This is a genomic window from Arcicella sp., assembly GCF_964672035.1.
In genome coordinates this window covers 1-57,671 of sequence record NZ_CBABQS010000008.1, presented here as the reverse complement: position 1 = coordinate 57,671, position 57,671 = coordinate 1, and the positions used below count along the sequence as shown (strand labels likewise).

Genomic DNA, 57,671 nt, shown 5'->3' with positions numbered 1-57,671 from the left:
ACTGATAGATTGTATATTCTCGAGATTATAATTATCCATCGCTACCACGTAATCAAAGACTGAAAAATCTTCACCACTCAATTTTCTACATTTGTGCAAAAGTGTAAGCCCTTTTGTTTCAGCATTTTCACGGGTTCGAGGGTCAGGTAATGCGCTGATATGATATCCGTGAGTTGCGGCAGAATCGCATTGAATTTCTCTTTGTAAATTTCTCGCTTTGACGGCACGACGAAATGTTTCTTCCGCAATTGGCGAGCGACAAATATTTCCAGTACACACAAAAAGTATTTTTAGCACAGTTTTAGTTTTAGGGATTAGGGAATTAGGTAATTGAGGATTAGGTAATTAGAAATTCGTTGGCTTAACTAATCCCTAATTCTCCAAACCCTACTTTTCAAGCGGTTGATTGTTTTCATCCACAATCACAAAAATTTCTTCCTTTGGTTTTTTCATGAGATACTTTTCACGGGCAAACTTTTCTACCAATTTTTTATTTCCCATTACTTCAATCCGTTCTTTTTCGACTTCTTTTATTTTCTGAACGTAATATTTTTTCTCATCTTCCAAACGCCCCAATTCTCGGTACATTTTGATTTGCGTCCAAACATCATTGATATCGAAAAACAACATCCAAGCTAACAAACCTGCAAAAGTGAGTGTATAAAAACGATATTTGTGTAAGAGAAGGTCTTTCATTGTGATTAAATTATTTAGGACAAATATAGTGGATTTTATATTATTTTGCCATGATGAATGTAATGAAGCATCTGATATGATGAGGGAATCTATTAACTTTATAGATGATTTGTGAAATTACCATAAAGACCACCAAAATCAACCAATTAATATGTCAAAAAAAGAAATACTCCTACTTTTTGCTGCCCTTGGCTTCCTGATTATCTGGATTTTAGATCTTCGTGCAGGACTTCCTGCCGGACTTGAACCTACTTTTTGGAACAAGATTTTCTATCATTATTCATGGTTGATGTTTGCGGCGGGTTGTTTGTTTTATTTTCAATATTCAAAACAAATTCGTTTGAAAAAAGAAGAAGAATTGGGAAAAAATAAGCTCGTTGATGAAATAAAAGACGATAAAAAAGCGCAAAGAAAAGCCTTAACGAAGGGAAAGAAGTAGTTTTATTTGTATATTTGAAAGTAAGTACTGAATAGAAAGATTTTCAGATTGAATTAAAATGAAAGGTTTAGAGGGATTTTAAGAAATACAGCCAGTGATTAAGAAAGTGATTTTTTCTTTCAATGATAAAATTGCTATCTATTTGAAAGATGGTAGAATTATTATCTCCCCCCTAAGTCAATTTCTTTCAATTCAGCGACTTAGCACAATCGAACGCAAAAGAATTAATATTATTGACGACCAATTAATTATGTTTCGTGATTGTGACGAAGTATTTTATATAGAACAATTTTTGGGGCGTGAACAAGAATTTAAATATCATTTCGCCTAAACCAACATGGACTCCCAACAAGCATTAAGTATTATCATTGCCATTATTGCCTCAGCTTTTTTTTCGGGCGTAGAAATGGCTTTCGTATCCGCTAATAAACTCTACTTTGAACTCCAAGCTAAGCAAGGAGTTATCACGGGGCAGATTATCTCGAAATATCTCAAAAATCCTTCAAAATTTATCGGTACAATGCTCATCGGAAATACCTTGTCGTTGGTGGCGTATGGTATTTTTATGGAGGGGTTTTTACACCATGAAATTGAGCATTTTTTTCCAATTTTAAATGGATTGGTAGCAGGATTAATCGCTTCTTTTATTGGAACTGTGATTATTTTGATGACTTCCGAATTTACGCCTAAAAGTATATTTTTATTGAATCCAGATGGGTTTTTAGAAGTGTTGGCTATTCCAATTTTGATAATTTGTACGCTGATGTACCCGCTCGTATGGGCGATTGTTGGATTGTCTAAGTGGTTTATTAATAATATTTTACGCTTGGAATATTCCGAAGAACGTCCTGCTTTTGGACTAACTGACTTAAATAATTATCTCCAAAATCTTAATCGTAAAACTTCTATTGATGAAGAAACTGAAGTCGATACCAAAATCTTCAATAATGCCCTTGAATTTAAGCAAGTACGGGTGCGGGATTGCATGATTCCGAGAACGGATATAGTGGCCATGGATATTGAAGGGGGCATGGAAGAATTGAAGAAAACTTTTGTAGAAAGTGGTCATTCAAGAGTTTTGGTTTACAAAGAAACGATGGAAGACGTGTTGGGATATTGTCATTCATTGGCAATGTTTAAAAAACCAAAAGAAATTCAAGGGATTTTAACGGCCATTCCAATCGTACCCGAAGCCATGCCAGCAAAAGACTTACTGTTTAAATTTTCAAAAGAACATAAGTCATTGGCCTTGGTAGTTGATGAATTTGGGAGTACCGCTGGATTGGTGAGTATGGAGGATGTAATGGAGCAAATTTTTGGCGAAATTGAAGACGAATATGATGATAATGAAGACCTTACCGAAAAACGAATTGAGGACAGAACTTATTTACTTTCGGGACGTTTAGAGATTGATTATTTGAACGATAAATACGAGTGGAATCTCCCAGAAGGTGATTATGATACTTTAGGTGGCATGATTACGAATATTAATGAGGATATTCCAGAACTGAACGAAACCATTATTTATCATCCTTTCAATTTCCAAATTATTGAAATGACCGATGCGAGAATTGACTTAGTAAAGTTGACAATTGTGGGAGAAATTGAGAAGAAATCGGAGAATTACTCGATGAAATATTGAGGTTAGTTAATTCTATAAATATCAATTAAAATTAAATTTCAAGTTTTAAATTTAATCTAATTTTACCACTAAATGAAAGTGATAATTTTTACCCTAACATTGATTTTTTCTACATTTTTAAGTGCTTTTTCCCAAGATAATACATCAACCATAATCTTTAAGAAAGGCAAAATTATTGCGAACGGAAAGGTATATTCAAATGTAAATCAGGTAAAAGAATTATTCGCCAAAACAGAGGACAGAGAAATAGACATGCTTGTTCAAAAATATAGCTCTCAGAAAAAATGGAGTAATGCTTTGGGAATAGGTGGTCTTTTCCTTTTAGCAGGTGGGATGAAAGCGAATATTGACCGTAATGGAAGCACCACAATATACGAGAAGATAGCATCTTTATCAGGAGGAATATGCTTAGGATTAGGCATTTCTCTTAATAGAAAGTCTTCAAAAACATTAAATACGGCTATCGGGCTTTATAACTTTGAGCAAAAAAAGGAGATGGGTTTTGCTTCTGGATTATTTACTCCAGAAATAAGATATACGATTAACTTCTAAAACTTACAAAATAACATTCATCAAAGTCTGAATTTTCATTTCCGTTTCATGCCACTCATTCATTGGATTTGAATCTTCGGTAATGCCGCAACCTGCATATAAAGTAGCCTCATTACCCGAAACTTTCATGGTGCGGAGGTTTACGAATAGATGACTTTCTCCTTGCATATTTACTGGCCCCAAAAATCCACTGTAAAACTCTCGGTCGTGTAATTCCTGTTCGGCAATAATTCGTAACGCAGGCGCTTTTGGCATCCCACAAACAGCCGAAGTTGGGTGCAATAATTCTAACATCACCGTTCCTAATTGAGGAAAGTCAAGTGCTTGTGTATCAACCATATAATCAGTACGAAGGTGCATTAAATTACCTGCTTGTACCGTTTTTGGACCACTTTCATAATATTCTCTCAGACGAATTTTCTTGAAACATTCAATGATATAACGACTCACAAAAGCTTGCTCTTCAATTTCCTTGTGCGACCATCTAATTTCTACCGCCGACAAATTTCTGCCGTTTCCATCCATGGCAGATTGCGTTCCTGCCAGCGACATCGTTCTGAATTTACCATCTTTATCGACACTAACCAACGTTTCGGGCGTTGCACCCAACCAAAAGCATTGAAATTCAGGCAAATAAACTAAGGAAACAAAAGCATTTGGGTAAGCAATACACAACTTTTTAAAAGCTTCGATCACCTCAAAAGTATTTGGAAGCGTGATATTTTTTGTGCGGGATAAAACTACTTTTTGCACTTCACCGTTTTCAATTGATTTTATGGCATTGGAAACCATTTCGGCAAAAAGCATTTTATTATATTTCTCGAAATTCTTTTCTGAAGCATTGAAATTATCATGAATCTGTATCGATTTTTCCGTCTTTACATCTTCATCTGAATATTCTAAATATTGCTTTTCAAATACTTCTTGTTCAATGGTTGTATCGTTAACTTGCTGATTGTCAGCATCAAAGTAGTAATGTAAATCACTTTTTATAAATAAAGATTCCCCTTGAAATGGACTCATTACAAAACCCGCAGGCATTTCTTCTAAATCTACTTTCATGCGTGAAGCAGACCCTGAAAGCCCAATGATTAATTGTTTTTCATTTGTTTTTGGCAATCTCCAAAGCGCAATTGGAAAACCTTCCGACAACGCAACTTCCCAGAGGTTTTGAATCTTAGGGGATTTCGTGGTAATACTTTTTTCTAAAATATTTGACATAGAATTCTACCTTTTAATCATCAACATATTGTTTGTAAAAGGGGTTTCGTGAAATAGGTTTTTTTGTTAGAATTTCCCCAAAAACTCTTCAATACATCCATAAATATATTCCAAATCCTCTTCTGAAATACAATACGGAGGCAACAAATAAATCACATTTCCCAAGGGACGAATCAAGATTCCTTTTTCGATAAAAAACTGATACGCTACGTCTCTAATATTGTTAAAATAAGAAGTGCCTTCGTCTGTTTGAATCTCGATGGAAAGAATTGTTCCTACAATACTTATATTTGGATATTGATTGTTTTTAATCTTAAAATTACTGTGTAACTGATTGATTTTTAGTATTTTATTGATTGTTTCTTCGCTCAATAATAAATCCAAACTTGCCAATCCTGCGGTACAAGCCAATGGATTTGCGGTGAATGAATGACTGTGAAAAAGTGTTTTTTTACGGTCTTCCGAAAGGAAGGCCTCATAGATTTTTTGCGTACATGAAGTTACACCTAAGGCCATTGCTCCGCCCGTAAGTCCTTTTGAAAGACACAAAATGTCAGGTTTTGTTTCGACATAATCCGTGGCGAAAAGTTTTCCCGTTCGTCCAAATCCCGTCATGATTTCATCGGCAATGGTCAACACACCATTTGCCTGGGCCATTTTGATAAGCTCATCCAACATTTCAGGTTCGTACATCACCATTCCGCCCGCTCCTTGAATGAGTGGTTCGAAGATAAAACACGCAATTTCATCCGCATTTTTCATGAGTTCTTTCATCGTTTCCAATGATTCCGTTTCATGTCCTTTAGTGGGAACTGGCAAATAAATAGTTTCGTATAAAAACCCTTCAAATGGTGCATTAAAGGCAGATTTTGCGCCAACTGCCATGGTGCCAAAAGTATCACCATGATAGCCATTCTCGAGTGCAACTACCTTTCTTTTTTTAGTAAATCCTTGATTATGGAAAAACTGAATCGCCATTTTTAACGCCACTTCAACGGCAGTCGAACCATTATCAGAATAGAAAATTTTGGCCTGATTTTTAGGCAAAATGTTCAATAATCTTTCCGCTAATCTCACGGCGGGTTCGTGGGTAAAACCCGCAAAAATTACTTGTTCTAATTTACCGAACTGTTCCGCTACTTTTTGAGCAATGTACGGATGCGAATGTCCATGCAAATTTACCCACCAAGAGGCAATGGCATCAATGTATTTTTTGCCCGAATCGTCGTACAAATACGCACCTTCGCCACGCACGATTGGAATTGAAAAAGGGGCCGTTTCGTGTTGCGTAAACGGATGCCAAACCACTTTTGCATCACGTTCGGTGAGAGAAGAAATTTTGATAAATGAGTGGGTGTTTTCTACGGGATATTCTGTTTGGTCTTTCATTGAAAATTGTTCATAAATTGGTCTGCGTACGTTATGACCACATTTTTATTAATTATCTCCTCAAAATTTGTTCTTCCTAAGCACGCCAATTTTGTGTAATTTAAGATAAAATCTTCTGAAGAATTGTTTCGTTCTCCATTGAAAATAAGTCCTTTTATTGGAATATTGTTTAATTTTAAAATTTCTACCGAAAGCAAAGTATGGTTAATTGAACCCAAATAATTTTTAGAAATCAAAATTACGGGAATATTCAATTTTTTGATTAAATCGAGATTCGTTTCTTGATCGTTTAAAGGTACCATAATTCCTCCAGCCAATTCTACAATTAAGTGATTGTCAGTCTGGGGTAATTCAAATTGTGACAGTTCAATTTTTACCCCATCAATTGCCGCCGCAGCGTGGGGAGACATGGGTTGATTGAGGCGATAGGTTTCAGGATGAAAAATTGTTTTTGAGTTAGAAATTAGACTCTTGACCGTATCTGTATCGGTAAAATCCAAAGCCCCCGATTGAATTGGTTTCCAATAATCTGCCTGTAATGCTTCTGTTAATATACTGGAAATGAAGGTTTTACCAATTTCAGTTCCAATGCCTGCGATGATGTATTTCATATTTTATTTAAGTTGTGAGTAACAAGTTTTGAGATAAATTCCCCACGCTTTTTAATACATCAAATATCTTCAAAATTTCCTTCTCCGTATTAAATTCATGCAAACAAATTCTTAATCTTTCTTTGCCTTTTGGCACGGTTGGGGAGACGATTGGGCGAATATCTAAGCCTTCATTTTGCAGTTTTGTAGCCACTTCTCGGCATTTTTCATTACCTGAAATAATAATACATTGTATGGCCGAAGGGCTGTCAATTAGCGCTAAATCAGTGAGTTGTCTGGCCTGTTCTTTGAAAAATTGAATTAAATTATGTAATTTTTTATTTGAAAAATCAGGGGATTTTAATAATTGATATGCCTGTCGAACGCTCTGGTGGGTGTGCATAGGGGCGGCAGTTGAATAAATAAATGGACGGGCAAAATTTATTAAATAATCCCTAAGATTTCGACTTCCCAACACAATTGCACCGTGACAACCCAACGCTTTTCCAAACGTAATAACACGAGCAAAAACTTTATCTTCCAAGCCTAATTCACAAACTAATCCTTTGCCATTTTTGCCAAAAACACCGGTGGCATGGGCTTCATCTACAATGAGATTCGCTCCGTGTTTTTCGGATAAATGAACGATTGCTTCTAAATTGGCAAGGTCGCCATCCATTGAATAGACCGATTCGAGGGCGATGAATAGCTTCGATGTTTGATGTTCGCATTTCGATGGTGGTATTGGATGATTTTTAGTATTTTGGGCTAATGTTTGATTTTGTAAAACTCGAAAATTATTCTCTAAACTCTGTAATCTGGACGCTAAACTTTCAACGTCGTTATGCTTGAATTTATACCTTGTGGCATAACTCAATCTGGCACCGTCAATCATGCTGGCGTGGATGAGTTCATCGGTGAACAAAACATCATTTTTCTGAGGAATACACGATAATAAACCCACGTTTGCATCGTATCCAGAGTTAAAAATCAGTCCCGCTTCTGCGCCATGAAAATCGGCAATTTCCTGTTCTAAATCTTCCACAAATTGTGTATTTCCTGCCAATAATCTTGAACCCGTTGCTCCCGAAGGAAAACTATAAATTTCAGAATTTTCCTTTATTTTTTGGGAAAATCCCAGATAATCGTTGGAGCAAAAATCTATGCGTTTATTTGAAGTACGTAAGGAACGAAAAAGCGATTGTTGTTTTCGTTCTTCGAGAATGTTGAAAAGATGTCTTTCTATTGGTTTCACAAGTCTATTTTTGAACTACAAAATTAAGCATAAAATACAGATTCCCTTCGTTCATCGTCCGTTAAATCAAAGATGACGTATATTCGTTAAAATATTATAAATTTCACTTGACATTGAACACAAAAAAGGTATATCTTTGCACTTAATAGGTGTAGAACTATTTACTAAGATTGCCCAGATGGTTTCCGTCTGGGTAACTTTTTTTACAGGGTCTTTAGATTTTTTGAGATATAAAAAAAGAGTCGTTCCAATGTGGGAAGACTCTTTTTTGGGTTTGTAGCAAAATAATCTTTAATTCTTAGCTCCTTGTACCGCAGAACCCGATTTCTTCTGAGCTTCTTGCATTGGGTTTGGCTGTGATGGACGTTGTCCTTTGAACACTTGGAATCTTGATGGATGCTCTGGTTCCCGTGGGAAAGCGTTGTCGTCCGTGTCAATATCCGCAATTTCAAAGAATGGGTCTAATGTCCATTTGGTTACTTTTTTATCCGTTGGAATTACCTTCTTTACTTCCTTATCATTCAAACGCCAGATTTCGGCTGGAATTCTGAATACTTCATTGGTACCGTCTTCGTAATTGGCTTGCACGATAACGGGCATCGGTAAACCACCTTTATTTTTTACGTTCAAGACATAAAAATTCTTGTTGGCATCTACCAATTTCTTTTCATCTTCCGATAAACCCGCCATGTATTGGTCATACTTCTTTTTGTCTGTGTCGTTAGTAGCAAATCGGTCGTAAGAATTATAAAAATCCTTCATGTCTGGATTTTCCTCAACCACGGTTTTGGCAATATCTTTTTTGTTACGAATATTACTCATTGTCTCTCTTTTTGCAGCGGCATCTTTACGAGCAACGTTGCTTTTTTGCGCAGGATCAGCTTTATCAATTCCAAACCATTCCACATTTTCAAGTGATTGATTTACGGGCTCTACACCATAGAACCAACCTTTCCAAAACCAGTCTAAATCCACGCCCGAAGCATCTTCCATCGTGCGGAAAAAATCGGCAGGATATGGTTGTTTGAATGCCCAACGACGTGCATATTCTTTGAAAGCCGCATCAAATAATTCACGTCCCATGACAGTTTCACGCAAGATATTTAGTGCCGTTGCGGGTTTTGCGTAGGCATTTGCTCCAAAAGCCATAATGTTTTCTGAATTAGTCATAATTGGCACTTGCTGAGACGGGTCGGTCTTCATGTAAGGCACAATGTACTGAGGTTCACCACGACGAGATGGGAAATTTCTATCCCATTCTTGTTCCGCTAAATACTGGCAAAAAGTGTTCAAACCCTCGTCCATCCACGACCATTGTCTTTCGTCTGAATTGATAATCATCGGAAAGAAATTATGGCCAACTTCGTGAATAATTACGCCAATCATGCCCGCTTTTACTTGCTCTGAATACGTTCCATCGGCTTCTGGACGACCACCATTAAAGGAAATCATTGGATATTCCATCCCGCCACCCGCAACTGAGTGACAAGAATACGCCACTGGGTATGGATACGCCACGGTGTGTTTTGAATATGAGCGTAAAGTATGCGCTACCACCATCGTTGAATATTGTCCCCACAATGGATTTCCTTCTTTTGGATATAATGACATCGCCCAAACTTTTTTGCCTTCTACATCCACTTGCATGGCATCCCAAATGAATTTACGAGAACTGGCGAAGGCGAAATCACGCACATTGTCCGCTTTGTAAATCCACGTTTTTTTGCCCGTTGGTTTACTTTTTTCGGCTTTTTCAGCTTCTTCTTGCGATACTATTAACACTGGACGAGTAGCAGTTTTTGCTTTCTCCCAACGTTTTAATTGCTCTGCAGAAAGTACCGCATTCGGGTTTTGCAATTCACCCGAAGCGCCAACAACGTGGTCGTTTGGTACAGTAAGAGCCACTTTATAATTTCCGAAAGTCAAGGTAAATTCGCCTTGTCCCAAAAACTGTTTGTGTTGCCATCCGTACACGTCATTATAAACTGCCATTCTTGGAAACCAGTGCGCAATAAAATAATTTACGTTACCGTCTTTTGCAAAATATTCGTAGCCCGAACGTCCGTAATATTCTGTAATTAAATAATTCCAATCAATTGAAAATGAGGTACTTGTGCCAGATTTCAAAGGAGTTGGCAAGTCAATTCTCATCATGGTATTATTGATGGTATGCTTCATCGGATTACCCGATTTATCTTTTACTGACAAAATATTGTAGCCATATTTCTTCGGGTCAGTCAATTCTTTAAACTGCGAAAAACTTGCTTGTCCGCTGATTCCGCCCGTTTTTGTATTGTTACCGATAGCATCTTTTTGGAAAAGATTCTGGTCTAATTGCAACCACAAATAAGGCAATTCATCGGGAGAATTATTGAAATACGTAATGGTTTCTGAACCTGTGATTTTACGTTCAACATCGTCCAATTCGGCTTTGATGTCATAATCAGCCCGTTGTTGCCAATATTCTTTTCCTGGACTACCCGAAGCTGTGCGGTAAGTATTGGGCGTTGGTAAATTCTCCATCTGTTCAAAGCGTTTATTGGCATTGAATTGGTTGGCAAGAGGAGCTTGTTGGGCTAAAAGCTGCGAGCAATTAGCAATGAGGATAAATAGTAGGAATTTAATTGTGTTTTTCATTTGGGTTTGTTTGAAGTGAAATAGTTTGACTGGTGAATTGTGAGTTAGCGAATTTTGAGTGAGTATTTACATACGACTTAAAATTCTCCCAAATATCAGTATACGAATTTAATGAAAAAAATAAGCGATACCAATCATTTAGGAATCGTTATTGGGTTAGAAGCTGTTTAAGCTCTGAATCTTTGTTTTTAGTGATATTAATGGAAGAGAAAAAACAGAAGAATAGGTAGATTTTTCATGGGGTGAAGATTAATCGCTGATGATTTTGTAGCTTTAGTTTACTGAAATTACAAATTTATCCTCATTCCAAAAACAAAAATCTTTTACGTCTCGTTATTTATAAATATCAAAGATTAGGGCTTTCTAATCACCAATCATTCAATCAAAATTCACAAATAGATACAGACATGGCACACGCAAATCCAGATTTAATTAATGCCCTTCGCATTACTGCCAAAAAATTAGCGGAAGGTGGAAACTATCAGTGGGGACATATGGGCAGTTGTAATTGTGGAAATTTAGCGCAGGAATTAACCAATCTCACCAAGGCTGAAATCCACCAATTTGCCATGCAAGGTCGAGGCGATTGGCGGGAACAAGTGGAAGAATTCTGTCCTACCAGTGGATTAAATATTGATTTATTAATTGCCGATTTGCTCAATCGTGGACTAAACGTCACAGATTTGCGAGATTTGGAGTGGCTTTCTGACCAAAAGATTTTGAAAAGAATTCCTTTGGAAAGAAGAAACAAAATGCGTCACAACGTGCGTGAAGACGTGGTTTTGTACATGAATACGTGGGCAGACATGCTTGAAGAACAGTTAATTCCGTATATCAAAATTGATTTGTCGTTTCTTGAAAATCCAGATCATATCCAGAAAGAAAAAGTACAAAGTTTTTCAGTGGTAGAAGTATAGTTGAACACAACTTCTAAATATTTTCAACCCTTGCAACAGTTTCAAAACTCTTGCAAGGGTTTTATTTTGTAGCTCTATTTTTGTTTAGATCATTTCCCAAAAGCTTAGACAAGTTATCTTAGATTATCAATCATTCCATAAAGCTCTTAATCTTACTTGCCCGATTCACACCCTAAAACTTTCTTTTCACTCCTTTTTCAAGGCGATTCACGGTATAACCTATAACTTTTCAGGGCTTTTAGATGGTTATAGTGTCAAAATAATAGTGTGTAAACTTTTTGAATTTTATTAAAAATCCAACAATCAAAATTACTTAAAAGCATGAAAAATCTTCAAAAATTATTTGTCCCTCTTGCCTTAGTAACGGCATTCGTTGTATTGTTTTCTTCTTGTAAAAAAGACGATCCAGTTGTAACGCCTCCCAAAGATATTACGGTGGTGGCTACTGAAAATGGCAGTTTCAAAACCTTGGTAGCGGCACTTACAAAAGCTGATTTGGTAACAACTCTTAAAGGTACTGGACCTTTCACCGTTTTCGCTCCAAATGATGCAGCTTTCACAAAGGCGGGAATTACCAGTTTAGACCCCTTGACTAAAGCCGCATTAACGCCAATTCTTACCACCCACGTCTTGAGTGGAACGATAAAAGCTGCTGATGTGAAGAGCGGAGCGGCCAAAACGGTAAACTCAGCCAATGATATTTATCTCTCTAAGAATTCGGATGGGGTATTTATCAACGGAAATATCAAGGTGATTACTACGGATGTAACGGCTTCAAATGGCGTTATTCATGTGATTGATAATGTGATTATTCCGCCAAGTGAAAATTTAGTAACAATTGCTTCTAAAAATTCCAATTTTAGCGAATTAGTATCATTGGTATTGGCGGCTGATGCGGGCGTGGCAACTGCGTTAACTAATGCTTCGGCAAATGGACTAACAGTTTTTGCTCCAACCAATGTTGCATTTACTGAATTGTACAAAACTACTCCAAAAGCAACCTTACTTTTGCCTGCCAATAAAGCTCTATTGACAAAAATATTATTGTATCATGTAGTGCCAGGACGTGTGTTTTCAACAGACTTGCCAAATGTAGGAGCAACTGAAGTAACTTCAGCAAACGGAGCAGACAAGCTTAGTTTTGATTTGGTGGGTGGGGCAAAAGTAAAAGGAAAAACAAGCGGAAATTCTAACATTACTACTGCTAATATCTTAGCAACCAATGGAGTTATTCACGTAATTGACAAAGTATTATTACCATAAAAATGTTATAGTGGTTAGAGAATGTTTCTGTAAAACCTTGAGCAAATTGACTCAGGGTTTTTTTTAATTTACAGTTAATCACAAAGGTTTAAACAATTTATTCATAAATAGTATTTCATAATTATGAGTATTGAATAACAGACATCGAACATCGAAATCCCATGTTTTCAACCCCATACCGCTACTTTTTTATCGTATTCTTATCCGCTTATTCTTTATTGAATACATGGTCGGTGGAGATATTAGAGCATTACCCCATCAAGGTAACGTACTCAGAATTATCAGAGGTTTTTCTGCTACTGACTTTTGCAATTTGGGAAGGTAATAGGCTGTGGAACAATTATTTACAACAAAAGGACGAGCAAAATTTATGGGTACTCATTAGCAAAATGTTTGTTGGTAGTATCGTCATTACCACGGTCGTAACTTTGATAATTGGGTTATTTGCAGCGTATTTTATCATGCCTTTCAATATTCCTATGATGTTATTGCCGATGAAACTACTGATGATGTTTGCCTTCAGAATTAACCTGTTCATGAATGTCTTGAACATAATTTATTGGTATATTAGTCAATTGAAAAAAATACAATTGGAAGCCGAAAAATTCAAGAAAATAAGCACCCAAGCCCAATTGCAAGCCGTCAGAAATCAGATAAATCCCCATTTTTTGTTTAATAATCTGAGCGTCCTAACGGCTCTGATTCCCTCCGATACCAACGCTTCAATGGAGTTTGTGCGGCAGTTTTCAAAGGTATATCGATATGTGTTGAAAAGTCACGAAAAAGAGATTGTTGAACTGGATGCCGAGATGGATTTTATTGATTCTTATCTATATTTATTGAAAAAACGTTTTGGAGAAAGCTTGCAAATGACGATTGATGTGGAGGAAAGTGTACGCCAATTTTACATTATACCGATGGCGATGCAAATGTTAGTCGAAAATGCTGTGAAGCATAATATTGTCTCGAAAAATAAACCCCTGCACATTAGAATTTACTTAGAAAGCGACCAATTACTCATTGTTCAAAACAACTTACAACTCAAAAAAGTTGATGAAATAGATTCCACTCAACAAGGACTCTCGAACATCACGCAACGATACCTTTTTTTAGGATACAAAACGCTTAATATTGAGGAATCTATTGAATTTTTTACCGTGAAATTACCCATTATTAAACTTAATAAAAATATGACTACTAACCGCATCGCTCGTTTACAAAGCGACTATCCTGTTGTATGAAATTGCCATTCTCTATCCATTATAAAATCCTCTTTAAAACATGAACGTATTAATTTTAGAAGACGAAATCCTCTCTGCCCAACGAGCCAAAGCACTGTTGTACGAGCATGACCCCACAATTTCAGTAGTGGAAACCATTGATTCAGTCGAGGATGCAACCGAATGGCTTGGCAAAAATCCCGAACCCGATTTGATGCTTGTTGATATACATCTTTCGGATGGTTTGAGCTTCGATTTATTCAAGAAAATCCAAATAAAAAGCCCGATAATTTTCACCACTGCCTACGACCAATACGCTATCCAAGCCTTTAAAATGAACAGTATTGATTATCTTTTGAAGCCTTTGGACAAATCTGAATTAGGTTTTGCTTTGGGTAAATTGAAGGCACTTAACCAAGAACGAAAAAGCCTCTTGACGATTGATATTCAACGAATTATGCAATCGTTTCAAGGGTCAGAAAAGAAATTTAAAAACCGTTTTTTGGTAAAATTTGGCGATAATATTCAGTTTAAGAATACTGATGAAATTGCCTATTTTTTTGCCGATGACAAAATAACGTACTTGGTCTCCAACGAAGGCAGAAGATTCATTATTGATTACAAATTAGAGCAATTAGAAGACCTTCTTGACCCCAATTTTTTCTTCCGACTAAACCGTAAATTTATTATCAGAATAGATTCCGTTCAGAAAATAAAGTCTTTGATTAATAGTCGTCTGCAAATTTTCTTGAAGCCCAATTTTGAACAAGAAATTTACGTGAGTAAAGACAAGATGAGCGAATTTAAATCTTGGCTTGACCAATAATTTTTGGTGAATGGTACACGAATTTAGCTGCAATTTTTTAATCCGTTCTCCATTCTTTCCCGTGTACCATCCACCCTCTACCGTTCACCGAAAAATAACCATGAAACAAATTTTTACATTCATCCTCTGTATCATTATTTTTAATACCTTCGCCCAAAAACAAGATGACGATGTTCTTTATCTGAAAAATGGCTCGATTTATAGAGGAAAAATTATTGAAAAAAACGAGCAAATTATCAAATTAGAAACTTACGACCACAATGTTATTGTGGTACAAATAGCTGATATTCAAAAGATTAACCGAGAAGAATCCCTGAAAAAAACTGTCATTCAATATAAAGAAAAAGGGTACGTTCACTATACAGAATTGGGACCTTTGGCGGGGAGTAACCGTGCCTCAAATGGGGTAACGACCTCCGCTTTTTCTTTCCAAACTGTCAATGGTTATAAGTTCAATCAATATCTTTTTACGGGCTTAGGCATTGGGGCAGATTTGTACGCTGTACAAACATTCGTACCTATCGTGTTGAGTGTGAGAGGAGATTTTACGAAAGCAGGCAATAAAACTCTTTTCTATTTTGCGGAGGGTGGTTACAGTATTAATGCTACTTCCAACGATGTCGATGGCATCAAATATCAAGGCGGAAATACATTTGCGGCGGGATTAGGATTAAAGATTTTATTTAATGAGAATACAGGATTCGTCATTGGGGCGGGCTATCGTTTTCAGCGATCTGAATTAGTTGAAAAAACCAAGACAGCTATTGAAGATTTTAATAGATTGACCTTGCGAATTGGCTTTTCATTTTGATATACAATATTAGACTATAGATGAAACGGAGTTTACAGATTTACTAATCACATAGGAAATCTGAGTAAATCTGTAAACTCCGTTTCATCTGTGGTTTATCTTATCTGCGTTCTAATATTATTCGTATTTTTATGGTAAATTTTCCAAAAATCATTCCATGAAAAATACATTACTTTCCATTCTCTTGTTACTGATAATCAACCAATTATCGGCTCAAAATCTGATTCAAAAAACCTATTGCAATCCGATGGACATTAATTACCGGTACAATTTTGAGCAATTAAATGAGCAAATTTCCTATCGTTCGGGTGCTGACCCTTTGATTGTCAATCATAAACATGAATACTACCTTTTCGTAACGATTTCGGGCGGATATTGGCATTCCAAAAATCTAATTAATTGGGAATACATCACGCCAAGTATGTGGCCCATGTAAGATATGTGTGCGCCAGCGGCAATGTCGGTGCGAGATACGCTTTATCTTTTCCAATCTACTTTTGAACAACGTCCTATTTTGTTCAGTACCGAACCCGAAAAAGGGAAACTGCAATTTTATAACCGCTGGTTGCCCCGTTTGCCGCAGTACATTGGCCCTTGGGATCCTGCCCTTTTTTATGACGAAGATTTGGACAAATGGTATATGTATTGGGGTTCGTCGAATGTGTACCCACTTTTTGGGGCTGAATTAGACAAAAGCAAGAATTTAACCTATAAATCTAAATACCAAGGATTGATATATCTCGACCCTAAAAATCACGGTTGGGAACGTTTTGGGCGTGACCATCGAGACACCATCCGACCATTTACGGAAGGGGCTTGGATGACCAAACACGGTGGTAAATATTTCTTGCAATATGGCGCTCCTGGCACAGAATACAACGTTTACGCCAACGGAACGTACATCGGTGATAATCCGCTTGGGCCTTTCACGTATGCTCCGTATAACCCGATTTCTTATAAACCTGGGGGCTTCATGACGGGGGCGGGACATGGCAATACTTTTCAAGATAATTACGGAAATTACTGGAATACGGGTACGCCGTGGGTGGCGGTAAATTGGGCAATGGAACGTAGAATCGTGATGTTTCCTGCGGGATTTGATGCTGATAATCAGATGTTTGCGAACACTCGATTTGGCGATTTTCCGCAGAAATTACCGACTAAAAAATGGGATAATAAAGATGATTTATTTACGGGTTGGATGTTGCTTTCGTACAAAAAACCTTGCACGGCTTCATCGGTTCGGGATACTTTGTCGGCACAGAAAGTGACGGACGAAAATCCAAGGACTTTTTGGGTGGCAAATACCAATAAAGAAGGCGAATTTGTGACAATAGATTTACAAAATAATTATGACGTAAAGGCTTTGCAGGTCAATTTTACCGATTACAAATCAGACGTTTATAATTCTAACGAACCACGAGTTTATACGCAATTTAAGTTTTACGCTTCTTTGGACGGCAAAAAATGGGATTTGATTTCGGATAATTCTAACGAACCCCACCGTGACCGTCCGAATGCTTACGTGGAATTGCCTACAAGCGTAAAAGCACGTTATATTAAGTATGAAAATGTCCACGTACCGATGCGAAATTTGGCGGTGAGTGATATTAGAGTTTTTGGAAATGGCTCAGGAAAATTGCCTGAAATTCCGAAGAAATTAACCGTAAAACGTCAAGCTGATACTCGAAATGCGGATATTTCTTGGGAAAAACCTGCCAATGTAGTGGGCTATAATATCCTTTGGGGAATTGCCCCCGATAAATTATATCAAACCTATCAAGTGTGGGGAGATGCTTCTAATACGTTGGAATTGAGAGCTTTAACCATTGGGCAAAAATACTATTGCGTCCTTGAAGCCTTTAACGAAAATGGGGTTTCGGGTAGGAGTGAGGTATTGGGATTTTAAAATTCAACCTAAAAATGCTTACTCGCCCACACCAACAACGTTTTTCTCCTTCGGTAACCCCAATTTTTGGATAATATTTATCCGATGTCCTTCTACGGTTTTTTCGGAAATAAATAATAATTCTGCGATTTGTCGGGACGTTTTGTGTTGGACGATTAATTCTACGATTTTCTTTTCGGCAAAAGTCAATTTCAATAACTCCGAATTATAGTCAATATTACTATAAATTGTGAGTTCGTTACTCAAATTTTGGCTAACGTATTGGTTGTCATTTGTCACTTGTTTCAAAAAAATCGCAGAGTCTTTACTGACTTTGAACATATAGAGTCTGAAACTTTGCCAAAAAGTAGGGTAATAAATTCTTTAATTTTGATAGTAAGACCACTAATTTGCCTGCTAAAGTAGATTATAGTGGTATCACGATAGTTTTAATAAAGTGATCTAAGATACCGTAAGATAGGTTTCGAGCTAAAAATAATTAGAAATCCTCAAGATTTATTAACTTCACAAAGTTTTATTTAAAGTACCCCATTCACCGCTGTAAAACGACTTTACTCACCCTCACTTTTTGTGTAGTTATCATTTTAGACACGCAAGCCCAGACCAACACTCACTGCCCAATATAGTCAATTACTATTCTGTTTAATCTGATGCTTCGGGTGGAGGAAGACGGTCTAAATTAATTGTTACACACGATGATGGCAAACAAGAATAAGTAAAATTAATGTAGTAATTGAGTAAACTATTTACCATTCTAATCAATTTAACCCTCATACAAAATCATGAAAAAACGATTACACTTAACAATCATTCTCTTCACTTTTTTCGCTTTGTCGGCTAATGCCCAAACGAAAGAGGAAAGAGCTAAAAATGTTGATTCCATCAATAGAATAAAGTTGGAGGAACTCAAAACCAGATTTGAAACCAATCATCTGAATGCTGAAACAAAGGTTAAGGATTATTTGAAAAAACACCCTAAACTGCAAAGAACGTTTATCAAGAACGGCTCAACTTATTATTTGCACCATATTGATGGAGATGGTAAACCCGTTTATATCAATACTAAAAATAAAGAATCTGGAGTTTTAATTAAAGCCGATCAATTGTACAAAGGCGGGTCTATCGGAGCAAATATCACGGGCGAAGGCATGGTCGTGGGCGTTTGGGATGGTGGTCAGGTACGTGAAACCCATGAACTTTTAGCGGGAAATGTAACGATGCAAGCCAATCAAACTTTGGATGGCGTGGGAGCGAATAAAGCTTATGGTGGCAACAATCATATGACCCATGTTTCAGGGACAATTGTGGGGAAAGACATTACCAATCAACCCGCCGCACGAGGAATTGCCTACGGAGCAAAAGCCCTGTGTTATGATTGGAACAGCGATTTGAGTGAAATGGCTGATTTTGGCACGAAAGGTTATCTGATTTCTAATCATTCTTATGGATATTCAAACGATACGACTACTGCCACCTGGAATTTTGGAGCGTATGACGAAACCGCCAAAAATTGGGACTTGCTTCTGAGAAATCTACCCAATTATTTGCCCTTTATAGCGGCAGGCAATGAGCAAGAAGACAGTGGAAATAGAAAAGCAAAATTGGGATATGACATCATTACAGGCTCGTCGGCTTCAAAAAATGCTATGACCGTGGGGGCAGTCAATGGTGATAAATCTATGTCTGATTATAGCAACTGGGGACCTACTGACGACGGGCGTGTAAAACCTGACATCGTAACGAAAGGAACGGGTATCAATTCCTCATTATATGCCGATAAAACTTCTAAAACCCCATCAGATACGGCATACAGCGGCACGGTAAATTCACAAGGAACTTCCTATGCTTCGCCAGCCGCTGCCGCTTCGGGGCTTTTATTACAGCAATATTACAATAGTCTTCACAAAACCTACATGAAGTCTTCTACCCTCAAAGCATTGATGTTAGGTACTGCCGAAGATTTGGGACAGCCCGGTCCAGACCATAAATTTGGTTGGGGATTATTGAATGTTGAAAAGGCTGCCAATGCCATCAAATACAAAAGTGTCATTGGAAGTCCCTTGAAAGCTATTATGTCGGATTCTTCTTCCAAAGGAGCGTATATAGAAGAAATCTCCCTTAAATTTCCTGCCGATACCATCACTGAAGTATCAAGAGAAATAACCGCCAGCGGATGCGAACCCTTGATTGTTTCAATTGCTTGGACTGATATTGAAGGCATTGAGCAAACCTCAAAAGACGGCATCGACCCCACGGCTTCAAGGTTGATTTATGATTATGACATGCTGGTAAAAAACATATCAAAAAATACTATTTATCGTACTTGGAAACCCAGCGTAATGGCAAATAGAATAGCAAATGCAACGCATGAATATACATGGTTTGATGGCAATGGAAACAATTATAAACAAGTGAAAATAGATTCTGCCATTGCAGGCGATAAATATAAAATCTATCTACGCAAAAAAACAACTTCTCCCGATTCTGTTCGATTATTATCATTGGTGGTAACAGGAACGGCTTTTGCCAAACCATTGCTTGCCGCCACACAGAATTTTTGTAGTCCATCCACCGCCACCATTGCCAGTTTGACCGTTACAGGTACGGGCATCAAGTGGTATAATGCACTCACAGGGGGGAAAATAATAGCAGACACTACCAAACTGATTGATAAAACTTCTTATTATGCTTCTCAAACAATTTTAGGCTGTGAAAGCCCAAGAGGAGCCATTGCCGTAACACAAAGCCCTATTTTAGAAGCCCCAATTGCCCACGAAACAAACGTGAAATTAGGTACGTCTGTTACATTAGTGGCTACTTGTGCAGCGGGAACGCCCAACTGGTATGCAACTTCTACAAGCGGAACTTCATTGGGTTCCGTAAGTTTTACAACCCCAGAACTCGCTGCCAATACTGCCTATTATGTTGATTGCGAATCGGGTAAAAATCCAACTTGTGTTAGTAGTCGCACGCATCAAATTTTGCGGGTACAGATTACAAATTCTACTGATGAAAAAAAAGCGGAGGGTGTTGTCAATACTCCCAAGGAAGTTTCAGAAGCTAAGATTGGTGTTAAAAATGAGGCTAATTTCCGTGTAAAAGCCGAAAGTGCCGACAATGATTCAGATGTTTTTATCAATGTATTTCCAAACCCAACTACGGGACTATTTTACTGGAAATTATTGAGTAATGAACCCTCTGGTGTGAATTTGACGATGTATAATTCAATGGGGACAGAACAATTAAATCAGAGTTTCTCAACACTATCACAAACCCATGAAGGCACAATAGATTTGAATAAAATAGAAACTGGTGTATATTTCTTGAAATTCAACGTAGGCGAAAAAAATATAATCCGTAAGATTATTAAGAATTAGTTTTGGTAGTCTTCTATCGGCTTTCAAAAATTGCAAATTCTATTGTAAGCACTTAAATGAATATAATCGACAGTTCTATTTTTTGTTAAATAGCTGATTGTAAGTATTTTACAAAATTGTCAATTATTCACTATCAATTACTTAAATATCATTATCAGTAAGCTAAAAACTGATTTACAAATAAAAATCCAATGAAAAAAAATATATTCAACACACTGATTGTTAGCGTTTTATCAGTGTTTCTTTTTGTCTCGTGCAGCAAGACTTCCAGCACAACGCCAACGCCCCAAACCTGTTATCTCAGCAGTGTTTCAAATGCAAAGGGAAATGTATTACAGCGATTTAGCTACGATGCTAACGACCGTCTAATCAGCGAAGTAAACGACTCTACGGGAGTGTCCTTAGCCTTTGCGTACAATGCTCAAAATACGGTTGATAAAATAACGCTGACCGATAAAGTGGGGACAAAGGTTTACACTTTCATCATTACTTTCACGTATGATGGCACAGGAAAAGCCAGCAAAACAATCACTACTTTCAATGGAAATGTTTATCAAACCAATGTGTTTACCTATACAAATAGCCAATTGACACAGATTATCTCTACCGATGCTCTGAATGAAATAGAAAGTGCAAGATTTGAATATTCGGGTGAAAATATCTCGAAGGTTTATGCAAAATTTGACAACGATAAGGAATATCTCTATTATGAAATCTTGAAGTTTGATGCGATGAAACTCAATTTGCCAGAAGCCTACAAAGCATTGGCGATGGGATTAGCGGGTTTGGCAGATGATTTTTATTATCTCAATAAAAATAATGCCCTTTCTGAAAAATATTATGAAGAAGATGGCTCAGTATATCATACTGCCGAAAATATTTATGAATATAACAGTACCTCACAACCCACTAAACTGACCGAAGCCTATAACGAAAATGGCGTAAAAATTACGGTAGTGAATAGTTATCAGTATAATTGTAAGTAGGCTTTTTAACTAACTTCCCGAAAGTTATTTTTACTTTCGGGAAGTTCAATTTAATCCACCATCACATACACTACCAAGCCCCTCGCTCCATGAGCGCCAATGACTAAACTTTGCTCAATGTCTGCCGTTTTGGAAGGGCCAGAAATGAATGTCCCAAAGCCCGTTTCATCCACTTTTACTCGTTCGTAAGCACGGTGCATATTGGTAATGATGTCAGATCTATGGATAACGATGGCCAAATATTGGGTAATCATGGGCAAAACACGATGAGGAATATGTTTTTCAGAAACCCAAATGGCGGCATTTTCAGCCACGGCAAAATCACCTTTAATAATGGCCAAATTTAGCATTTCTAAATCATGTGGGTCAGCGACATTGAGGCTAAAATCTGCTAATGCTGAAAGCTCAGAAATCGTAGTGGCAATGTTTGTTACACCTTGATAATGAGCTTGAATATCGGCTTTTATTTCGTCGTAATTATTAACTTCAATCGCTTTGCCACCCACAAAACTCAGAATTTCTGAGAATTTTTCAAACAGATTTTCATAGACTGTCTCAAACTTAAACGGAACGTCAAGTTGTTGATAGTCAGGTTGATTGGTTTTTATATTGGCTAATATTTGTTCTCTTGATGACATTCTGGTTTAGTTGTGATTTAGTGAGTTGTGATTTACTTCGCCAATTCCTTTTCTACATTTCTACTTCTTACCTTTCTCCTTCACATACCATTCTCTAAAACTCTCTTTCGGTACTTCGGGCATTTCTCTTTGTTGATACCAAACATTTAAATTATTATTCACCACAAATGGCGTATTTTTCATCAAAAATCTTCCTAATTTTCCTGCTGTTCTATAAAAACTTGGCGAACTCAAAACGCTTGCCATTGATTTAATTCCGATACTTTTAACACTCGAAACGTGTCCTTCTTTTACCAAAACTTGTCGCCATTTATAAAGTTGTTCGTGAATATCAATTTTTACGGGGCAAACATTTGAACACGAGCCACAAAGTGTAGAAGCAAAAGGCAAATCTGCATTTTGAGCCATTTCCAAATTCGGAGCGAGAATTGAACCAATCGGTCCAGCAATGGCTGTATGATAACTGTGTCCACCCGAACGACGATACACAGGGCAAGTATTAAAACAAGCCGCACAACGAATACATTTTAATGAATTTCGAAAATCTGGGCGACCCAATTGCTTCGTTCTGCCATTATCCACGATGATAATGTGCATTTTTTGTCCTCCTCTTGGTTTATGAAAATGGCTCGAAAAAGTAGTAATGGGCTGTCCTGTGGCACTTCTGGCTAATAATCTCAAGAAAACACCCAAGTGTTCAGCCTTCGGAATAATTTTTTCAAAACCCATTGCGGCAATGTGAACATCCGCCAAATGAGCTCCCATGTCGGCGTTGCCTTCGTTGGTACAAACCACAAATCCTCCCGTTTCGGCAATGGCAAAATTCACACCCGTCAAAGCAACTTTACGAGTCAAAAATGTATCTCTGAGGTGCTGACGAGCCGCTTCCGTTAAATATTGTGGGTCAGTTGCTCCTTTTTCAGTGCCTAAATGTTTATGGAAAGTTTCCCCAACGTCCGATTTTTTGAGGTGAATGGCGGGTAAAACAATGTGCGAAGGTGGTTCTTCACGCATCTGTACGATACGTTCGCCGAGGTCAGAATCAATGACTTCAACGCCTTTTTCTTTCAAAAAATCATTCAAATGACATTCCTCGGTCAGCATAGATTTAGACTTCACCATTCGGTTTACGCCTTCATTCTTGATAATCGAATAAATGATTTCGTTATGTTCTTTGCCATCGGCTGCCCAGTGAACAGTAATGCCATTTTCAGTGGCTTTTTTCTCAAATTCAGTTAGATAATCGTGCAAATTTGATAAGACATGATTCTTTATCTGCGAACCTGCTTCACGCAATTGTTCCCATTCTGGAATCTGAAAAACGGCTTTATCACGCTTAGAACGCACAAACCATAAAGTTTCATCGTGCCAATCAACGTGAGCTTCGTCTTTATTAAACGCAGTCGAAGCTGTGGCGTGGTCTATTTTTATGTTTTTCATTTTATAGTTGTGAATTGTTAGTTAGTGAATTGTGAGTTAGTGACTTTCGAGAATAAATCATAACTCACTAACTTATCACTGAATTCAATATCTCTGCAATATGTTTTACCTTAATCTTCGAGCCTTGTCGCTTCATAATTCCTTCCATGTGCATCAAACACGATACATCCGAACCCACAATAAATTCGGCTTCGTGTTTAGTATGGTCGGTGATTCGGTCTTTGCCCATTTTTACGGAAATTGCTTCTTCAGTTACGCAAAATGTTCCACCAAAACCACAACATTCATCTTTTCGGTCTAATGTAACGAGCGAAAGCCCTTCTACCATATTCAGTAATTTCTCGGTTTTTGAAAAAGCCTGAGCAACTAATTCCGACATTTGGGCAATTTTTAAACCTCTTTGTCCGTGACAACTTTGGTGTAAACCTACCCGATGCGGAAATTTTGCAGAAAGATTCTCAACTTTCAAAACGTCCGTTAAAAATTCGGTAAGTTCGTAAATATGCTTGCGTATATGGGTAGACGATTGAACATCAGTTCCGTGTAAATGTTCTTTGATGTGCAAAGTACAACTTCCCGAAGGCGAAACGATGTAATCAAATCCGCTGAAATTATCCACAAAATTATTATCACAATCCTTACTCAGATGCTCAAAACCTGAATTTGCCATCGGTTGCCCGCAACAAGTTTGATTGAGTGGATAGACAACTTCACAGCCTAATTTTTCTAATAATTCCAATGTAGCAATGGCAACATTTGGATAAAATTGGTCAACATAACAAGGAATAAAAAGGGCAACTTTCATGAATTTTATCAAATTTATATCCCAAAAATAACTTACACGTACTCATTCTTGCATACCGTACTGTTATGTTTTGCCAAAATTTCTTCTAAATTGTGAAGGATTTATGCCTTTAAATTGTTTGAAAACTCGTCCAAAATAAGAAACATTATTAAATCCAGACTGATAGCAAATATCCACAATATTCAAGCCATCCAAAAGCATTTTACAGGCTTGATTGATTCGATATTCATTCGTAAAATCAGTAAAAGTTTGATTTATATTTTTTTGAAATAATTGCAAAAGGCTGGAATAGTTAAATTACAAATTTTTGCAACCATTTGAATGTCAATCTCTTGTGCATAGTTTTCCTCAACAAATCTATAAACTTTTCCTAAACGCACTTGGTCTTTTTGGTTGAAATTATACCGAATATTTGCTGGATTCAATGAAATATATTCCGCAGAATTTGCCAAGTTTTGGAGGATATTCAATAGCTCAATCAATCTTTCAAAATGAGATAATTGGGGTAAATTTCGAAATCTTTCCGATAATTCTTTTTGGGTATTCCCATAAAAGCTAAGTCCTTGTTTAGAACGTTCAAACAGTTTGTTAATACTTTCCATTTCGGGTTTTAAAAGAAAGTTTTCGCCCAAAAAATCAGAAGTAAATTGAATAACAATCTCTTCGTGTATCCCCACAGAACCGTACCCAAATCCACCGTGAGGCAAATTTGAGCCAATCAAAACTAAATCACCATCCACATAATTACTCAAATGATTGCCTACGTGTCGCCTACCAGAGCCTTCAAAAACGCACACAATTTCATATTCAGGGTGATAGTGATAATGCCATTTAAAAGTTTTTGCTGACACATTATGATGCAACAATCTAAATGAACTTCCTGGATTGCGTTGTATGATTTCAAATTCAGTTTTCATCTAAAAATATTTCAAGAAAGTTTATTGTTTTGAGTATAATTACGCTTAAATTATTATTGTATTCAACCTAAATATACTAAAACTATTAATAGCGTTCAAAATTAAAATAATTTAAGAGTAGTATTGTTTTAATATATGCTCGAAATTTGTATTACCATTAACCATTTCTTGAAATTTATCTAATCACATAATTTACTGGATTAAAAGCGGGCATCAGTCCGCTTTTTTTTGTAAGCCCGACTTTAGTCTGTACTTTTGAATTAAAGACCCACAGGCTATCATATAAAAATTTTCAAAACCACAAATTTTATGAATAATTGGAAAATAAAACTCTCAATTTTTATTAATTATTTCATTTTTGCCATTCTCCTGAACAGCGTTGGAACGGTCATTTTACAAGTTCAATCTACTTATGGCATTACAGAATCTTCAGCGGCCATTTTGGAGGCTTTCAAGGATTTGAGTATTGCGGGAATGTCGTTTTTAGTTGCTTCCTATATTTCCCGAATCGGCTATAAAAACTCCATGCTTTTAGCCTTAACTATCGTAACAATTGCTTGTATAACCATGCCTTTAGTCAATCAATTTTGGATGACAAAATTGCTTTTTGGAGCCGTAGGAGCAAGTTTTGCTTTGATAAAGGTTTCTGTTTACGGAACTATTGGTTTGGTAGTAAAGGACAAAACCGAACACATCAGTTTGATGAATTTTGTCGAATCATTTTTCATGGTTGGTATTTTGTCGGCGGGGTTTATTTTTAGTTTTTTTATTGACGATAAAAACCCTCAATCTACTGCTTGGGTGAATGTTTATTACCTTTTAGCGGGACTTGCCGTGTTAGCTTTTTTATTATTATTGTCCACTAAAATGGATGAAACAAGCATCAAGAAGGATTCAAATAACCCAACGGGAGATTTCCAAGAAATGTTTAAATTAATAGCCATTCCAGTGGTATTGGTCTTTGTAGCGAGTGCTTTTATTTACGTGTTGATTGAACAAAGTATCATGAGTTGGTTGCCCACTTTCAATAGTAAAGTTTTGCATTTACCTAATTCTTTAAGCGTACAAATGGCGGGTATTTTAGCGGCTTCCACAGCAGTCGGGAGGTTTTTGGCAGGTATCGTTTTGAAAAAATTAAAATGGCTTACGGTACTGATAATCTGCGTCTTATTGGCGGGAGGAATGGTGCTGTTAGCGTTGCCGTTGGCTAAAAACCTTAGCAATGAAGTCATCACAGGATGGGGAAATGCACCGCTTGTTGCCTTTATTTTTCCAATGATTGGCTTAGTAATCGCACCCATTTATCCAGCCATTAATTCTGTCATTTTGAGTTCACTACCAACTCGTCAGCACGGAATAATGTCAGGTTTAATCGTTATTTTTTCCGCCTTGGGAGGTACAACAGGTTCGTTGATTACGGGTTACATTTTTGAACATTTCGGAGGACAAAGTGCTTTTTATTTCTCCCTAATTCCCATGACCATTTTGATAATTTGTTTGGTTATTTTCAATAAATTATCCGAAAAAAAATAGAATCTACCGAGTTTATAATTGCGCAACGCTTTACTTTATCAATATATTTTAAAAAAATACCTAAATGCAAAACCCGCTAACTAACACTAATCAATTCTACTCATCCGAACTTTTTAAAGCCGTCCAGATGAGTGATATATTTCCAGATTCCAAGACTTTTTGTGATTATATTCCCAAATCCTCCATAGAAGAAATTGAAAATAAGTACTTGAAAAATTATCAATTATCTGATTTCGATTTACAACAATTCGTTAAGAACAATTTTAATAAAAATCCTTTTTTATCCATTGATTATCAATCAGATACATCAAAGCCTGTTGAGCAACATTTGGAAGATTTATGGCATATTCTCACCCGTAAACCCGCAAAAGCAGAAGGCTCATTAATCGAATTGCCTTATCCATATATTGTTCCTGGCGGACGTTTTCAAGAAATGTATTATTGGGATAGTTATTTCACCATTTTAGGGTTACAAACCAGCGGTAAAATTGATTTAATTGAAAATATTGCTGATAATTTTGCGTACCTTATCAACAAATTTGGCTACATCCCTAATGGAAATCGAACTTATTTTTTAGGCCGTTCACAACCGCCATTTTTCTCTTTAATTGTGGAAGCGTTGCGGGAAGAAAAAGGTGATGAAATTCTGACGAAATATCTCCCAGTATTGGAAAAAGAGTACGAGTTTTGGATGCAAGACAAAGAGCAAATTTCTACCCAAAATCCAGTGAGTAAAAGGGTTGTTTTTTTGAGGGATTTTTATGTCTTAAATCGTTATTGGGACGAATACGATACGCCCCGTCCAGAGTCTTATCGAGAAGATATAGAATTGTCAGAAAGTTTGTCAGAACCTTCGGAAGGCTTTTTTAGGCACATTAGAGCCGCCGCAGAATCAGGTTGGGATTTTAGTAGTCGTTGGTTTAAGGATGGACAAAATATGAATACAATCGACACCACAAATATCCTACCAGTGGATTTGAATTGCCTTTTGTTTAACCTTGAAAGAACCATTTTTAAGGCTTATTTATTAACGGATAATCGAAAAAGAATTGACAAGTATTTTACCCTAATGAATCTCCGAGAGAGAGCCATTAAAAAATATTTTTTTAGTCATGAAAAAAACTTTTATTTTGACTATAATTTTGTTTCAAAAAAACAAACGGATGTGTATTCTTTGGCGGGTGTTTTTCCACTCTTTTTCAACGTAGCCAGACAGATACAAGCACGAAAAATGGTTAAAATTATTGAGTCCAAATTTTTGAAAGAAGGCGGTTTAATTACCACCATAAACGACACAACACAACAATGGGATACTCCAAATGGATGGGCTCCTTTGCAATATATTGCTTATAAAGGTTTGATAAAATACGGCTATTTTGACTTAGCGAACGATATCAAAACTCGTTGGATGCAAACCAACGAAAAAGTGTATGCCGAAACAGGCAAAATGACTGAAAAATATAACGTAGAAACGCCAAATATTAATGCAGGCGGAGGAGAATATCCCAACCAAGACGGCTTCGGATGGACCAATGGTGTCTATTTGAAATTTCTGCGAGGATAATTTAAGTGCTGTCATTGCGAACGCAGTGAAGCAATGACAGCTTATTTGTATAATATTTCAATAAAAATCTTCCTAATCTTCAACATTCCTTCCCTTTCCTCCTTCTTTCAAAAAATGTAAAAGTATGTTCACGAAATGTTAAATTTTGTTAAGGATATATTTAATAACTAAAATAATAGTTAGCTTTGTTCCGTTATCGCAAAAGTAAAAATCTATTTTCTACGAAATAATTTTTTTACGACCATTTCTCCCAATTAACCACACTATTGAAAAATGTTCTATCAGGAATTTCCTGTGTTTCAATCATTTGTTTACCTCATTTTTACCAAACTCTATCACCATGCGTAAAGTCTTCATTTTACTATTTTTCATGCTTTTTTGTGTAGTTGCTTTTGCACAAAACCCTGTAAGAGTAACGATTAAAGGCATTATTCAAGACACATCGTCCAATGTTATGGGTGGTGCAACGGTCATGCTTTTGACTCCCAAAGACTCCGCTCTCATCAATTTTTCGAGGGCAAATGACAAAGGCTTTTTTGAGTTTAAAAACGTCAAAAATGCCCATTACATTTTGAAGGTTTCTTATGTAGGATACCTTCCTTATCAACAAGTTTTAGCGCCTTCAGCTACTGAAACTGCTGATTTGGGCAATGTTGGCATTAAACCCATTTCCAAAGAATTATTGGAAGTGGTCGTGAGAACTGCCCGAGCGCCATTGACCATCAAGGGCGATACCATCGAATATGATGCACGCTCATTTAAAGTTCCGCAAGGTTCTTCGGTAGAAGATTTACTGAGGCGTTTGCCAGGTATGGAAATTGATGCAGCGGGCAATATCAAAGCCCAAGGAAAAGACGTGAAAAAGGTTTTGGTGGATGGAAAGACCTTCTTTGGTGACGACCCAAAAGCGGCAACCAGAAACTTAGGCGCAGAAACTATTTCGAAAGTGCAGGTTTTCAATGACAAATCTGAACAAGCCAAACTCACAGGTGTGGACGATGGCAAGAAAGAAAAAGCCATTAATTTAGAACTAAAAGAGGAATACAAGAAAGGTGCTTTCGGTAAAATCACCGGGGCAGTTGGTACGGATTCACGGATGGCTGCCCGTGGAAATTATAACCGTTTCAACAAAACAAGCCAATTTTCGATTTTGGGATACGGAAATAATATTAATGAAACGGGCGTAAACTGGAGCGATTACGGTGAATTTAAGGGAAATAATAGTTTCAACAACAACGATAACGGTGATTTTGGTTTTGGCGGAAATCGTTGGTGGGGCTCAGATGGCGATGGCATCACGAATCAATTTGATGGAAGAGGTTTCACCAATAATGGTGGGGGAGGAGTGAATTATAACTTTGATAATAAGAAAACGAAGCTCAGTACGAGTTACTTTTATAACCAAACTCGCTTGTTTTTAGACCAATATCAAAACAAAAAAACCTTCCTTCAAAATAGTGCTTTTTTAACAACCGATACCAGTACCCAGAATAATTTTCGTGGAAATCATAGCATTGGAACTCGTTTTGAACGCATGATTGATTCCAGTAATACGTTGATTGTTAAAGTGAATATGCGGGCGGGAATGAAAAATGATGCCAATACGATGTTCCAAAGTAATTTGACGGAAGAAGGACTTTTGCGGACTCGTTCGGAGATTAAAAACGGGAGTGATTTAACCAGTTTTTACCTAAATACCAATGCTATTTTTAGACATAAATTCAAAAAGAAAGGACGAAGTTACGCTTTGAGTTTTGGGTATAATATCAATAATTCCAATGGTAATGAAAACCTAAATTCAATCACCAAATTTATTACTGCTGGCACATTTACGGAGCAAGTGAGAGCGATTCGTCAAATTAATGATAACGATAATCGTCAGAATATGGCGAAAGGAAGCGCTTTATTTTTAGAACCACTTTCTAAGAAAATATTTTGGGAAACATTCTACAACTTTTCATCCGATAATCGGTCGGTAAATCGTCAGGCTTTCAATGGGTTAATAGAAAATCGTCGTTTGGATAGTTTGAGTACCTATTTTGAAAATACAGTTACCTACAATCGTGTCGGTACAAGTTTGCGTTATTCATTTTCTGGAATCAATATTTCTTTGGGAGGTGCGGCCCTTCGTTATGACCTTGATGGTAAACAATTTCCTCAAAAAGGCGGACAAATTTTTAGTAGCATCGCTAAAAGTTATCCAAGTTTTATGCCATATTTGGATGCCAGTTTGGAATTGAAGAACAATTTATATTTCAATTTTAGTTATAATTTGGAGGTATCAGCGCCACAAATTGCTGATTTGCAACCCGTTATCAATAACAATAATCCTTTCTTTATTTCAACGGGTAATCCTGATTTGAATCCTGAGAAAAGTCACAGTGTTAGTTTGTCAATGTATAAATTTGACCCTGCCACGTTTTTGAACATTAATATTTGGGGAAATTACAATTATTATTTAAGTCAAATTGTTTATAATCAGACCATTGACCCCAATACATTTATTGTTAAAACCCGTCCAGAGAATCTTTCAGGAGGCGATAATTTCTCTTTAGGAACGTATTTAGGCTTTCCCATTATCAAAACGAAATTAACTGTAAATATGAATCCCAATATTTCAATTTCTAATAATCCAACTTACATTAATGGCATTTTGAATAATAGTAACAATCAGAATTATAACCTAAATTTTGGTTTGAGCCTTACGCCGAGTGATAAACTTATTGTGGGTCTGAATACTCGTTTTGGCATTAATAATATCAAATATTCATTGAGCGATGCGCAAAATCAGAATATTAGAAACAGCAGTTTGGATGCTTCTATAAAATGGAATTTTATTAAAAATACGTTCTTAGAAACCAATTTAGACTATAAAAGATTTCGGAACGAACGGTTTGGATTTGAACAAAATCTTCCCATTTTCAATGCCTCCGTGCGTCGTTTATTTATGAAAGAAAATAAATTGGAAGTTCGTTTAGCCGCATTTGATTTGTTCAATAAGCGCCAGAGTATTCTTCAACAAGGTTTCCAAAATACCATAACTAATCAAATCTCCTTGACATTAGCCCGTTATTTCATGCTGAGTCTTACTTATAATTTGAAAGGACATGAAAGTAAATTGAAGAAAAATCAAGGATGGTTTTAGAAGTCAATTAACAATTTTCAATTAATAATTTAATCATTTGAAATTCAGGGTTTTAGTATTGGATAAGACCAAAAATGCCTGATTCAGAAACTGATATGAAAAATACATTAATCATAATTTCCATATTTCTAATTTCCTTCGCAACTCATGCGCAACAAGAAGGAATGGTGCGTTATACTCGCACGGTATATTGGACAAAATTAAATTCGACCTTATCTTATCTCAGTAAGCAAGAAAAGGAAAAACAAGCCTACATGTTTGGGGGTCGGGATGAGTCATCGGAATATACACTGCTCTATTTCAATGAAAAAGGAAGTTACTACAAACAATCAGAACAGCTCAATTCGTGGGAAGAAAAATACGATTATAATGGTCGGAAAGAAGTCTTTGGCATCAAGCGAGATTTTGAGAAAAATACGATAGCAGAAGTTTTTGAAATGATTGGTAAAACCTACCTCATGGAAGATTCATTGAAGGAATTGGACTGGAAAATTCTGAATGATATCAAAGACGTAGCGGGGCATATTTGCATGAAAGCGATGATACAAGATACGATCAAAAAACAAAAAATTATCGCTTGGTTTGCCCAAGATATTCCTATTAATGCGGGTCCAGAAAGACTTTATGGCTTGCCTGGATTAATCATGGAATTGAACATTAACGACGGGGCGATGATTGTGGAAGCCACAAAAATTGAACCCTTAAAAATTACTAATGAAATGGAATTGCCCAAAAAAATGAAAGGCAAAAAAATTAATGAATTAGCTTACCAAGATATGCTTCGGAAGTTTATTCAAGAGAAAATTAAAGAAGAACGAAATCCATTTTGGAGTATTCGGTATTAACTCGGTCGCAACAATGGACTCGAATAAGGCAGATGATATAAATGGAAAAAATGCCTTTTGTTAATTCTATAATTCTGATTCGTGAAGACTTTTATCAAATAACTTACCCCAATTAACCCAGCACTCACGCCAGCGATTGTTGGGTTAATTTTTACAGGTGTATTTTTTAGCTGATTCAGCACCTCAATCGTAAATAATATTACGCCCGCACCCCCTAATATACCCGTACCCCGAAAAGCAATTGGATTGTTATTCCCGCCCAAATAAATCTTTTTGATGTCTTTAAACTTTAATTCTTGTAAATCAAAAATGGTATTTTGTTCTTGATAAGGAGAATAAAAAAATGAACTATCTGTCATTCTAAGAATTTGGAAATTATGCTTTTTACGGTCTGAAACGGTATTAATAATGATATTATCGCCTTCAAAGAAACTAATGTTCTTCTTCCTGCCCGTCATTTGGAGTGAAAGGCAACGAACAAAAGATTCACTTTTTGGAAGAATTTGCGAAAATACGTTCGTAGTATTTGCCAAGAAAAGAAATAGGAAAAGTTTTAATTTCATAGCTTTTTGGTTTGAGTTTTCCTTTCAAACGACAAATATCAACGTATATTTCTGTAAGTTCAGCCAATTAACATTAATTAACGTTCTTGATAAAAAAGAGCCTTAAGGTTCGTATATTTGCAGAGTAGGAAGTGGCGTAAATATCTATAATATTTGGAAAATACAATTTTATCAAAATATTATTCTGTTAAAATGTAAAAAACAAATGATTTTATTTATTTAGCTTCCTAATATCCAAAGAATTAATCAAGACAATTTTTAACAAGAGAAAATAATTATGTCAAGTCTATCTTCCCAAAAAGGGGTTTTGTACGGAGATGCCGTTCAAGAGCTTTTTGAAATCGCTAAGAAAAATCAATTCGCTTTGCCAGCCGTAAACGTTACGGGGACAGATACAGTGAACGGAGTTTTGGAAGCTGCCAAAGCGGTAAACTCACCCGTCATTGTTCAATTCTCGAACGGTGGAGCTCAATTTTACGCAGGTAAATCTTTACCAAACGGAAAACAAGAAGCTTCAATTGCCGGTGGAATTTCGGGTGCTCATCACGTACATCTTATGGCGGAGGCTTACGGTGTGCAAGTAATTCTTCATACTGATCACTGTGCTAAGAAATTATTGCCTTGGTTAGACGGTTTGTTGGATGCAGGTGAAGCATTTTATGCACAACATGGCAAGCCATTGTTCTCTTCACACATGATTGATTTATCAGAAGAACCAATCGAAGAAAACATCGAAATCTGTAAGCACTATTTAGCAAGAATGTCTAAAATCGGAATGACTTTAGAAATCGAATTGGGCGTAACAGGTGGTGAAGAAGACGGGGTTGATAACTCAGATATTGATTCGTCAAAATTATATACTCAGCCTTCAGAAGTAGCGTATGCTTACGAAGAATTGAGCAAAATTTCTCACCGTTTCACCATCGCTGCGGCTTTCGGAAACGTACACGGCGTTTATAAATCAGGAAACGTTAAATTGTCTCCAATCATTTTACATAATTCTCAAGAATTCGTAAAAGAGAAATTCGGTTTAACGGCTGAGAAACCAATCAACTTTGTATTCCACGGAGGTTCAGGTTCATCACGTGAAGAAATTCGTGAAGCACTTTCTTACGGAGCCATCAAAATGAATATTGATACCGATTTGCAATGGGCATTCTGGGAAGGTATTTTGAATTTTTACAAAGAAAAAGAAGGATACTTACAAGGACAAATTGGAAACCCAACGGGCGAAGATTCTCCAAATAAGAAATTCTATGACCCACGTGTTTGGTTACGTAAGGGCGAAGATACTTTCGTAAGCCGTTTGAAATTGGCTTTCGAAGATTTGAATGCTTTGAATGCCAACCAGTATTTGTAAGATTTTTTGAATGATAAAAAAAAGCGTCTTGATTAATTTCGAGACGCTTTTTTATGGATAATTTTCAGAGAACCGCTTTGAATTTTTTGAATTCTTATTTTTACACAATAAAACGAGCCTAAGAAAATTATAGATAGAGAATTGAACAGTAAATTTTATCTTTTACCCCTTTCAATTCCAGCAATCATTCCGTACCTTTGCAGTCCCAAACAAAAATAATTATGTGGCTGGGCAGTCTTTATTAAGTAAATGCTTAATAATCAGACCTTTAAAGCTACCGCTGGTAATTTTTTCGGAAAATAAATCAAAATTTTCAACAGTAAAAAAACAAAAAATGAACGATTTAATTAAGTTCGTAGAGTCTGAAAATGCTGCACGCCGTGCAGATTTGCCCGAGTTTTCAGCAGGTGATACCGTTAATGTACACGTAAAAATCCGTGAAGGTGCTAAAGAGCGTATTCAGGTTTTCCAAGGAACAGTAATCCAACGTCGTAATGCAGGTGCAGGTGAAACATTCACAGTACGTAAAATTTCAAACGGAATTGGTGTAGAAAGAATTTTTCCTTTACTTTCACCAAACGTTGATAAAATCGAAGTATTGCGTAGAGGTAAAGTTCGTCGTGCAAGATTATTTTATCTTCGTGGCAAACAAGGAAGAGCAGCCAAAGTTAAAGAATTGGTTAAAAAGAAAGTTAAGTAATCATTTGGTTATTAGACATATAGTAGAAAAGTCGCTTCTCACGGAGCGACTTTTTTATTGGGTTTACGTTTAAATAGTTGCTATATTTTTAAAATAATTCATCAGTATCGGTTGGCAATTTTATTGTGGACTTTCTTGTAGTTATACATTTATGTAAATCACAACAAAAGAGGCAGAAAATTTGCCTCTTTTATCCTTCTAAAACTGATTTTTACTACTTTAAAAATCAAACGTCTTCATGTATTTTAGGAACATTAAATAATAAAGAAGTAATAATTGGAAGAAAGAAAATGATAACTGTTACAACCGAAATGCCAATATCAGCCGCATGGCTACCCAGAAACCGGCTTACAGCGCTTTCAGCATAGAAATGTTCATAAAGAGATAAGACCAATTTTACCCCCAAAATTGCAATTACTACAAAAGCGGAGGTTTCGAGAAAACTATATTTTTCCATTAAGGTTACAAACCACTGAGCAATAAATCGCATCGCTAAAATTCCAATAAATACGCCAATACATACTAAAATAATGTTCGGAGAAAACGCTACGGCAGCAAAGACATTATCAATCGAAAATGCCATGTCCATTAATTCCACTAAGGCGACTGTTGCCCAAAATGTGCCTAACGAACCAACAGTCAATTTATAGAGCCAATTACTTTCTTTATCAATGAAATCATCTTCTTCTGTGTCTGTCTGTTTTCCTTTCCACCAATCAAAAACTAAGTATAAAAGATAAAGACCTCCCAACGATTTTAGCCACCATATTTTGATAAGAGCCGCTGCAAAAATCATGGCTAATCCTCTGAAAAAATAAGCTCCCCAAATACCATATTTCAAGGCTTTATCACGTTGGTTTTGAGGTAAATCCATCACCATTGTAGCCAGTACGGCTGCATTATCCACTGACAGTAAACTTTCTATAATAATTAGATTACCAATGATGGCAAGCGAATTCCCTGGGTGACTAATTACGTCTTGCCAAAGAATATTAATTTGTTGAATAAACTCGTTCATATTTAATGGGTAAATGGTGAAATTATTGGTTTGCCATCGTAATGACTACTACTCGGCCTCCTTCTTCTTTTGATAATAATAGTTTTTTGCCATCGGTTAATTCCACCATTTCGTTGATTCCAATCATTCTGTCATTGGTTAAATCTTTAAGACCTGTTAGATTTTGATTAACTAAGACCCAAGCATTATTATGAAAGGTAAAATAACCAACGGGTGTTTTTTGGGCTACGGTCAAGCGTTCATTCCTCGGAATATTTCTATTGACGTGCCATTGAAAGAGATATTGATTGTGATAAACCATTAAACGATGATTTTCTGGTCGCCAAACAGTGGGCTTGAATTCGTAGTATAAATCTAAAACGGGTAAGGTCCCTTTATGAGCCGTTCCGCAAAACGGACATCGAGGCGTAGTGGAATTATCAAAAACGTACCATTTTTGTTCACAAGATGAATTACTGCACGGTTGCATCAAATCGGTCGTTTTCAATAAGGCTTGCTCCCACATATCCGCATTGGGGCGTTCATAAGGGTTATGCAATCCTTTGATAAATGCTTGGTCGAAAAGTTCTTTTAGGTAAGGCCCCGTGAGCGTATAGGGCAACTTGTTTATATCTGACCAATAAACATCCCACTTTGAAATCTGATTCATTTTGGGTCTGTTGGAAGCATCTGTGGGGTGTTCGATGAATAAGGATTTTTCTCCCATCGAAAGTAAATCGTCCTTTTCAGTATCTAAATCATGCACTTTCCCACCTTTTAAGGGATGCCTGTGGAGGAGATACATGTACACCAAACAAGCAAGGGCGTGGAGATCAGTCAAACGATTGGGGAGTTTTCGGTTGGTGTCAGTTTTGTCCAAATGTTTGGTTGTAAGCACTTCAGGAGCAATAAAATCAGCCGTTCCGATTACCTCCGCAGCGTATAAACCTGGCACTACCAAACCATCCAAATCAATCATACAAGCTGATTTTGTGACAGGGTCAACCAAAACATTATTGTATGATAAATCTGAATGAGATAATCCCATTTGGTGCATTTTTTTTACGCCCCTTGCCAAATTAACGCATATCTGAAAATAGCCCAACCAATTTCCTAATTCACTTTCATCTAAACGTAGGGGGAATGCCCTGTTTCTGAATTTTGAACTTGCAAACCACTTTCCATTTTTCTCTTCTCCTTTGATTAAATCGCTGGTAGCATAACCCGTTTTGAAGAAAAATTTTGGGTTATAAATCGGAACAATCAAACCCGTTTTGCCATTCGTTTCTATCACATCCGTGGGCCAGCGGTAGATTTCCTCTAAGTAATAATCTCCCGCTTCTTTAGATTTTATAGCGTTGTAATATTGCGTAACAATTTTTGTAAGGCGTTCTCTCTGATTAAAATCTTGTTTTTCTTTAAAAATAGCAACCACATATTTTCTGTCGGGACTAAAATATACATTTTTAGCCGTCCCACTTTTTGGGTTTCCGTTATCAACGTATTGATAAGTGGAGTCGTTTATGATTGATTTTACTGTAATTACACCCATAGTGATTAATAATTGAATTTAATGCGTTGTTTAAATTCTTAAAATACTACTGCCAAAGTTCTGTCATCATGGTTGCCAGAACTCCAAAAGTCCATCCACGCTGAAAGTTGACTGGCGATTTCCGTATTTTCGGAATTGAATTCTACGGTTATTTTTTCTTCATTATTACCGCCTAAATCAGCCAAAAATTCTTTCCATTTTTGTATTTTTTCTAAATTGGCTTCCACCACAAATTTTGGGTCGTAAATCCCATCCGTCATGAGCATTAGATAAGCGAAATCATCTACCAATTTAAAGCCAAAACGGGTTCCAAATTTATCGCTATTGAATATTTCGGGCATGGTGATAAACCGTGTTCCACCACCATATTCACCCACATCTAACCAATTCATTAGTTTAATCTCGGTTAAATCAGTATTTAATAATCCAATCGGACAATCACCCACGCCAAACGATAAAATGGCGTAGCCAAATTCATATTTTTTAAACAAAATAAAGATTAACGTACTGTGAAAATCCTTGATATTTGCTTCGGTTTTAAGGGCAAAATCGGCTAATTTTTGATGTACTTGAAAGGCGGCACTTCCCAACTTATTATAGACAAAAACGTTGAGCTTTTTTTGGGTATCTTCCCCCGTGCCTAAGTTGTGTTCTTGCAGCAGACGGTCAAATTCTGAGAAGGATTCTGGTGTTAAATTTTCCGTAAAATAGTCAATAATGCCATCACAAGCTATTTTTGAGCCTTGTCGAGCGAGCCTAGCACTGCCCGCACCATCGGCAACGCAAACCACATTCCAACCCGTTTCAGGGAAGTTTTTGAAGGCAAAATCATCATCTCTAAACGAGCCAACATTGGCATGAGAACGCCCTCTTTTCGAAGCAATAACAAGGTGTTTTTCACCCAATTGTTGGAAATCTTGAACGTTGTCTTCTTTCCAATAATTATTCTCTGATTTTGTACTGGGAATATCTTTCCAGAGGGATTTTGGATTGGCGTTGATAATCAAAGAAACCCTTTTTTCATTCAATTCAGAATCATCGGGTTCTCCTGCCACCCTAAATTTCATCTTTATTTTAAAATCACCACTTTGCGTTGGATTTCCTCTGATGGTTTCGGTTTCATTGTTGTATTCCAACCCATAATTTTCTAAATTTTCAAATTCTGAATAAATTATATCATTCATTTCCAACTTCACAAAATCCAAATTGACCAAATAAGGTTTATCAACCATCGCATTTGGGACGATAAGGTGTTTTTCTATGATGTCTTGAATAGTAGATTTTATTTTCCATTTATCTATCATCATTTTTTGGTTTTCCTGTATGACTCGCACGGCATTTATAATTGTTTCTTCTTGAATAAACGCTTCAAAGAGTTGCGTTCTATTCTTGGGGACAAGCATGTTTTTTTGAGTAAACAGAGTGCTAATGTATTGCTTTAGGTTGTTCATTTTAAGTTCTATCCTTGTGTTCTGTTTACATCAAAACCGCCACTGCCCGACCCGTAAGTGCCATTTACGCCACAAGAAGGGCAAGTTGCTTTCATTTCAGCCGTTTTTTCATCAATATTTTGCAAACCAATACAATGCAATTCTCCGCAACTACACATCGCAAAAGCGAATTGATTGCCGCAACAAGGACACGAAGGCATTCCGATTAATTCTTCGGTATTTATTTTTGCAGCCATACCATTTTCATCCGAAAGTTCGGAATAAGATGAACTGTCCATTTGAAATGCTCCCACCAAATGATAAGAAAGCGTTTGGTAATTTAACCCAAAAGTAGAAGAATCACGCAAGGCTTTTTTGTATTTTATCAAATAAGGGCGTTTTGTATTCTGACATTTCCCTGCCAATACCACAAAATTATGATCTATGTATTGAGAAGGGACGGTTTTTACTTGGCTAAAATCAATTTTAGTAAGTGTGTCATCATCCAATTTTGCTAATTCAAAACCCGAATTACTATTTTCAACCCGTACACTACTGGTTTTGATGGAATCCGTTACCCACTTAAAAAACTTCTGATAATCTTCGGACGTGGCATTATTGAATTGTAGAACATTCTCAGTTAATTCGCCCAAAAGCGAAGTATCCGTATTATCTCCGAAAGAAATAGCAACCATATTGGCGGTACGTTGCCAATTTTGTTTCCATTCGTTAATCGCATTTTTTGAATCGTCAGTGGGAACACCATCCGTAAACAAAAACACAATCGGTTTCCAATCGCCTTTTTGTTCCATCGTAGTTTTTACGATATTTCTTCTCAATTCAAACATCAAATGTCCCAAACCATTGCTCAGAGAAGTGCCTCCGCCAATGGGAAATCGGGGAGGATAAAAACTTACAACCTCCTGCAAAGGTACTAAGGTTTTAGCTTGTCCAGCAAAAACAATAATCGAAATCCAAACGGTTTCAATGGCGTGTGGGTCGGTTTTGATGGATTTAATAATGGTTGCCATCCCATCTTCCACCTGCCTGATTTGGTCGCCAACCATTGATTCTGATACGTCAATTAAAAAATAGATGGGTAGTCTTCTCATTGTAGCTATTTTAAAAATACCAATTCAACAATAACAAAATAACCAACAAAACAATTTGGGTCATATCAACCGAAAGACCGATTCCGACCTCAAATGGCTTAAAAAATGATTTTAGACTATTCAAAATGGGCGTAAAAATACTATTAAAGAAATCAAAAGCGCTTTTGAATTGACCCGTTAATTTGTCTTTGTATGGTAATAATTTTGAATAAAGAAACAGTCCAATGATGAGGACATTAATGAAAATATGGAGGATTAAGTACATTAAATTACAATATTTATTTCGCTTGGAGGAGGCGGTAAAGCAATTGTTTCACCCGTTCCTTGACTTTTATTTCCTTGTTCGATAGTCTCTGAAACCCATTTGAAAAACTGTTTCAACGTGGCACTATCGGCATTATCTAAATGAATAACATTATCGGTTAATTCTTTCAACAAACTATCATCCGCCAATTTCCCAGCTGCACAACAAACAATAGCGCCAAAATTAAGGGCTTTTATTTGGGGAAGCATCTCTCGATAGAGTTGTAAATCGTTGGGTTTGCCATCTGTAAAAAGAAACAATAAAGGCTTCCAATCACCCTTTTGCGTTGGACTACCTTTGATAATATCCGTTTTTACTTTCTGATGTAACATCTCCAAAGCTCTTCCTGTATGCGTTGGACCACTTTGTGGACAAGTAATTTCGGGTAATTGAAAAGAAGCTAATTCCGTGAGGGGAACTATCTCTTTCACTTCTCTATCGAACGTTATAATGCAAATCCACAAAGAATCCAATGCTTGAGCATCCATTCTAAGGGTATTTATCATCCCACTCAAAGCATTATTTAAGGCTTGTATAGGTTCGCCATACATGGAGCCAGAGGTATCTAATAAAAAATAAACGGGTAATCTTCTCATTTGGAATGTTCAATTAGACAACAATATTCAATTCTGATGGGGGAGGAGGCAATTCTTTTAGACCTTGTACTTCCTTTCCACTGTCTTCTACTTTGGTCGAAGATACGCCAATGGAAGCTGTTACCCACAAAAAGAATTTTGAAATACTGGCACTATCTGCCGTGTCTAAACTCACTACGTCATTCGTAATTTGCTTCAAAACGCTCGTGTCAGCCTTATTTCCGGCGGCACACGCAATCGTGAAAGCAGTTTTATGCTTTTTGAATTCCGTTAAACCACTTTGCCAATTATCCGTCGGAATACCGTCCGTCATAATGAAAACCAATGGTTTCCAGTCGCCTTTTTGTTCCATCGTTGTTTTGGCAACTTCCTTTTCTATACAATTACTAACCAATTTGAGAGCTTCGCCCAAAGCCGTTACACCCGAAGCCTTCAAATCAACCATTTGGAAAGAAGCCAAATCGGTCAAAGGAATAATCTGCTGTGCCGTAGTATCAAATGTAATAATACTAATAAAAGCCGTTTCGATGGCTTGCGGATTTTGGCGTAATGAACTAATCATCACTTGTACGCCATTTTTAACGGCTTCGATAGGTTCGCCACTCATCGACCCAGACGTATCTAACAATAAATAAACGGGTAATCTTCTCATGTGTTTAGACCCTTGCGGGCGATAATTTTCCGAATTTTACAAATACGATTGCATAATTCTTTGGATGGTTTGTCCCAAGAATGAATCTTCCGTTGGGTCGCCGATGGCATCAAATTTCCATTGGTCGTTTCTTTTATATAATTTTCCTAAAATTAGGGCGGTTTTTCCTTTATATTGAGGTTCCGCAGAAACATTATACGAAGCAAAAACCGAATTTACTCTCGTAGCTGTCCCCTCAAACATTCGGATTTTAGCGTATGGAATCATTGAAAAATCTTCTTTCCCCACGTTATTTAAAAAGAAATAAATCTTTGAAACATTGGGATTAATTTTTGTTAAATCAACGGTAATAATTTCATTATCTAAGCCATCATCTCCACCCGAATCACCCTGTAAATCGTCGCCAGTATGTCTCATGGCGTTATCAAAAGTGCTTAATTTTCCTTTTTGTAAACCAAATTTTTGCAGAACTGACAAATTATATAGTGGTGAATAAATAAAATCAACCATATTATTGTTATTGTCCACCAGCACGCAACTCAAGTCTAAATCTACGTTGGTTTTGTTGGTTGATAATCCAAAAAATCCTTTTGTTTCAATGGCTCCCCAGTTTGCTCCAACGCAAAAATTGGTGAGTTCAGAACCTGATTCTTTTCTGAGGTCTATTTTCTGACCTTTCGATAAATTAATTGCCATGATTATTTTTAGTTAAATATTTGTACGAAACTTAGGTAATTCACTAAAATTGAGCTGTTCGCTCCTTAATTATATTTGGTCAGAAAATCCTCTAATCCACCTTTCATACCTGTGCCAACCGCTTCAAATTTCCAGTCCGTACCACGTTTATAAATCCGACCAAATTCAATGGCCGTTTCAATTGAAAAGTCTTCTTCCAGTTCGTATTTAAGGATTTCGGCATTAGAATTTGAGTCAAAAATTCTGATATAAGAATTACGGACTTGCCCAAAATTTTGCTTTCTATCTTCCGCTTCGTGAATCGTTACAACAATACAAATTTCTGTTGCATTCGTATCAATTTTTGATAAATCTACGTTGATTTGCTCATCATCACCATCGCCATCACCCGTGAGATTATCGCCCGTGTGTTCAACCGCACCATTGGGCGTTTTGGGATTATTATAGAAGACAAAATGACTATCACTGAGAATCTTTTTGTTTTCGCCCATCACGAAAACCGAAGCATCCAAATCGAAAGCCATCCCCGTTGAAGAACTGTTGGTATCCCAACCTAATCCCACCGTAAATTTTGGAGCATTGATTGATTCTCGTTGCCCTTTTTGTAAGTTAATTGCCATGTTATTTTTGGTTTTTACGAAATATAGACTGTATTTTTTGCTCTAAGCGTTACTTCTTTTTTAATTGTTTGTAAATTCTCCTGATACGCCTCAATGGTATGGTAACTATTGCCAATCGCCATATCATACAATAAATCAAGAAAAGAAATGGAATGATTTTGAAGGAATATTTGGAATGAATTAGGCTCACTATTCAAAATGTATTTCACGATTCTTGTATTAATCGAAAACGTCCCATTTTTGATAATATCATCCAAATCAAAGATGGATTTTACATGATAATAATTCAGATAATTCTCGATGTTTGGGTGAATATTTCGGTTAATTAACTCGGCAAAATATAAAAGATACGTTTCGTTTTCTAAGCTATATTGCTCCAACATTTTCGTAATCATTCTTTCATGGCTACCAGTAATGCGAATGTCGTCCAAAAAAATTAATACTTTATCCTTCAAAAAATCTTTGTCAATGTGAAAAGTGTCATTTCCAATTAGATTTAATCTTTGGGCTTCGTCTAATGCTCCGTAATCTTCTCTATAAGTAATACTACGAGTTACTTTTGTTTCTTGAACAACGGGTAAATTGTTTGCTACCAACCATCTATTTAACCGAAAAACGAAGTAGTTTTTCATGCCAAAAGTAGCCGTTGGAATAAAAGCGTAAGGACTGGGAATGACAACTATTTGTTCAAGAATAGGTTTTTTTGTCAGATAATTTTCGATAAATCCTTCTGCCAAAGCATTGCCGAATTCCTTTGCAATTGAATCATCTCCGTATTTGAATTTACTGTATTTTTTTGGACTGAATCCAAAAATGTCAGCACTTTGAATCTTATGTAGTGAATATGTGTGTTGCATTATTTCAATAAGTCAGCAATGGTATTGAGGTTTGAATTTACTTGAAAGCTTTTGATTCCCAGACGATTAGCTCCGTGAATGTCGGCAATTATATTATCGCCAATGTGAATTATATCATTCAAAAATAGGTTGTCACGCTTCCTTTTTTGATAGATTTTTTCAATCATCAAAGAAAAGAATTCAGCATTGGGTTTAGATAAATTTACCTCATCAGAATACAATTGAAAATCAAAGAGGTGAGCTATTCCTATTTTTTCTAAAGCAATTCTGAGCGTTGCTCCTTTTATGAAGCCCGTATTGCTCAAAATATTCATCGAAACATCAGAGATTTTTTTAAGTGAATTTAAGGTGGAAAGTGTTTCAGGGTGGTAAATTGTGGGAATATATTGGAAGAATAATAGTTCCATTTCGTGTAGTAACCATTCCATATCAAGGTCTTCAAAAATGGAATTTGAACCGTTTAGTTCGTAAATAATCATCAAATACATCTCTTCAACATCAAGGTTTTTCCCCGATTTTTGGTTAATGGCATTACTCATTAAATCTATTTTGCGAAAAAGAAGTTCAACTTCCTCCAACGGTTTTCCATTAGCGTTCAAATGCTTGTGAAAGAATAACGCTCGCTCTTTTTTAAAGGTAGGATTGGATTTAATAAGGGTAAGCCAAAGGTCAAAAGAATAATGTTTGTATGTTTTCATGGAAGTGATAATGGGTGCAATGAATTAGTTAATATTTTGGTTTTTCAAGGATGCCATTTGAGAGTAGTTTTTTTGAATTTCTCAAATATAGTTATTTTTTCTTTTTCAAAAATGTTTTTCATCAATATTGTTTTGAATGGTCATATCTGGGTACGGACTATGGGAATTTTTGTAAAAAAAAGAGGCAGAAAATCTGCCTCTTTTGTATTCTATACCAAAATTGTATTTTAAAACAAGTAACCATTTTTCTCAATTGATGCCTCTGCAATACGTCTTCGGGCATTTTTCAAGTTCATTGGTTCTATTTTTGTAAAGCGTTTCAAGCCCATTAACATCACTCTCAATTCGTCTCCTTCGGCAAAACTGGTAATGGCTGTTTTACCCGCCGTATTTACTTTATCAACGGCCGTATGTAAGTAAATCATGGCAGTATCTTTCTGCAATTCACAAGCTGCTTCGCCACGAACACCGATTAATTTTTCAACTCTCAAAAGTGTTGATTCTGCCACGTAAAGTTCAATCATCATATCTGCTAAATTCATAATGATTTCTTGCTCATGTTCAAAAGTCATCATAAATTTTTGCAAAGCCGCACCCGCAATCATCAAAGTGGCTTTCTTTAAATTTTTAATCACTTTTTTTTCAGCCATCAAAATTCCTTCTTCCTCTTCCAAGCTGAAATCAGGAATTGCCATAATTTCTTTACCAACTGCCATGGCCGCTGGCATCAAATTTAATTCACCTTTCATGGCACGTTTCACAATTGTACCTACCGAAAGCAAACGGTTAATCTCGTTAGTTCCTTCAAAAATACGGTTGATTCTTGCATCACGATAGGCTCTATCCATCGGTGCTTCTGCCGAGAAACCCATTCCTCCGTAAACCTGAACGCCTTCATCTACCACAAAATCCAACACTTCCGAACCGTGAACTTTCAACATTGCACATTCAATCGCAAATTGTTCAACGCCTTTCAATTTAGCTTGTGCCGAATCCATACCACTTGATAAAAGGTTTTCAATTGCATCGTCAATGTTTTGTCCTGCACGATAACACGCTGATTCTGAAGCAAATACTTTAACCGTCATTTCGGCAATTTTGTGTTTAATAGCACCAAAATTACTGATGGAAGTATTGAATTGTTTACGTTCATTTGAGTAATTTACCGATTTTGCAATCACACCTTTACAAGCTCCTACAACTGCCGAAGCTAATTTGATACGACCAATATTCAAAATATTTACCGCAATTTTGAAGCCTCCTTCACGAGTAAATAATTGATTCTCAACGGGAACGACACAGTCCGTAAAAAACACTTGACGAGTCGAAGAACCTTTGATTCCCATCTTGCGCTCTTCTTCGTTCATCGTGATTCCGCCAAAGGTTTTTTCAACGATAAAGGCAGTCAATGATTTATCTGAATCTATTTTTGCAAAAACAATAAAAAGGTCTGCGAAACCAGCATTTGTTATCCACATTTTTTGTCCGTTGATGATAAAATTCTTACCATCTTCCGATAAAACTGCCTTCGTTTTTCCTGAATTTGCATCCGAACCCGAATCTGGTTCTGTTAAGCAATAAGCCGCTTTCCATTCACCAGAAGCAAGTTTTGGCAAATATTTTGATTTTTGTTCTTCATTTCCGTAATACAAAATTGGCAACGTTCCAATTCCTGTATGAGCCGAATACGCTACCGAGAACGAATGTCCACCACCACAAGCCTCCGCTACCAGCATTGAAGTATTGAAGTTCATCCCGAACCCACCATATTCTTCTGGAATGGCAGTTCCCAACAAACCTAATTCACCCGCTTTGTCCATCAATTCCACCATCAAATCAGTATTTTTGGCATAATCAATATCATCTAAACGTGGGTGAACTTCAGTGCGGAGGAAATCCAAACAAGTTTGAGCGATCATTTGTTGTTCTTCCGTAAATTCTTCTGGAATAAAAACCTGTGAAGCTTCAATATCTTTGATTAAAAATTCGCCTCCATTAATAGAAGCTTTGTTTTCTGTAATAGTCATGTTTTTGTAAATTAAAATACTGGATATGAGGTCTTTGTATCTGATTTTTTGTTTGAGTAATTTTAAATTGGTATGCAAGCATACTATTTTTTTGTAAAGATACGTAAATAAAAAAATGCTATGCAAGCATAACATTTAAAATATTTTTGAATGCCGTAAAATGGTGTTTTTTAATCGACGAAAGTATCTTCTATTAAGTTTTCGGCTTTATAATTGGCGGTGTCATTATTAACAATTTCATTAATATTTTTCATTACTTCAAAGAAAATGTTAAGTTTTTCTTCGCCAATTTTTTCATATATCGCATCATTAAATAAAATAACTCCTTGACGAGCATAATCTCTTTTACGCTTACCATCTTCGGTAAGATACACTTTTACCACTCGGCGGTCGTCGGCATCAATTTCACGGCGAATCCATTTTTTGTCTTCCAACGATTTTAACATTCGAGTCAGGCTTCGGGGTTCTAAACCTAACGCTGGTGCTATTTTAGTGGCAGGAGTGCCTTTTTTATCAATATTCAATAGGACATAGCCAATCGCCATGGTCATATCAAATGGTCCTGCATAAGAATTATACATCCGACTGATGGCGTGCCAACCAGATTTTATATGATAATCTACGGTTTTATCTGCTTTCATGATTCAATTTGAACAAAATGGGAATTATTATGCACTGCATAACAATGCAAATTTGATAAATAAATATTTGTTATGCAAGCATACCATTAAAAAAAGAGAATAGTTAATAGTTGAACATATATTCGTCTATTTTCTACTAACTATTCTCTGTTATCTAAACACTAATCTCTATTTTAAAACATTTTATCTGATTTTTTGAACTGAACCTTAAAGCGTTTTTCATCTTTTACATCCCTAATTTTTACGATGTATTCGCCTGGTGAGAGTGCATACGTGGGCAATAAAATTACCTCATTTTTGCTTTTCTGTACGGCATCGCACGGAACCCCCATACCCGAAGTAGTGCTAAGTAAAATGTCATTTTCTTTAATATTTTCCATCTTCACTCTTATCATTTCACCTTCTTCGGAAGTATGTAAAGTAACGCCAAAAGCTTCTCCATTAATGGCAGTAACTTCTACCGCCATGGGTGAATATACGTGCATATTCCGTTCTGAATCAAATTCTATGATTCGATAGTGATTGGTAAATCCACCCGAAGGAGTTTCGTCTATGAACGTATTTAGGTCTTCGTTTTGGGTAGGTTTTAGTTCGGCTAAGTCATAAAATTTTTCAGCATCTTTACTCCGTTGAATAATAAATTTACGGCTATTATGCCCTTTTGGAGTTACCCACATTAATTGCACATTTTGCTCCGCTGCTACTACTGTTAGCCCGATGGTTAAGTTAGAAGTGGTTTGTACACGCCCTTTTAAGCTACTTTTTAACGTTGAATTATCGCTCGTTTTTTTTTCGGGTTCTTTTATAAAAGAATCCAAAAATTTGAGTTCTGATTTAGCCGATGCTAAATTCAAGGAGGTAAGAATACCCGCAGGTTGTTTGGGTAGTGTGACAAACGCCATGGCCGCTAACGATGTACACGTAATCCCCAGTCCCAAAATGTGCTTGTGAAGGTTTTTCATGAGAAATTGATGGTTGTTAAAATACTTATCTTCGGGCGGAAGAGCGGAGATGTGCGTGGTAAATCAATAACAAATATCATTCCAAAATAGGAGGTAAGGAGTAAGGATAAAAAAAGGATGACATCGCTCAAAGCAATGCCATCCTTAAAACTTATGGTAGATTTACTATTTTACTTCACCTTATTTCCTTTCATCCGACGCACTTTAATTTTCAAATTATTCAGTACACTTTTGGAAAGCATAATTCTCACACGGGGTTTTTTATAAATCACTAAATATTTATTTCCTTCATAATCTAATCTCGAAAAAGCAGGATTACCTTGTGCATCCACTAATTGGTAATAAAACTCGCCTTTTTCGCCTGCCACGGGCCCAAAATGTAGCGCATTATCTTCCTTGCCATTTTCAAATGATAGTAATAAATGTCCAGCATCTTCTTTCTGCAATTTTCCAGGCGTTCCTTTTTCTAAAGAAATTCGATTAATATATCGTCCGTTTTTAAAAATCACCTTTCCAGATTTAATATTTGCATCGGATGAAGGAACTTCACGTTCAAGATAAAGAGGATTGTCGTTATAATATTGAATTCGAGTTAAATCAAGTTCATTTTCTTGGAGTTGGTGCATCAACGAACCCGTTAAAAACACATTTTTTTGGCAACTTGCCAGCGAAATAACGCTGAGGATAAGCAAGATTTTTTTCATAATTCTCACGTAAGGATTTAGGAGTACTTTAGAAGGCGGATTGACGATAAGTATTGTGAATCAGTAATTTAGTTTCTTGGCAATTAATAAAAACCTACGACTTCTAATGATAAAAATACTGAATATATTGTTTAATATCCAAATTTTAATGGTTTTATCAACCATTAAACGCATTTATTAGATAAAATTATACTTTTTAATGTAGGCAGTCCAAAGACTATGCCAATTTTAATTTTATTGGAATTGAGCATAATAGCTTGAAAATTTGATTGAATCGTCTTCACATAACTCAAAACTAATAAATATCCGAAACTGAACTTATAAGAATAACTATTATAAATACTTTCAAGAAATTTTGAAAGTTCAAAACAATACTTTACAAACCATTATAAAAGCTGATGAAAGCCTCTTCTGGCGGGTATCTTTAAATTATTCAAATGATTAAGTATTTCCTAAAAGGCAAAATATAAACCAAACCCACTATTCATAAATTAATCCTTACTTTGTGAAGTATCAAATAAAAGACTCAAAATGAGTCTTTTATTTATTAACAATTCTAAATATAATATAAATATAGAAATACTCCATTTAATAATTTTTCTCTATCGTATTTTTCAAGTAAGTAATAGGATTTAATATTTATTTAGATTAACACAATTTGTGTAAATGATATTGATTATCAATGTGTTAAGATGTAGTATTTCTCGAACAATATTGTGTTTTTGTAATATTTGACTTTTGGGAACTTAAAAGAAATAAGTAAAAATGTGATTTAAACGGTAATCTTATCTTCATTCTTCAAATTTTGAAAGTGTTAATTGTTATAAATCAGTAATTCATTTTATTAAGCATTTGTGTAATAACTGACTGAAAATTAAGATATTACATTTTCAAATAAGTATATTTATAAAATCTTATGCAGCCAATTCATGACAAGAAATAAAATCTATTGGATTATACAATTTTCTTCGTGGGGGTTTTATATTATTTATATCGCACTAAGGATTCCGTATCTCAAAGCTGATATGCCCAGCTTGGTACTCGCTCTACTATTTAATTTTATTCTTTTTATTTTCACCACCCACATTTACCGTCAATTAGTCCGAAAAAGAAATATTGAGGGAATGAAACTTCACCAGTTTCTGTTTTTTCCAGTGCTTGCCAACTTTATCATTGCGTTGCTTGTACAAATAGTGAATAGCGATGTTTTACACTTTGACCAGATGTTTTGGAAAGGTTATGAACATACGCCACAGAGTTATATTATTCAAAGTCTTGATACTTTCAGATTTGCTATGCCTTGGTTTATTTTTTATCATGGTATTAAATTCGCCGAAAAGGCTATTCAAAATGAGCGAGATAAATTAGAAGCACAAATGCAGTTGAAAATTGCAGAATTAGAAAATTTGAAGAATCAATTAAATCCCCATTTTTTGTTTAATTCACTCAATAGTATTCGTTCGCTGACAATATCAGATCCAAAATTGGCTCGTGAGGCTATCACAAAATTATCGGATTTGTTACGGATTTCTCTAACGTATAAAGGTTTACAGGATATTCTATTTGAAGAAGAATTAAATTTGGTTAAGGACTATCTTTCGCTCGAAAAAATCAGATATGAAGATAGGCTAAATTATCATTTTGAGATTTCAAAGAAAATTCTTAATGCACTTATACCACCAATGGCCTTGCAATTATTAGTTGAAAATGCCGTTAAACATGGAATAGCAAAAGAAAAAAAGGGAGGGGAAATATTGATATTTGCTCATTCGGAAGAAGGAAACTTGATTTTTGGCGTAAAGAATACAGGAAATTTAATCAAAGCCAATGCTGATAATAGTAAAAGACTGGGAATTGGTTTAGCAAACTTAAAAAGACGTTTAGAATTAAATTATGGCGTTATGGATGGTTTTAAAATTTCTGAGCTAAATAAAGTCGTTACTTCGGAAGTATGTATTCCAATGAAAGTAAAATAATAGCGTAAGAAAAGTAAATATATGACTCGATTTTGGCCAAAAACATTAGCTGTCTAATAAAAAATAAAATATAAGTAGATAATTAGTGAAAAATATTACAGAATTTGTTACTTTAGCGGAGAAATGTCGAAAATAGTAGCTTTTTATTAAAATTAGTTCAGCTTTGATTATTTTGTGCATCATTTTTGCACACAAGTCTCTAATTTAAAATTGGTTAGTTTTAATACTGTCCCCTGATTGGTTCACAGGTGTTGAGCCAGATTGTTGAATTTTTGAAAAACTAAGTTACGCAGATATGGCAAATAGAAAACCCTATTCCCCCCGAGCTGGTAACCGCCACTATCAAGAATTGTCCCCTGTAAAGCAAATGAGTAAGAAAATTAAAACGATTTTGGTGGATGACGAAAGGTTGGCCCGCCAAGAATTAAAGTATTTGTTGCAAGAATATCCAGATATTCAGATTATTGACGAAGCCGAAAACGTCGATGAAGCTTTGGAAAAAATCCACCGCCTGCAACCAGATTTGATATTTCTTGACATAGAGATGCCAGAAAAAAATGGCTTCGATTTGTTGAGTGATCTTGAATATGTTCCCAAAGTGGTTTTTGTAACGGCTTATAATCAGTATGCTATTCAGGCTTTTGAGTCTGAGGCAATGGATTATTTATTGAAACCAATGAAATCAGAACGCTTGGCAAGAACAATTGAGAAGGTCCGTTCAGATATTCAGCAACATAGAATTACAGAAGCAGTTTCGGAAGGAAGACTTCCTGCTCAAAAACGTATTTTCTTGAAAGACGGCGAGAAGTGTTATTTCGTTCGTTTAACAGAAATTTATATGATTGAATCGGTGGGTAATTATTGTCGTTTCCATTTTGGAACAGACCGTCCGATGATTCACCGTTCTTTAAATAAAATTCAAGAGCGTTTGGATCCTCATATTTTCTTCCGTGCGAATCGTCAGCAAATTATTAATACTGAATATATTGCCAACATTGAATCTTATTATAAAGGTGGAATGAAAGTGGCTTTAAATAACGGGATTGAATTAGAAATTTCGACTCGTAATTCGGTAGCTTTCAAAGAAATGATGGGTATGTAGTATTTAAAAGTACGGTCATTGCAAAAGAGTCTTCAAACTTAATTTGAAGACTCTTTTTTGTTCAACTTTATATTATTTTTTCATTCATTTGATAAGAAGCTTTATTGAAAAATTAATACGGATACATATAAAATGGAGAAGTCCTATATATAAGAGTTTTATCATTTTGTTTCGGCAAATATGTATTTTTACTTGTTTTGTTATCCTAAGATAAGTAATATTGTTCAGGAAAATATCTGCACAGATATTCTTTTAGGGTTAACAGTGGCGGCTGTTAACCTTTTTTATTTTTTGTCGTCTTCAAATTAAAAATGAAACCTATTATCTTTGTTTCATGCGTATCCTAAACTTCTTTTATACCCTTTGGGCAGCCTTTTGGTTTGTATTCTTGTTTATGCTGTTATTTCCATTTTTCTGGTTGTTTCTACAAAAAACCGAATGGAAGTCCAAAGCTCATTACCTAAATAGATTGTGGGGTAAGATGTTTTTTCCAATTGCGGGTATTCCTATCAAAGTTCAATATGATTTTGAACCTGACGTTAACAAGACTTACGTTTTTTGTGCCAATCATTTTTCATACGTTGATATTGCGGCCATGGGCATGATTATTAAAAATTATTTTGCATTTGTAGGAAAAGCATCCATCAAAGGAGTGCCTTTGTTTGGGTATATGTTTACTAAACTGCATATTCAAGTGGATAGAAATGATAAAAATAGTAGAGTCACTTCCATGAATCGCTCCTTAAAAGCACTACAAGGTGGACGAAGTGTGATGATCTTTCCTGAAGGGGGAATTTGGTCAAAAAACCTTCCAAAGATGTCGCTACCTTTGAAAGATGGCGGATTTGCGATGGCAATTAAAGAACAGATTCCTATTGTACCCATTTCACTTTTGAATAATTATAAGATAATTCACGATGATAAGTTTGCTGTTTATCCACAAACAATTCGGGCAATTGTGCATAAACCGATTGAAACGGTGGGCATGACCAATCATAACATTGAGGAATTGAAAGCGAAGTTTTATGAAATTGTTCAAGGAGCTTTGGATAGTCATCAGTAAGCAGTTTTTAAGTTGGTAATTTACAGTAGAAAGCGTTTATCAGAATTTAGGGAACAATATTTATTAACTGCCTACTAATATTACCATTTAATAGTTCTTTTGACCAATCAGCGACTTATTGTTTCTCAGATTGATTTCATAATCATTAATTTGTAGAAAAATTTAAACTGAAAAGACAATGAATTCACACGAAATTGATTACAAAATTATTGGCGAGGATATTCAACTCGTAGAAATTGAACTTGACCCAAACGAAACGGTGATTGCAGAAGCGGGGTCGATGTGTTATATGGAAGACGGAATAACTTTCGAGACTAAAATGGGCGATGGTTCGAGTGGTGATAATTCGGTGATGGGTAAACTATTTCAAGCGGGTTCTCGTTTATTAACGGGTGAATCATTATTTATGACTCATTTTACAAATCGTGGTATCGGCAAACGAAAAGTAGCTTTTTCTGCCCCATATCCTGGCACAATTATACCCATTAATCTATCTTCATTGCCTGGAAATACACTGATTGCCCAAAAAGATAGTTTCTTATGTGCCGCTTTGGGAACGAAGGTTTCAATCACTTTTAATCAAAAAATTGGCGCTGGATTTTTTGGTGGTGAAGGGTTTATTTTAGAAAAATTACAAGGAGATGGGTTGGCATTTGTACACGCAGGAGGAACCATTATTGAAAAACAATTGAATAACGAAACCCTCAGAATTGATACAGGTTGTATTGTGGCTTTTGAACAAAATTTGACTTACGATATTCAACGTGCAGGTAATTTAAAATCAATGATTTTTGGTGGAGAAGGGATTTTCTTAGCAACGGTACATGGAACAGGAAGAGTTTGGATTCAATCAATGCCGATTTCAAAATTGATTCGTGCCGTGAGTCCGTACGGAGGAAATACGAAGAAAGAAAATGGCTCAGTGTTGGGTGGTTTGGGCAATTTATTGGGCGATTAACATCCAGTAAACAATTATCAATAAATAGTTATCAGCATAAATAATGTTTCAAATTATGACAGGAGGTAAAAATTATCATATAAAAGATTGGCTTCATTTTGGCTCGAAACTGTGTACTGCCAATTGTTTACTACTTACTGTTTACTGCTTATTATTTTTTAATTGTCGTCAAAAAAATGATGGTTCAGACTTTGTGCCTAAGCCGAAAGGTTATAATCGGATAGATTTGCCAGTGGCTCAATATCAGCAAATGACTGAAAATCATCCGTTTAGTTTTCAATATTCAACCCAAGCTATTTTGAAGCCTGACACTGTTCGTTGGGCAGAACCGCATTGGATGTATGTGTATTATCCGAAACTAAATGCGATGATTCAATTGACATATAAACCTTTGAATGGCGATAAAAATAAAATGGCAAAGTTGATTGATGATGCTCATAAATTAGTGGCAAAGCATGGTCAAAAGGCGTATTCTATTCAAGATTATGTTTTAAAAATGCCCTCGAGACAAAAAGCAATGTTGATGGAATTGGAAGGAGAAGTTCCCACGTATTTGCAATTTTATACCACTGATTCTACCAAACATTATTTGCGTGGCGCTTTATATTTCAACACTGCTTTAAAAAGTGATTCACTGGCTCCAGTGATTGATTATTTGAAGAAAGATGTATTAAAACTATTGAATACTTTGCAATGGAAGAAATAAAAACGCACAGATAAACTCATGAAAGTCAGAGGCTTATAACTTCTGGCTTTTTTATTTTATGCAGATTTTAACTTTATGAAAGAACTAATCTCCATTAATTGAAATTATATAACTGCAACCACATAGAGAACATTGTAAACATAGCGTAGGCATAATCAAATAGTTAAGAAAATTTTCGCTATAAAATTAAACTGAAAGTCTATGCTTCCTATCTTTTCTATGTGATTGCATTACTCAACATCAACATGAAAAAAATCTTAGTTTTAGTATTAATTTTTGTCTTTCAAGGACAATTTTTGAAAGCACAAACAACCCGCTGGTGGGCAAATATTCAAATCGAAGGCGGAACTTTACCTTTCGGTTTAGAACTTCAAAAAAAGGCTGATAATACCTATCAAGTGTATATTTTGAATGCTTCGGAGAGATTTCAAACCGATGATGCTTCTATCTCGGGCGATTCATTGAGAATCCCTATTTCACTTTTTGATGCAGAATTAGTGGCTAAAATGACTGACAAAAATTTGACGGGCATATTCCGTAAAAATAAAGGCAGAAAGTCGTTTGTTCAAGTGCCTTTTAAAGCAACTTTGGGCTATAATTATCGCTTTGTACCCACCCAAAAAGTTGCCAATAAAATGGATTTGCAAGGGAAATGGGCGACAAATTTCATCAATACGACTACGCAAAAGAAAAGTTTTGCCGTTGGAATTTTTGAACAAAAGGGTAACATCGTAACAGGTTCATTTTTAACGACCACGGGCGATTATCGCTACATGGATGGCAATCGGGTAGGGGATAGTTTGTTTCTTTCAACTTTTGATGGCTCGCACACTTTTTTGATGAAAGCTAAAATTACGGGCAATAAAATTACGGGTAAGTTCAGCGATTCGGTGCTTGGATTTAAGAATATTGAATCTCAAAAAGACGATAAGGCAGAATTGCCAGATGTTAAGAAAATTACCTATTTAAAAGAAGGTTACGAAAAATTAAACTTCACTTTTCCGAATGAAAAAGGAGAAAAGATATCCTTGTCGGATGATGCTTTTAAGGGGAAAGTTGTAGTAGTTCAAATCCTTGGTTCGTGGTGTCCAAATTGCATGGACGAAAGCAGTTATTTATCACCATTTTATAAAAAAAATAAAACTAAAGGTTTGGAAATTATTGGATTAGCGTATGAAAAAAATGCTGATGCTGAATTTTTTAAAACGAAAATGGCTTTGCTTCGCAAGCGTTTTGGCATTGAATATCCATTATTGCAGGCGGGTTTGAATAATTCAGAAAGTGCCACTGAGAGTCTGCCAATGTTGAACAAAGTAATTGGATTCCCTACGACGTTAATTATTGATAAAAAAGGTAAGATTCGTGAAACACACACCGGTTTTTCAGGGCCCGGAACGGGAAAATATTATACCGAATGGGTCGCCGAGTTTGAGCGTTTGATGGATAAACTTTTGGCTGAGTAAATTTTGGTTAGTAGTTATTTAAACTTTAATGTTTGAAAATTGATACCTATTTGTTACTTGATTAATTAATAACCAACTACTGATTACTAATAACCACCCTAAATGACTAAAGACCAAAAACTAATTTTATATCTATTGGCTTGCGTTCAGTTTACCAACATCATGGATTTTATGATTATGATGCCTATGGGACCAATCTTGATGAAAGCTTTTGACATAACTGCCAGAGAATACAGTTTTTTAGTTTCTGCTTATTCAATTAGTGCGGGTATTTGTGGATTTATCGCTGCCTTTTTTGTCGATAAATTTGACCGTAAAAATGTGCTTACCATTGCTTACGTTGGTTTTTTAATTGGCACATTTGCCTGTGCAATTGCTCCCACTTATTCGATGCTGATGCTTGCTCGTATAGTAGCAGGCGTTTTTGGGGGAGTTTTGGGTTCGCAAGTGATTGCTATTGTGGGTGATACCATCAGTTACGAACATCGTGCGGAGGGTTTATCCATTATTATGGCTGCATTTTCAACGGCTTCGGTTTTAGGCGTTCCGTTGGGAATGTATTTGGCCTCGAATATTAGTTGGCACATCCCATTTATGTTTGTTGTAGCCGTTGGATTTGTGAATTTATTGCTCATTTACAGATACTTACCTAGTCTTCGAGGGCATATTAACCTATCCTTAATTAAACCGAGTCCATTTGCTGTTTTGACAAATATTAGTAAAGATGCTAACCAATTAAGGGCTTTGGCACTGTCATTAGTCGTAATATTTGGGCATTTTTGTACGATTCCCTCTTTAAGTCCATACTTGACAATAAATGTTGGAATGTCTGTTGATCATGTTTCATTAATTTATTTAGTTGGTGGGGCAATCACCATTTTTAGTGCCAGAATTGTGGGTAAAATTGCCGATCAAAAAGGGAAATATCTTATTTTTGCTACTTGCGGTACGTTGTTTTTGATCCCCGTTTTTCTAATGACTCACTTGCAATCGGGTGCAAGTTTAGCACTTATTTTATTCATCACTTCCATGTTTTTTTTATTTGCTAACGGACGCACCATCACCTTGCAAGCCATTGTTTCGGGCGTAGTAAATAGAGAGCAAAGAGGAGGATTCACCAGCATTAATTCTTCGATGATACAATTAGGGTCGGGTGCGGCCTCATTTGTGGGCGGTTTAATTGTAGAAAAAGCCTCTGATGGTACTTTATTGCATTACAATTGGGTTGGATATATGTCTATATTTTTCATGATTTTGGGAATTATTATTGGGAAATACGTAAAACCCCTTGAAGCCTAAAATTAAATAAAACCTA

General features: G+C 36.0%; 55 protein-coding genes (1 of these 55 running past the window's edge). 26 read left to right on the top strand and 29 right to left on the bottom strand.

The features are described 5' to 3' along the window. Both AC1W31_RS03790 and AC1W31_RS03785 read right to left on the bottom strand, forming a co-directional pair. A protein-coding gene (locus tag AC1W31_RS03790) for a low molecular weight protein-tyrosine-phosphatase (protein WP_481733075.1) crosses the window boundary here: on the bottom strand, positions 1–297 show its 5' portion. 204 nt of this gene lie to the left of the window's left edge; only the first 297 of its 501 coding nucleotides appear in the window; the start codon lies at positions 295–297; its stop codon lies beyond the left edge, outside the window. Between the two features lie 90 nt (positions 298–387). Further along, positions 388–696 (bottom strand): FtsB family cell division protein, encoded by a 309-nt coding sequence (locus AC1W31_RS03785; protein WP_481733074.1) that lies wholly within the window; start codon positions 694–696, stop codon positions 388–390. A 151-nt stretch (positions 697–847) separates the two neighbouring features. Between AC1W31_RS03785 and AC1W31_RS03780 the strand changes: the two genes are divergently transcribed. From AC1W31_RS03780 to AC1W31_RS03765, 4 genes are all read left to right on the top strand, one after another. Then, positions 848–1,135 (top strand): hypothetical protein, encoded by a 288-nt coding sequence (locus tag AC1W31_RS03780; protein WP_481733073.1) that lies wholly within the window; start codon positions 848–850, stop codon positions 1,133–1,135. A 94-nt stretch (positions 1,136–1,229) separates the two neighbouring features. Next, positions 1,230–1,466, top strand: a complete 237-nt coding sequence (locus tag AC1W31_RS03775; RefSeq protein ID WP_481733072.1) for a hypothetical protein — start codon at positions 1,230–1,232, stop codon at positions 1,464–1,466. A gap of 6 nt (positions 1,467–1,472) precedes the next feature. Continuing rightward, entirely contained in the window at positions 1,473–2,777 is a 1,305-nt protein-coding gene (locus tag AC1W31_RS03770; protein ID WP_481733071.1) for a hemolysin family protein, read from the top strand. 72 nt (positions 2,778–2,849) lie between these two features. Then, complete coding sequence (locus AC1W31_RS03765; RefSeq protein WP_481733070.1) at positions 2,850–3,329, top strand: hypothetical protein; 480 nt, start codon at positions 2,850–2,852, stop codon at positions 3,327–3,329. Between the two features lie 3 nt (positions 3,330–3,332). Here AC1W31_RS03765 and AC1W31_RS03760 read toward each other — a convergent pair whose 3' ends face one another. The 5 genes from AC1W31_RS03760 to AC1W31_RS03740 all read right to left on the bottom strand — a co-directional run bounded on the left by AC1W31_RS03760 (position 3,333) and on the right by AC1W31_RS03740 (position 10,421). Continuing rightward, positions 3,333–4,550 carry a chorismate-binding protein gene (locus AC1W31_RS03760; protein WP_481733069.1) on the bottom strand — a complete coding sequence of 406 codons (1,218 nt, stop codon included), beginning with the start codon at positions 4,548–4,550 and terminating at the stop codon, positions 3,333–3,335. A 66-nt stretch (positions 4,551–4,616) separates the two neighbouring features. Beyond that, positions 4,617–5,939 (bottom strand): adenosylmethionine--8-amino-7-oxononanoate transaminase, encoded by a 1,323-nt coding sequence (gene bioA, locus AC1W31_RS03755; RefSeq protein ID WP_481733068.1) that lies wholly within the window; start codon positions 5,937–5,939, stop codon positions 4,617–4,619. Continuing rightward, the gene (gene bioD / locus AC1W31_RS03750) at positions 5,936–6,550 is read right to left on the bottom strand and encodes a dethiobiotin synthase (RefSeq protein WP_481733067.1); all 615 of its coding nucleotides are present in this window, start codon (positions 6,548–6,550) and stop codon (positions 5,936–5,938) included. Before bioD ends, bioA begins: the two co-directional genes overlap by 4 nt. A 7-nt stretch (positions 6,551–6,557) precedes the next feature. Then, on the bottom strand, positions 6,558–7,784 hold the full coding sequence (locus AC1W31_RS03745; RefSeq protein WP_481733066.1) for an aminotransferase class I/II-fold pyridoxal phosphate-dependent enzyme: 1,227 nt from the start codon (positions 7,782–7,784) through the stop codon (positions 6,558–6,560). A gap of 291 nt (positions 7,785–8,075) precedes the next feature. Further along, the gene (locus AC1W31_RS03740) at positions 8,076–10,421 is read right to left on the bottom strand and encodes a M1 family metallopeptidase (RefSeq protein WP_481733065.1); all 2,346 of its coding nucleotides are present in this window, start codon (positions 10,419–10,421) and stop codon (positions 8,076–8,078) included. A 407-nt stretch (positions 10,422–10,828) separates the two neighbouring features. Between AC1W31_RS03740 and AC1W31_RS03735 the strand changes: the two genes are divergently transcribed. The 7 genes from AC1W31_RS03735 to AC1W31_RS03705 all read left to right on the top strand — a co-directional run bounded on the left by AC1W31_RS03735 (position 10,829) and on the right by AC1W31_RS03705 (position 17,367). Further along, positions 10,829–11,338 carry a hypothetical protein gene (locus AC1W31_RS03735; protein WP_481733064.1) on the top strand — a complete coding sequence of 170 codons (510 nt, stop codon included), beginning with the start codon at positions 10,829–10,831 and terminating at the stop codon, positions 11,336–11,338. 321 nt (positions 11,339–11,659) lie between these two features. Further along, positions 11,660–12,601, top strand: coding sequence for a fasciclin domain-containing protein (locus AC1W31_RS03730; protein ID WP_481733063.1), 942 nt, complete (start codon positions 11,660–11,662; stop codon positions 12,599–12,601). Positions 12,602–12,762: 161 nt separating this feature from the next. Beyond that, entirely contained in the window at positions 12,763–13,842 is a 1,080-nt protein-coding gene (locus tag AC1W31_RS03725; RefSeq protein WP_481733062.1) for a sensor histidine kinase, read from the top strand. Positions 13,843–13,882: 40 nt separating this feature from the next. Further along, positions 13,883–14,647: a LytR/AlgR family response regulator transcription factor gene (locus tag AC1W31_RS03720; RefSeq protein ID WP_481733061.1), complete on the top strand. Its 765-nt coding sequence runs from the start codon at positions 13,883–13,885 to the stop codon at positions 14,645–14,647. 100 nt (positions 14,648–14,747) lie between these two features. Then, entirely contained in the window at positions 14,748–15,458 is a 711-nt protein-coding gene (locus tag AC1W31_RS03715) for a hypothetical protein (RefSeq protein ID WP_481733060.1), read from the top strand. Positions 15,459–15,615: 157 nt separating this feature from the next. Continuing rightward, the gene (locus tag AC1W31_RS03710; RefSeq protein ID WP_481733059.1) at positions 15,616–15,894 is read left to right on the top strand and encodes a hypothetical protein; all 279 of its coding nucleotides are present in this window, start codon (positions 15,616–15,618) and stop codon (positions 15,892–15,894) included. A 3-nt stretch (positions 15,895–15,897) separates the two neighbouring features. Continuing rightward, the gene (locus AC1W31_RS03705) at positions 15,898–17,367 is read left to right on the top strand and encodes a discoidin domain-containing protein (protein ID WP_481733058.1); all 1,470 of its coding nucleotides are present in this window, start codon (positions 15,898–15,900) and stop codon (positions 17,365–17,367) included. An 18-nt stretch (positions 17,368–17,385) separates the two neighbouring features. Here AC1W31_RS03705 and AC1W31_RS03700 read toward each other — a convergent pair whose 3' ends face one another. Then, on the bottom strand, positions 17,386–17,613 hold the full coding sequence (locus tag AC1W31_RS03700; protein WP_481733057.1) for a helix-turn-helix transcriptional regulator: 228 nt from the start codon (positions 17,611–17,613) through the stop codon (positions 17,386–17,388). A 536-nt stretch (positions 17,614–18,149) separates the two neighbouring features. On the opposite strand from AC1W31_RS03700, the gene AC1W31_RS03695 reads away from it, so the two are divergent. Together AC1W31_RS03695 and AC1W31_RS03690 are read left to right on the top strand one after the other, a co-directional pair. Next, the gene (locus AC1W31_RS03695) at positions 18,150–20,744 is read left to right on the top strand and encodes a S8 family serine peptidase (protein ID WP_481733056.1); all 2,595 of its coding nucleotides are present in this window, start codon (positions 18,150–18,152) and stop codon (positions 20,742–20,744) included. Positions 20,745–20,935: 191 nt separating this feature from the next. Continuing rightward, a complete protein-coding gene (locus AC1W31_RS03690) occupies positions 20,936–21,730 on the top strand; it encodes a hypothetical protein (RefSeq protein ID WP_481733055.1) in 795 nt (264 codons plus the stop codon). Positions 21,731–21,780: 50 nt separating this feature from the next. Here the strand turns inward: AC1W31_RS03690 and AC1W31_RS03685 are convergent, their stop codons facing one another. From AC1W31_RS03685 to AC1W31_RS03665, 5 genes are all read right to left on the bottom strand, one after another. Beyond that, entirely contained in the window at positions 21,781–22,368 is a 588-nt protein-coding gene (locus AC1W31_RS03685) for a LutC/YkgG family protein (RefSeq protein WP_481733054.1), read from the bottom strand. Between the two features lie 60 nt (positions 22,369–22,428). After that, complete coding sequence (locus tag AC1W31_RS03680; protein WP_481733053.1) at positions 22,429–23,808, bottom strand: lactate utilization protein B; 1,380 nt, start codon at positions 23,806–23,808, stop codon at positions 22,429–22,431. Between the two features lie 67 nt (positions 23,809–23,875). Further along, positions 23,876–24,613, bottom strand: coding sequence for a (Fe-S)-binding protein (locus AC1W31_RS03675; RefSeq protein ID WP_481733052.1), 738 nt, complete (start codon positions 24,611–24,613; stop codon positions 23,876–23,878). Positions 24,614–24,676: 63 nt separating this feature from the next. Then, on the bottom strand, positions 24,677–24,892 hold the full coding sequence (locus tag AC1W31_RS03670) for a helix-turn-helix domain-containing protein (protein WP_481733051.1): 216 nt from the start codon (positions 24,890–24,892) through the stop codon (positions 24,677–24,679). After that, positions 24,868–25,530 (bottom strand): cupin domain-containing protein, encoded by a 663-nt coding sequence (locus tag AC1W31_RS03665; protein ID WP_481733050.1) that lies wholly within the window; start codon positions 25,528–25,530, stop codon positions 24,868–24,870. The genes AC1W31_RS03670 and AC1W31_RS03665 overlap by 25 nt, the downstream gene beginning before the upstream one ends. 309 nt (positions 25,531–25,839) lie before the next feature. Here AC1W31_RS03665 and AC1W31_RS03660 point away from each other — a divergent pair, with 309 nt between their 5' ends. From AC1W31_RS03660 to AC1W31_RS03645, 4 genes are all read left to right on the top strand, one after another. After that, a complete protein-coding gene (locus AC1W31_RS03660) occupies positions 25,840–27,063 on the top strand; it encodes an MFS transporter (RefSeq protein ID WP_481733049.1) in 1,224 nt (407 codons plus the stop codon). Between the two features lie 64 nt (positions 27,064–27,127). Further along, on the top strand, positions 27,128–28,627 hold the full coding sequence (gene treF, locus AC1W31_RS03655) for an alpha,alpha-trehalase TreF (protein WP_481733048.1): 1,500 nt from the start codon (positions 27,128–27,130) through the stop codon (positions 28,625–28,627). Positions 28,628–28,967: 340 nt separating this feature from the next. Next, positions 28,968–31,772, top strand: coding sequence for a TonB-dependent receptor (locus tag AC1W31_RS03650; protein ID WP_481733047.1), 2,805 nt, complete (start codon positions 28,968–28,970; stop codon positions 31,770–31,772). Positions 31,773–31,846: 74 nt separating this feature from the next. Continuing rightward, positions 31,847–32,617 carry a GLPGLI family protein gene (locus AC1W31_RS03645; protein WP_481733046.1) on the top strand — a complete coding sequence of 257 codons (771 nt, stop codon included), beginning with the start codon at positions 31,847–31,849 and terminating at the stop codon, positions 32,615–32,617. Here the strand turns inward: AC1W31_RS03645 and AC1W31_RS03640 are convergent. Further along, entirely contained in the window at positions 32,614–33,180 is a 567-nt protein-coding gene (locus AC1W31_RS03640) for a hypothetical protein (RefSeq protein WP_481733045.1), read from the bottom strand. The genes AC1W31_RS03645 and AC1W31_RS03640 overlap by 4 nt on opposite strands. 277 nt (positions 33,181–33,457) lie before the next feature. Between AC1W31_RS03640 and fbaA the strand changes: the two genes are divergently transcribed. Both fbaA and rplS read left to right on the top strand, forming a co-directional pair. Next, the gene (gene fbaA / locus AC1W31_RS03635; protein WP_481733044.1) at positions 33,458–34,540 is read left to right on the top strand and encodes a class II fructose-bisphosphate aldolase; all 1,083 of its coding nucleotides are present in this window, start codon (positions 33,458–33,460) and stop codon (positions 34,538–34,540) included. Positions 34,541–34,874: 334 nt separating this feature from the next. Further along, positions 34,875–35,240, top strand: coding sequence for a 50S ribosomal protein L19 (gene rplS / locus AC1W31_RS03630; protein WP_481733043.1), 366 nt, complete (start codon positions 34,875–34,877; stop codon positions 35,238–35,240). Between the two features lie 226 nt (positions 35,241–35,466). Here the strand turns inward: rplS and AC1W31_RS03625 are convergent, their stop codons facing one another. From AC1W31_RS03625 to AC1W31_RS03555, 15 genes are all read right to left on the bottom strand, one after another. After that, on the bottom strand, positions 35,467–36,258 hold the full coding sequence (locus AC1W31_RS03625; RefSeq protein ID WP_481733042.1) for a DUF475 domain-containing protein: 792 nt from the start codon (positions 36,256–36,258) through the stop codon (positions 35,467–35,469). 22 nt (positions 36,259–36,280) lie between these two features. Continuing rightward, the gene (locus AC1W31_RS03620) at positions 36,281–37,789 is read right to left on the bottom strand and encodes a protein kinase domain-containing protein (protein WP_481733041.1); all 1,509 of its coding nucleotides are present in this window, start codon (positions 37,787–37,789) and stop codon (positions 36,281–36,283) included. Positions 37,790–37,827: 38 nt separating this feature from the next. After that, on the bottom strand, positions 37,828–39,192 hold the full coding sequence (locus AC1W31_RS03615; RefSeq protein ID WP_481733040.1) for a PP2C family serine/threonine-protein phosphatase: 1,365 nt from the start codon (positions 39,190–39,192) through the stop codon (positions 37,828–37,830). A gap of 56 nt (positions 39,193–39,248) precedes the next feature. Continuing rightward, entirely contained in the window at positions 39,249–40,331 is a 1,083-nt protein-coding gene (locus tag AC1W31_RS03610) for a TerY-C metal binding domain-containing protein (RefSeq protein ID WP_481733039.1), read from the bottom strand. A gap of 10 nt (positions 40,332–40,341) precedes the next feature. Beyond that, positions 40,342–40,596 (bottom strand): hypothetical protein, encoded by a 255-nt coding sequence (locus tag AC1W31_RS03605; protein ID WP_481733038.1) that lies wholly within the window; start codon positions 40,594–40,596, stop codon positions 40,342–40,344. Then, positions 40,596–41,231: a vWA domain-containing protein gene (locus AC1W31_RS03600; protein WP_481733037.1), complete on the bottom strand. Its 636-nt coding sequence runs from the start codon at positions 41,229–41,231 to the stop codon at positions 40,596–40,598. The genes AC1W31_RS03605 and AC1W31_RS03600 overlap by 1 nt, the downstream gene beginning before the upstream one ends. A gap of 13 nt (positions 41,232–41,244) precedes the next feature. Beyond that, positions 41,245–41,883 (bottom strand): vWA domain-containing protein, encoded by a 639-nt coding sequence (locus AC1W31_RS03595; RefSeq protein WP_481733036.1) that lies wholly within the window; start codon positions 41,881–41,883, stop codon positions 41,245–41,247. A gap of 36 nt (positions 41,884–41,919) precedes the next feature. Further along, the gene (locus tag AC1W31_RS03590; protein WP_481733035.1) at positions 41,920–42,579 is read right to left on the bottom strand and encodes a TerD family protein; all 660 of its coding nucleotides are present in this window, start codon (positions 42,577–42,579) and stop codon (positions 41,920–41,922) included. A gap of 65 nt (positions 42,580–42,644) precedes the next feature. Continuing rightward, positions 42,645–43,199 carry a TerD family protein gene (locus AC1W31_RS03585; protein ID WP_481733034.1) on the bottom strand — a complete coding sequence of 185 codons (555 nt, stop codon included), beginning with the start codon at positions 43,197–43,199 and terminating at the stop codon, positions 42,645–42,647. A gap of 14 nt (positions 43,200–43,213) precedes the next feature. Continuing rightward, complete coding sequence (locus tag AC1W31_RS03580) at positions 43,214–44,056, bottom strand: phosphoribosyltransferase family protein (protein ID WP_481733033.1); 843 nt, start codon at positions 44,054–44,056, stop codon at positions 43,214–43,216. Further along, complete coding sequence (locus AC1W31_RS03575; protein WP_481733032.1) at positions 44,056–44,754, bottom strand: HAD family hydrolase; 699 nt, start codon at positions 44,752–44,754, stop codon at positions 44,056–44,058. The genes AC1W31_RS03580 and AC1W31_RS03575 overlap by 1 nt, the downstream gene beginning before the upstream one ends. Positions 44,755–44,981: 227 nt before the next feature. Continuing rightward, the gene (locus tag AC1W31_RS03570; RefSeq protein ID WP_481733031.1) at positions 44,982–46,781 is read right to left on the bottom strand and encodes an acyl-CoA dehydrogenase family protein; all 1,800 of its coding nucleotides are present in this window, start codon (positions 46,779–46,781) and stop codon (positions 44,982–44,984) included. Between the two features lie 170 nt (positions 46,782–46,951). Continuing rightward, positions 46,952–47,422: a MarR family winged helix-turn-helix transcriptional regulator gene (locus AC1W31_RS03565; RefSeq protein ID WP_481733030.1), complete on the bottom strand. Its 471-nt coding sequence runs from the start codon at positions 47,420–47,422 to the stop codon at positions 46,952–46,954. 173 nt (positions 47,423–47,595) lie between these two features. Further along, on the bottom strand, positions 47,596–48,384 hold the full coding sequence (locus AC1W31_RS03560) for a hypothetical protein (RefSeq protein WP_481733029.1): 789 nt from the start codon (positions 48,382–48,384) through the stop codon (positions 47,596–47,598). A gap of 170 nt (positions 48,385–48,554) precedes the next feature. Beyond that, entirely contained in the window at positions 48,555–49,088 is a 534-nt protein-coding gene (locus AC1W31_RS03555) for a hypothetical protein (protein WP_481733028.1), read from the bottom strand. A gap of 1,124 nt (positions 49,089–50,212) precedes the next feature. On the opposite strand from AC1W31_RS03555, the gene AC1W31_RS03550 reads away from it, so the two are divergent. The 7 genes from AC1W31_RS03550 (at position 50,213) to AC1W31_RS03520 (ending at position 57,655) form a co-directional block, all read left to right on the top strand. Continuing rightward, positions 50,213–51,064: a sensor histidine kinase gene (locus tag AC1W31_RS03550; protein WP_481733027.1), complete on the top strand. Its 852-nt coding sequence runs from the start codon at positions 50,213–50,215 to the stop codon at positions 51,062–51,064. Positions 51,065–51,359: 295 nt separating this feature from the next. Continuing rightward, positions 51,360–52,166 carry a LytR/AlgR family response regulator transcription factor gene (locus AC1W31_RS03545; protein WP_481733026.1) on the top strand — a complete coding sequence of 269 codons (807 nt, stop codon included), beginning with the start codon at positions 51,360–51,362 and terminating at the stop codon, positions 52,164–52,166. Positions 52,167–52,500: 334 nt separating this feature from the next. Then, positions 52,501–53,229 (top strand): lysophospholipid acyltransferase family protein, encoded by a 729-nt coding sequence (locus tag AC1W31_RS03540; protein WP_481733025.1) that lies wholly within the window; start codon positions 52,501–52,503, stop codon positions 53,227–53,229. A gap of 178 nt (positions 53,230–53,407) precedes the next feature. Beyond that, on the top strand, positions 53,408–54,187 hold the full coding sequence (locus AC1W31_RS03535) for a TIGR00266 family protein (protein WP_481733024.1): 780 nt from the start codon (positions 53,408–53,410) through the stop codon (positions 54,185–54,187). Positions 54,188–54,242: 55 nt separating this feature from the next. Then, on the top strand, positions 54,243–54,893 hold the full coding sequence (gene gldD, locus AC1W31_RS03530) for a gliding motility lipoprotein GldD (protein ID WP_481733023.1): 651 nt from the start codon (positions 54,243–54,245) through the stop codon (positions 54,891–54,893). A 245-nt stretch (positions 54,894–55,138) separates the two neighbouring features. Beyond that, complete coding sequence (locus tag AC1W31_RS03525) at positions 55,139–56,356, top strand: peroxiredoxin family protein (RefSeq protein WP_481733022.1); 1,218 nt, start codon at positions 55,139–55,141, stop codon at positions 56,354–56,356. Between the two features lie 102 nt (positions 56,357–56,458). Next, positions 56,459–57,655, top strand: a complete 1,197-nt coding sequence (locus tag AC1W31_RS03520; RefSeq protein ID WP_481733021.1) for an MFS transporter — start codon at positions 56,459–56,461, stop codon at positions 57,653–57,655. Positions 57,656–57,671: the final 16 nt, after the last annotated feature.

What these genes read in the sequence shown, in the direction of transcription:
- AC1W31_RS03785 (WP_481733074.1), bottom strand. Translation starts at nt 696, where the DNA reads ATGAAAGACCTTCTCTTACACAAATATCGTTTTTATACACTCACTTTT.
- AC1W31_RS03780 (WP_481733073.1), top strand. Translation starts at nt 848, where the DNA reads ATGTCAAAAAAAGAAATACTCCTACTTTTTGCTGCCCTTGGCTTCCTG.
- AC1W31_RS03770 (WP_481733071.1), top strand. Translation starts at nt 1,473, where the DNA reads ATGGACTCCCAACAAGCATTAAGTATTATCATTGCCATTATTGCCTCA.
- AC1W31_RS03765 (WP_481733070.1), top strand. Translation starts at nt 2,850, where the DNA reads ATGAAAGTGATAATTTTTACCCTAACATTGATTTTTTCTACATTTTTA.
- AC1W31_RS03760 (WP_481733069.1), bottom strand. Translation starts at nt 4,550, where the DNA reads ATGTCAAATATTTTAGAAAAAAGTATTACCACGAAATCCCCTAAGATT.
- bioA (WP_481733068.1), bottom strand. Translation starts at nt 5,939, where the DNA reads ATGAAAGACCAAACAGAATATCCCGTAGAAAACACCCACTCATTTATC.
- bioD (WP_481733067.1), bottom strand. Translation starts at nt 6,550, where the DNA reads ATGAAATACATCATCGCAGGCATTGGAACTGAAATTGGTAAAACCTTC.
- AC1W31_RS03740 (WP_481733065.1), bottom strand. Translation starts at nt 10,421, where the DNA reads ATGAAAAACACAATTAAATTCCTACTATTTATCCTCATTGCTAATTGC.
- AC1W31_RS03735 (WP_481733064.1), top strand. Translation starts at nt 10,829, where the DNA reads ATGGCACACGCAAATCCAGATTTAATTAATGCCCTTCGCATTACTGCC.
- AC1W31_RS03730 (WP_481733063.1), top strand. Translation starts at nt 11,660, where the DNA reads ATGAAAAATCTTCAAAAATTATTTGTCCCTCTTGCCTTAGTAACGGCA.
- AC1W31_RS03725 (WP_481733062.1), top strand. Translation starts at nt 12,763, where the DNA reads ATGTTTTCAACCCCATACCGCTACTTTTTTATCGTATTCTTATCCGCT.
- AC1W31_RS03720 (WP_481733061.1), top strand. Translation starts at nt 13,883, where the DNA reads ATGAACGTATTAATTTTAGAAGACGAAATCCTCTCTGCCCAACGAGCC.
- AC1W31_RS03715 (WP_481733060.1), top strand. Translation starts at nt 14,748, where the DNA reads ATGAAACAAATTTTTACATTCATCCTCTGTATCATTATTTTTAATACC.
- AC1W31_RS03710 (WP_481733059.1), top strand. Translation starts at nt 15,616, where the DNA reads ATGAAAAATACATTACTTTCCATTCTCTTGTTACTGATAATCAACCAA.
- AC1W31_RS03705 (WP_481733058.1), top strand. Translation starts at nt 15,898, where the DNA reads ATGTGTGCGCCAGCGGCAATGTCGGTGCGAGATACGCTTTATCTTTTC.
- AC1W31_RS03695 (WP_481733056.1), top strand. Translation starts at nt 18,150, where the DNA reads ATGAAAAAACGATTACACTTAACAATCATTCTCTTCACTTTTTTCGCT.
- AC1W31_RS03690 (WP_481733055.1), top strand. Translation starts at nt 20,936, where the DNA reads ATGAAAAAAAATATATTCAACACACTGATTGTTAGCGTTTTATCAGTG.
- AC1W31_RS03685 (WP_481733054.1), bottom strand. Translation starts at nt 22,368, where the DNA reads ATGTCATCAAGAGAACAAATATTAGCCAATATAAAAACCAATCAACCT.
- AC1W31_RS03680 (WP_481733053.1), bottom strand. Translation starts at nt 23,808, where the DNA reads ATGAAAAACATAAAAATAGACCACGCCACAGCTTCGACTGCGTTTAAT.
- AC1W31_RS03675 (WP_481733052.1), bottom strand. Translation starts at nt 24,613, where the DNA reads ATGAAAGTTGCCCTTTTTATTCCTTGTTATGTTGACCAATTTTATCCA.
- AC1W31_RS03665 (WP_481733050.1), bottom strand. Translation starts at nt 25,530, where the DNA reads ATGAAAACTGAATTTGAAATCATACAACGCAATCCAGGAAGTTCATTT.
- AC1W31_RS03660 (WP_481733049.1), top strand. Translation starts at nt 25,840, where the DNA reads ATGAATAATTGGAAAATAAAACTCTCAATTTTTATTAATTATTTCATT.
- treF (WP_481733048.1), top strand. Translation starts at nt 27,128, where the DNA reads ATGCAAAACCCGCTAACTAACACTAATCAATTCTACTCATCCGAACTT.
- AC1W31_RS03650 (WP_481733047.1), top strand. Translation starts at nt 28,968, where the DNA reads ATGCGTAAAGTCTTCATTTTACTATTTTTCATGCTTTTTTGTGTAGTT.
- AC1W31_RS03645 (WP_481733046.1), top strand. Translation starts at nt 31,847, where the DNA reads ATGCCTGATTCAGAAACTGATATGAAAAATACATTAATCATAATTTCC.
- AC1W31_RS03640 (WP_481733045.1), bottom strand. Translation starts at nt 33,180, where the DNA reads ATGAAATTAAAACTTTTCCTATTTCTTTTCTTGGCAAATACTACGAAC.
- fbaA (WP_481733044.1), top strand. Translation starts at nt 33,458, where the DNA reads ATGTCAAGTCTATCTTCCCAAAAAGGGGTTTTGTACGGAGATGCCGTT.
- rplS (WP_481733043.1), top strand. Translation starts at nt 34,875, where the DNA reads ATGAACGATTTAATTAAGTTCGTAGAGTCTGAAAATGCTGCACGCCGT.
- AC1W31_RS03625 (WP_481733042.1), bottom strand. Translation starts at nt 36,258, where the DNA reads ATGAACGAGTTTATTCAACAAATTAATATTCTTTGGCAAGACGTAATT.
- AC1W31_RS03620 (WP_481733041.1), bottom strand. Translation starts at nt 37,789, where the DNA reads ATGGGTGTAATTACAGTAAAATCAATCATAAACGACTCCACTTATCAA.
- AC1W31_RS03615 (WP_481733040.1), bottom strand. Translation starts at nt 39,192, where the DNA reads ATGCTTGTCCCCAAGAATAGAACGCAACTCTTTGAAGCGTTTATTCAA.
- AC1W31_RS03610 (WP_481733039.1), bottom strand. Translation starts at nt 40,331, where the DNA reads ATGAGAAGACTACCCATCTATTTTTTAATTGACGTATCAGAATCAATG.
- AC1W31_RS03605 (WP_481733038.1), bottom strand. Translation starts at nt 40,596, where the DNA reads ATGTACTTAATCCTCCATATTTTCATTAATGTCCTCATCATTGGACTG.
- AC1W31_RS03600 (WP_481733037.1), bottom strand. Translation starts at nt 41,231, where the DNA reads ATGAGAAGATTACCCGTTTATTTTTTATTAGATACCTCTGGCTCCATG.
- AC1W31_RS03595 (WP_481733036.1), bottom strand. Translation starts at nt 41,883, where the DNA reads ATGAGAAGATTACCCGTTTATTTATTGTTAGATACGTCTGGGTCGATG.
- AC1W31_RS03590 (WP_481733035.1), bottom strand. Translation starts at nt 42,579, where the DNA reads ATGGCAATTAATTTATCGAAAGGTCAGAAAATAGACCTCAGAAAAGAA.
- AC1W31_RS03585 (WP_481733034.1), bottom strand. Translation starts at nt 43,199, where the DNA reads ATGGCAATTAACTTACAAAAAGGGCAACGAGAATCAATCAATGCTCCA.
- AC1W31_RS03580 (WP_481733033.1), bottom strand. Translation starts at nt 44,056, where the DNA reads ATGCAACACACATATTCACTACATAAGATTCAAAGTGCTGACATTTTT.
- AC1W31_RS03575 (WP_481733032.1), bottom strand. Translation starts at nt 44,754, where the DNA reads ATGAAAACATACAAACATTATTCTTTTGACCTTTGGCTTACCCTTATT.
- AC1W31_RS03570 (WP_481733031.1), bottom strand. Translation starts at nt 46,781, where the DNA reads ATGACTATTACAGAAAACAAAGCTTCTATTAATGGAGGCGAATTTTTA.
- AC1W31_RS03565 (WP_481733030.1), bottom strand. Translation starts at nt 47,422, where the DNA reads ATGAAAGCAGATAAAACCGTAGATTATCATATAAAATCTGGTTGGCAC.
- AC1W31_RS03560 (WP_481733029.1), bottom strand. Translation starts at nt 48,384, where the DNA reads ATGAAAAACCTTCACAAGCACATTTTGGGACTGGGGATTACGTGTACA.
- AC1W31_RS03555 (WP_481733028.1), bottom strand. Translation starts at nt 49,088, where the DNA reads ATGAAAAAAATCTTGCTTATCCTCAGCGTTATTTCGCTGGCAAGTTGC.
- AC1W31_RS03550 (WP_481733027.1), top strand. Translation starts at nt 50,213, where the DNA reads ATGAAACTTCACCAGTTTCTGTTTTTTCCAGTGCTTGCCAACTTTATC.
- AC1W31_RS03545 (WP_481733026.1), top strand. Translation starts at nt 51,360, where the DNA reads ATGGCAAATAGAAAACCCTATTCCCCCCGAGCTGGTAACCGCCACTAT.
- AC1W31_RS03540 (WP_481733025.1), top strand. Translation starts at nt 52,501, where the DNA reads ATGCGTATCCTAAACTTCTTTTATACCCTTTGGGCAGCCTTTTGGTTT.
- AC1W31_RS03535 (WP_481733024.1), top strand. Translation starts at nt 53,408, where the DNA reads ATGAATTCACACGAAATTGATTACAAAATTATTGGCGAGGATATTCAA.
- gldD (WP_481733023.1), top strand. Translation starts at nt 54,243, where the DNA reads ATGACAGGAGGTAAAAATTATCATATAAAAGATTGGCTTCATTTTGGC.
- AC1W31_RS03525 (WP_481733022.1), top strand. Translation starts at nt 55,139, where the DNA reads ATGAAAAAAATCTTAGTTTTAGTATTAATTTTTGTCTTTCAAGGACAA.
- AC1W31_RS03520 (WP_481733021.1), top strand. Translation starts at nt 56,459, where the DNA reads ATGACTAAAGACCAAAAACTAATTTTATATCTATTGGCTTGCGTTCAG.